60 protein-coding genes (2 of these 60 cut by a window edge) are annotated in these 56042 nt (G+C 65.5%); 30 read left to right on the forward strand and 30 right to left on the reverse strand.

Features of this window, described 5'->3' with window-relative positions:
• The 13 genes in view from C6A82_RS18620 to C6A82_RS18680 are tightly spaced (at most 35 nt apart) and all read right to left on the reverse strand, a layout consistent with a single transcriptional unit that may run on beyond the window.
• A protein-coding gene (locus C6A82_RS18620) for a cytochrome P450 (protein ID WP_105344616.1) crosses the window boundary here: on the reverse strand, positions 1-683 show its 5' portion. The gene continues 559 nt to the left of window position 1, outside the view; only the first 683 of its 1242 coding nucleotides appear in the window; the start codon lies at positions 681-683; its stop codon lies beyond the left edge, outside the window.
• 35 nt (positions 684-718) lie between these two features.
• The gene (locus C6A82_RS18625) at positions 719-913 is read right to left on the reverse strand and encodes a ferredoxin (protein WP_105344618.1); all 195 of its coding nucleotides are present in this window, start codon (positions 911-913) and stop codon (positions 719-721) included.
• Position 914: 1 nt separating this feature from the next.
• Positions 915-1595 carry a TetR family transcriptional regulator gene (locus C6A82_RS18630; RefSeq protein ID WP_105344620.1) on the reverse strand — a complete coding sequence of 227 codons (681 nt, stop codon included), beginning with the start codon at positions 1593-1595 and terminating at the stop codon, positions 915-917.
• 25 nt (positions 1596-1620) lie between these two features.
• On the reverse strand, positions 1621-2460 hold the full coding sequence (locus C6A82_RS18635; protein WP_105344622.1) for an SDR family NAD(P)-dependent oxidoreductase: 840 nt from the start codon (positions 2458-2460) through the stop codon (positions 1621-1623).
• Positions 2461-3312 (reverse strand): alpha/beta fold hydrolase, encoded by an 852-nt coding sequence (locus tag C6A82_RS18640; RefSeq protein ID WP_105344624.1) that lies wholly within the window; start codon positions 3310-3312, stop codon positions 2461-2463. It abuts the gene before it with no gap.
• Complete coding sequence (locus tag C6A82_RS18645) at positions 3297-3887, reverse strand: NADPH-dependent FMN reductase (RefSeq protein WP_105344626.1); 591 nt, start codon at positions 3885-3887, stop codon at positions 3297-3299. Before C6A82_RS18645 ends, C6A82_RS18640 begins: the two co-directional genes overlap by 16 nt.
• Before the next feature lie 9 nt (positions 3888-3896).
• Positions 3897-4886, reverse strand: coding sequence for a cyclase family protein (locus C6A82_RS18650; protein WP_105344627.1), 990 nt, complete (start codon positions 4884-4886; stop codon positions 3897-3899).
• On the reverse strand, positions 4870-5715 hold the full coding sequence (locus C6A82_RS18655) for a coniferyl-alcohol dehydrogenase (protein WP_105344629.1): 846 nt from the start codon (positions 5713-5715) through the stop codon (positions 4870-4872). Before C6A82_RS18655 ends, C6A82_RS18650 begins: the two co-directional genes overlap by 17 nt.
• Positions 5716-5718: 3 nt before the next feature.
• The gene (locus C6A82_RS18660) at positions 5719-7050 is read right to left on the reverse strand and encodes an LLM class flavin-dependent oxidoreductase (protein ID WP_105344631.1); all 1332 of its coding nucleotides are present in this window, start codon (positions 7048-7050) and stop codon (positions 5719-5721) included.
• A complete protein-coding gene (locus tag C6A82_RS18665; RefSeq protein ID WP_105344633.1) occupies positions 7047-8810 on the reverse strand; it encodes an FAD-binding protein in 1764 nt (587 codons plus the stop codon). The genes C6A82_RS18660 and C6A82_RS18665 overlap by 4 nt, the downstream gene beginning before the upstream one ends.
• A complete protein-coding gene (locus C6A82_RS18670) occupies positions 8807-9727 on the reverse strand; it encodes a 3-carboxyethylcatechol 2,3-dioxygenase (RefSeq protein ID WP_233216903.1) in 921 nt (306 codons plus the stop codon). The genes C6A82_RS18665 and C6A82_RS18670 overlap by 4 nt, the downstream gene beginning before the upstream one ends.
• Positions 9675-11375 carry a bifunctional 3-(3-hydroxy-phenyl)propionate/3-hydroxycinnamic acid hydroxylase gene (locus tag C6A82_RS18675; protein WP_311101412.1) on the reverse strand — a complete coding sequence of 567 codons (1701 nt, stop codon included), beginning with the start codon at positions 11373-11375 and terminating at the stop codon, positions 9675-9677. Before C6A82_RS18675 ends, C6A82_RS18670 begins: the two co-directional genes overlap by 53 nt.
• Before the next feature lie 2 nt (positions 11376-11377).
• Positions 11378-12241, reverse strand: a complete 864-nt coding sequence (locus C6A82_RS18680; RefSeq protein ID WP_105349201.1) for an alpha/beta fold hydrolase — start codon at positions 12239-12241, stop codon at positions 11378-11380.
• A 128-nt stretch (positions 12242-12369) separates the two neighbouring features.
• On the opposite strand from C6A82_RS18680, the gene C6A82_RS18685 reads away from it, so the two are divergent.
• Both C6A82_RS18685 and C6A82_RS18690 read left to right on the forward strand, forming a co-directional pair.
• Complete coding sequence (locus tag C6A82_RS18685; RefSeq protein ID WP_105349200.1) at positions 12370-13083, forward strand: IclR family transcriptional regulator; 714 nt, start codon at positions 12370-12372, stop codon at positions 13081-13083.
• Positions 13084-13112: 29 nt separating this feature from the next.
• On the forward strand, positions 13113-14726 hold the full coding sequence (locus C6A82_RS18690) for an FAD-dependent oxidoreductase (protein ID WP_105349199.1): 1614 nt from the start codon (positions 13113-13115) through the stop codon (positions 14724-14726).
• Here the strand turns inward: C6A82_RS18690 and C6A82_RS18695 are convergent.
• From C6A82_RS18695 to C6A82_RS18705, 3 genes are read right to left on the reverse strand one after another with little or no spacing between them, the layout of a single operon-like run.
• Positions 14723-15949, reverse strand: coding sequence for a cytochrome P450 (locus tag C6A82_RS18695; protein ID WP_105349198.1), 1227 nt, complete (start codon positions 15947-15949; stop codon positions 14723-14725). The genes C6A82_RS18690 and C6A82_RS18695 overlap by 4 nt on opposite strands.
• 37 nt (positions 15950-15986) lie before the next feature.
• The gene (gene meaB, locus C6A82_RS18700) at positions 15987-16862 is read right to left on the reverse strand and encodes a methylmalonyl Co-A mutase-associated GTPase MeaB (RefSeq protein ID WP_105349197.1); all 876 of its coding nucleotides are present in this window, start codon (positions 16860-16862) and stop codon (positions 15987-15989) included.
• A 14-nt stretch (positions 16863-16876) separates the two neighbouring features.
• Positions 16877-18031: a thiolase family protein gene (locus tag C6A82_RS18705; RefSeq protein ID WP_105349196.1), complete on the reverse strand. Its 1155-nt coding sequence runs from the start codon at positions 18029-18031 to the stop codon at positions 16877-16879.
• 78 nt (positions 18032-18109) lie between these two features.
• Here C6A82_RS18705 and C6A82_RS18710 point away from each other — a divergent pair, with 78 nt between their 5' ends.
• The 4 genes from C6A82_RS18710 to C6A82_RS18725 all read left to right on the forward strand — a co-directional run bounded on the left by C6A82_RS18710 (position 18110) and on the right by C6A82_RS18725 (position 20844).
• Positions 18110-18874, forward strand: coding sequence for an SDR family NAD(P)-dependent oxidoreductase (locus C6A82_RS18710; RefSeq protein ID WP_105349195.1), 765 nt, complete (start codon positions 18110-18112; stop codon positions 18872-18874).
• On the forward strand, positions 18871-19611 hold the full coding sequence (locus C6A82_RS18715) for an SDR family NAD(P)-dependent oxidoreductase (RefSeq protein ID WP_105349194.1): 741 nt from the start codon (positions 18871-18873) through the stop codon (positions 19609-19611). Before C6A82_RS18710 ends, C6A82_RS18715 begins: the two co-directional genes overlap by 4 nt.
• Positions 19612-19687: 76 nt before the next feature.
• The gene (locus C6A82_RS18720; RefSeq protein ID WP_233217181.1) at positions 19688-20173 is read left to right on the forward strand and encodes a VOC family protein; all 486 of its coding nucleotides are present in this window, start codon (positions 19688-19690) and stop codon (positions 20171-20173) included.
• Positions 20174-20259: 86 nt separating this feature from the next.
• Complete coding sequence (locus tag C6A82_RS18725; RefSeq protein ID WP_142406062.1) at positions 20260-20844, forward strand: hypothetical protein; 585 nt, start codon at positions 20260-20262, stop codon at positions 20842-20844.
• Positions 20845-20851: 7 nt separating this feature from the next.
• On the opposite strand, the gene C6A82_RS18730 is transcribed toward C6A82_RS18725, so the two are convergent.
• The 4 genes from C6A82_RS18730 to C6A82_RS18745 are packed head-to-tail and all read right to left on the reverse strand — an operon-like array spanning position 20852 to position 24888.
• A complete protein-coding gene (locus C6A82_RS18730; RefSeq protein ID WP_105349191.1) occupies positions 20852-21619 on the reverse strand; it encodes an enoyl-CoA hydratase/isomerase family protein in 768 nt (255 codons plus the stop codon).
• Positions 21620-22708, reverse strand: a complete 1089-nt coding sequence (locus C6A82_RS18735; protein WP_105349190.1) for an acyl-CoA dehydrogenase family protein — start codon at positions 22706-22708, stop codon at positions 21620-21622. It abuts the gene before it with no gap.
• Positions 22695-23507 carry an acyl-CoA dehydrogenase family protein gene (locus C6A82_RS18740; RefSeq protein ID WP_105349189.1) on the reverse strand — a complete coding sequence of 271 codons (813 nt, stop codon included), beginning with the start codon at positions 23505-23507 and terminating at the stop codon, positions 22695-22697. Before C6A82_RS18740 ends, C6A82_RS18735 begins: the two co-directional genes overlap by 14 nt.
• Positions 23485-24888, reverse strand: a complete 1404-nt coding sequence (locus C6A82_RS18745) for a class I adenylate-forming enzyme family protein (RefSeq protein ID WP_105349188.1) — start codon at positions 24886-24888, stop codon at positions 23485-23487. Before C6A82_RS18745 ends, C6A82_RS18740 begins: the two co-directional genes overlap by 23 nt.
• 93 nt (positions 24889-24981) lie before the next feature.
• Here C6A82_RS18745 and C6A82_RS18750 point away from each other — a divergent pair, with 93 nt between their 5' ends.
• Entirely contained in the window at positions 24982-25281 is a 300-nt protein-coding gene (locus C6A82_RS18750; protein ID WP_105349187.1) for a 2Fe-2S iron-sulfur cluster-binding protein, read from the forward strand.
• A gap of 1 nt (position 25282) precedes the next feature.
• Here C6A82_RS18750 and C6A82_RS18755 read toward each other — a convergent pair whose 3' ends face one another.
• The 4 genes from C6A82_RS18755 to C6A82_RS18770 all read right to left on the reverse strand — a co-directional run bounded on the left by C6A82_RS18755 (position 25283) and on the right by C6A82_RS18770 (position 29440).
• The gene (locus C6A82_RS18755; protein ID WP_105349186.1) at positions 25283-26338 is read right to left on the reverse strand and encodes a CaiB/BaiF CoA-transferase family protein; all 1056 of its coding nucleotides are present in this window, start codon (positions 26336-26338) and stop codon (positions 25283-25285) included.
• A gap of 39 nt (positions 26339-26377) precedes the next feature.
• Positions 26378-27334: an LLM class F420-dependent oxidoreductase gene (locus C6A82_RS18760; protein WP_105349185.1), complete on the reverse strand. Its 957-nt coding sequence runs from the start codon at positions 27332-27334 to the stop codon at positions 26378-26380.
• Between the two features lie 124 nt (positions 27335-27458).
• A complete protein-coding gene (locus tag C6A82_RS18765) occupies positions 27459-27863 on the reverse strand; it encodes a cobalamin B12-binding domain-containing protein (RefSeq protein WP_105349184.1) in 405 nt (134 codons plus the stop codon).
• Positions 27863-29440, reverse strand: a complete 1578-nt coding sequence (locus tag C6A82_RS18770) for a methylmalonyl-CoA mutase family protein (protein WP_105349183.1) — start codon at positions 29438-29440, stop codon at positions 27863-27865. The genes C6A82_RS18765 and C6A82_RS18770 overlap by 1 nt, the downstream gene beginning before the upstream one ends.
• A 186-nt stretch (positions 29441-29626) precedes the next feature.
• Between C6A82_RS18770 and C6A82_RS18775 the strand changes: the two genes are divergently transcribed.
• From C6A82_RS18775 to C6A82_RS18800, 6 genes are read left to right on the forward strand one after another with little or no spacing between them, the layout of a single operon-like run.
• Positions 29627-30466, forward strand: a complete 840-nt coding sequence (locus tag C6A82_RS18775; RefSeq protein WP_105349182.1) for an NAD(P)-dependent oxidoreductase — start codon at positions 29627-29629, stop codon at positions 30464-30466.
• The gene (locus tag C6A82_RS18780) at positions 30463-31962 is read left to right on the forward strand and encodes a class I adenylate-forming enzyme family protein (RefSeq protein WP_105349181.1); all 1500 of its coding nucleotides are present in this window, start codon (positions 30463-30465) and stop codon (positions 31960-31962) included. The genes C6A82_RS18775 and C6A82_RS18780 overlap by 4 nt, the downstream gene beginning before the upstream one ends.
• Positions 31959-32261, forward strand: coding sequence for a hypothetical protein (locus C6A82_RS18785; protein WP_105349180.1), 303 nt, complete (start codon positions 31959-31961; stop codon positions 32259-32261). Before C6A82_RS18780 ends, C6A82_RS18785 begins: the two co-directional genes overlap by 4 nt.
• 4 nt (positions 32262-32265) lie before the next feature.
• Positions 32266-33579 carry an MFS transporter gene (locus C6A82_RS18790; RefSeq protein WP_105349179.1) on the forward strand — a complete coding sequence of 438 codons (1314 nt, stop codon included), beginning with the start codon at positions 32266-32268 and terminating at the stop codon, positions 33577-33579.
• 26 nt (positions 33580-33605) lie between these two features.
• Positions 33606-34430: a putative hydro-lyase gene (locus C6A82_RS18795; protein ID WP_105349178.1), complete on the forward strand. Its 825-nt coding sequence runs from the start codon at positions 33606-33608 to the stop codon at positions 34428-34430.
• Positions 34427-35746, forward strand: coding sequence for an MFS transporter (locus C6A82_RS18800; RefSeq protein WP_105349177.1), 1320 nt, complete (start codon positions 34427-34429; stop codon positions 35744-35746). Before C6A82_RS18795 ends, C6A82_RS18800 begins: the two co-directional genes overlap by 4 nt.
• Here the strand turns inward: C6A82_RS18800 and C6A82_RS18805 are convergent.
• On the reverse strand, positions 35743-36819 hold the full coding sequence (locus C6A82_RS18805; RefSeq protein ID WP_105349207.1) for a dihydrodipicolinate reductase: 1077 nt from the start codon (positions 36817-36819) through the stop codon (positions 35743-35745). The genes C6A82_RS18800 and C6A82_RS18805 overlap by 4 nt on opposite strands.
• A gap of 106 nt (positions 36820-36925) precedes the next feature.
• On the opposite strand from C6A82_RS18805, the gene C6A82_RS18810 reads away from it, so the two are divergent.
• The 16 genes from C6A82_RS18810 (at position 36926) to C6A82_RS18885 (ending at position 50495) form a co-directional block, all read left to right on the forward strand.
• A complete protein-coding gene (locus C6A82_RS18810) occupies positions 36926-37525 on the forward strand; it encodes a TetR/AcrR family transcriptional regulator (protein WP_105349176.1) in 600 nt (199 codons plus the stop codon).
• Between the two features lie 40 nt (positions 37526-37565).
• The gene (locus C6A82_RS18815) at positions 37566-38300 is read left to right on the forward strand and encodes a hypothetical protein (RefSeq protein WP_396836319.1); all 735 of its coding nucleotides are present in this window, start codon (positions 37566-37568) and stop codon (positions 38298-38300) included.
• Positions 38301-38357: 57 nt separating this feature from the next.
• Positions 38358-38960, forward strand: a complete 603-nt coding sequence (locus C6A82_RS18820; protein ID WP_105349175.1) for a TetR/AcrR family transcriptional regulator — start codon at positions 38358-38360, stop codon at positions 38958-38960.
• 164 nt (positions 38961-39124) lie between these two features.
• Complete coding sequence (locus tag C6A82_RS18825; RefSeq protein ID WP_105349174.1) at positions 39125-40657, forward strand: nitric oxide reductase activation protein NorD; 1533 nt, start codon at positions 39125-39127, stop codon at positions 40655-40657.
• 61 nt (positions 40658-40718) lie between these two features.
• The gene (locus C6A82_RS18830) at positions 40719-41519 is read left to right on the forward strand and encodes a CbbQ/NirQ/NorQ/GpvN family protein (RefSeq protein ID WP_105349205.1); all 801 of its coding nucleotides are present in this window, start codon (positions 40719-40721) and stop codon (positions 41517-41519) included.
• Between the two features lie 17 nt (positions 41520-41536).
• Positions 41537-41665, forward strand: a complete 129-nt coding sequence (locus C6A82_RS18835; RefSeq protein WP_255419282.1) for a hypothetical protein — start codon at positions 41537-41539, stop codon at positions 41663-41665.
• Between the two features lie 2 nt (positions 41666-41667).
• Positions 41668-42357, forward strand: a complete 690-nt coding sequence (locus C6A82_RS18840) for a hypothetical protein (protein WP_105349173.1) — start codon at positions 41668-41670, stop codon at positions 42355-42357.
• A gap of 21 nt (positions 42358-42378) precedes the next feature.
• A complete protein-coding gene (locus C6A82_RS18845; RefSeq protein ID WP_105349171.1) occupies positions 42379-42819 on the forward strand; it encodes a hypothetical protein in 441 nt (146 codons plus the stop codon).
• Complete coding sequence (locus tag C6A82_RS18850; RefSeq protein ID WP_105349170.1) at positions 42816-44036, forward strand: cytochrome P450; 1221 nt, start codon at positions 42816-42818, stop codon at positions 44034-44036. The genes C6A82_RS18845 and C6A82_RS18850 overlap by 4 nt, the downstream gene beginning before the upstream one ends.
• Complete coding sequence (locus C6A82_RS18855) at positions 44033-45082, forward strand: dihydrodipicolinate reductase (RefSeq protein WP_105349169.1); 1050 nt, start codon at positions 44033-44035, stop codon at positions 45080-45082. The genes C6A82_RS18850 and C6A82_RS18855 overlap by 4 nt, the downstream gene beginning before the upstream one ends.
• Positions 45079-45507, forward strand: coding sequence for a hypothetical protein (locus C6A82_RS18860; protein WP_105349167.1), 429 nt, complete (start codon positions 45079-45081; stop codon positions 45505-45507). The genes C6A82_RS18855 and C6A82_RS18860 overlap by 4 nt, the downstream gene beginning before the upstream one ends.
• 4 nt (positions 45508-45511) lie before the next feature.
• The gene (locus C6A82_RS18865) at positions 45512-46699 is read left to right on the forward strand and encodes a cytochrome P450 (RefSeq protein WP_105349166.1); all 1188 of its coding nucleotides are present in this window, start codon (positions 45512-45514) and stop codon (positions 46697-46699) included.
• Entirely contained in the window at positions 46696-47922 is a 1227-nt protein-coding gene (locus C6A82_RS18870; RefSeq protein ID WP_105349204.1) for a cytochrome P450, read from the forward strand. The genes C6A82_RS18865 and C6A82_RS18870 overlap by 4 nt, the downstream gene beginning before the upstream one ends.
• Positions 47922-48482 (forward strand): emopamil-binding family protein, encoded by a 561-nt coding sequence (locus C6A82_RS18875; RefSeq protein ID WP_105349164.1) that lies wholly within the window; start codon positions 47922-47924, stop codon positions 48480-48482. Before C6A82_RS18870 ends, C6A82_RS18875 begins: the two co-directional genes overlap by 1 nt.
• A 1-nt stretch (position 48483) precedes the next feature.
• On the forward strand, positions 48484-49305 hold the full coding sequence (locus C6A82_RS18880; RefSeq protein WP_105349163.1) for an SDR family oxidoreductase: 822 nt from the start codon (positions 48484-48486) through the stop codon (positions 49303-49305).
• A 44-nt stretch (positions 49306-49349) separates the two neighbouring features.
• Positions 49350-50495 carry an aromatic ring-hydroxylating dioxygenase subunit alpha gene (locus tag C6A82_RS18885; RefSeq protein WP_105349161.1) on the forward strand — a complete coding sequence of 382 codons (1146 nt, stop codon included), beginning with the start codon at positions 49350-49352 and terminating at the stop codon, positions 50493-50495.
• Here the strand turns inward: C6A82_RS18885 and C6A82_RS18890 are convergent.
• Positions 50476-51681, reverse strand: coding sequence for a lipocalin-like domain-containing protein (locus C6A82_RS18890; RefSeq protein WP_105349159.1), 1206 nt, complete (start codon positions 51679-51681; stop codon positions 50476-50478). The genes C6A82_RS18885 and C6A82_RS18890 overlap by 20 nt on opposite strands.
• A 93-nt stretch (positions 51682-51774) precedes the next feature.
• Between C6A82_RS18890 and C6A82_RS18895 the strand changes: the two genes are divergently transcribed.
• Positions 51775-53220, forward strand: a complete 1446-nt coding sequence (locus C6A82_RS18895; protein WP_199193971.1) for an aldehyde dehydrogenase — start codon at positions 51775-51777, stop codon at positions 53218-53220.
• Here the strand turns inward: C6A82_RS18895 and C6A82_RS18900 are convergent.
• The 4 genes from C6A82_RS18900 to C6A82_RS18915 all read right to left on the reverse strand — a co-directional run.
• Entirely contained in the window at positions 53217-53660 is a 444-nt protein-coding gene (locus tag C6A82_RS18900) for a MaoC/PaaZ C-terminal domain-containing protein (RefSeq protein WP_105349203.1), read from the reverse strand. The two genes, C6A82_RS18895 and C6A82_RS18900, sit on opposite strands and share 4 nt — an antisense overlap.
• Positions 53657-54130: a MaoC family dehydratase N-terminal domain-containing protein gene (locus C6A82_RS18905; RefSeq protein ID WP_105349202.1), complete on the reverse strand. Its 474-nt coding sequence runs from the start codon at positions 54128-54130 to the stop codon at positions 53657-53659. The genes C6A82_RS18900 and C6A82_RS18905 overlap by 4 nt, the downstream gene beginning before the upstream one ends.
• Positions 54131-54202: 72 nt before the next feature.
• A complete protein-coding gene (locus C6A82_RS18910; protein ID WP_105349156.1) occupies positions 54203-54616 on the reverse strand; it encodes a nuclear transport factor 2 family protein in 414 nt (137 codons plus the stop codon).
• 18 nt (positions 54617-54634) lie between these two features.
• On the reverse strand, positions 54635-56042 hold the 3' portion of the coding sequence (locus tag C6A82_RS18915; protein ID WP_396836824.1) for an AMP-binding protein. 200 nt of this gene lie beyond the right edge of the window; the window shows 1408 of its 1608 coding nt (coding positions 201-1608); the start codon falls outside the window, past its right edge; it ends in the stop codon at positions 54635-54637.

Consider the following 56042-nt stretch of genomic DNA (forward strand, 5'->3'; position numbering starts at 1 on the left):
CGCTCGGCCAGATCGGACACCGCGTCTTCGGACGGGTTGGCCTGCTTCTCCTCGACGAGATTGACCAGGTACTGGTGCAGGCTCATCGCGCCCTTCTGCATGGCGTCCGCGGCCGCGTAGCGGGCCAGCCCGGCATTGGCATGCTCCTGGAAGAACTCGTGGTCTTCGTAGGGCACACCGAGCATGTCGCTGATCACCCGGGTCGGCACCGGCAGCGCCAGCTTGGCGACCATGTCGGCGGGCTGCGGTCCGGCCAGAACGGCGTCGATGCACTCGTCGGTGACGTCCTGGATCACGGGACGGAGGCCTTCGACCCGCTTGAAGGTGAACGGCTTGGACAGCATCCGGCGGAACCGGGTGTGCTCCTCGGCGTCGGAGGTGAACACCGACCGCGGCCGCTTGTTCACCGTCGAGAGCATGTGTTCGTTCCAGTGCGGGAAACCCTCGCGCCGGTCATCGACGCTGACGCGCGGATCCGCGAACAACTCTCGCGCGACCGCGTGGCCGGTGATCAGCCATGGCGTGCCGCCGTTCCAGATGCGCACGCGCGACAGCGGTTTCGTCTCGTTCATCTCGAGCATCTGCGCAGGCGGCGCAAACGGGCACCGCGCGTCGCGCTCCATCGGATAGGAGGGGATGTCGGCGGTCACGCCGGATGCATTCGCGGTCAGTGTTTCAGACATAAGCCTTATTCATTTCGCTCCTCGCGTGCGCGGGTTCATTCCTCGATGTCGATGGCCAGGGCCGGACAGGCCGCGGCGGCGTTGCGGACGTTGGCTGCTTGTTCGGAAGAGGGACGCTCAGTGAGCAGGAACACGACGCCGTCGTCGTCGCGTTGGTCGAAGACCTCGGTGGCGTTGAGCACGCACTGACCCGATGACACGCACTTGTCCTGATCGACGACGACTTTCATGTCACGGATGCTCCGTGACGGGCGCGTGCCACAGCCCGACGATCGCGTCGATCAGACCGGATGCGACCGCCGCCCAGCTTGTCCTTGGCACCCCGTCACCCTCGGCGAAGGCTCGTTCGAAGTCGGCGCAGGTGTGCATCATCAGGTTGCGCACCATGATGTTGCGCTCGGTCACAACGGCCATCGGGAGGTCGGGCAGACAACGCGTGAGGCCGTCGACGACCCGGACCACCGACGGCGATGCCAGCGCGTCGCGAACCACGATCTTCTGGTACTCGGGATCGGCCAGCGCCTGCGCGGCGAACCGCGCGTACCACGTCGGATTGCCGAGCTGCGCCAGATGCTCGGTCAGCGAGCACACCAGGCAGGTGATCCAGTCCCGCAGTTCGGCGGACTGTCCGATGTCGGCCACCATCCGTTCCTGCAGCCGCTCGATGGAGGACCGGTGCTTCTGTTCGATCGCGCGCACGAGGTCGGTCTTGGTGCCGAAGTGATAGCCGACAGCAGCGTTGTTCCCCTGTCCCGCCGCCTCGCTGACCTGGCGATTCGACACCGCGAAGACGCCATGCTCCGCGTACAGCCGCTCGGCCGCCTTCAGGATCGCCTCTTGTGTGTTGCTCGCCCGGTCGGCGCGCACCGCTCGTGCAGTGGTCACGGTCACAGTCAACCCGTCGAGCCGCATTAAGTCAAGCGACTGATTTAAACTGTCATCGTTTTGGCTTGCGGACGTCGTCCGTTTTTGCTCCTCGCGTGCGCATCACCTTGCCCGCCACCGTGCCTCCGTCGACCGGCAACACGGTCCCCGTCACGTACCGGGACCGGTCCGTCGCGAAGTACAGCGCGGCCTCGGCGACGTCGTCGGTCGTGCCTTCACGTTTCAGCGGGCGGTCGTTTCGCATGGTCTCGCGAATCTTCGCCTCGAACTCCTCGAGCTTCTCCAAATCCTCCCCCGACGCGGCCTTCCGCACGATCGCCGTGCGAATGTTGCCGGGCGCGATGGCATTGACGCGAATCTCGTAATGGGCCAACTCGATCGCGGCGGACTTGGTGAACTGGATGACGGCGGCCTTCGACGCCCGGTACGTCAGCACGCCGCCGCCGGCCAGGATGCCGCCGATCGAGGTGATGTTGATGATCGATCCGCCGGTGCCTGCTTCCCGCATCTGCCGCGCGGCGTCGCGGGTGCCCGCCATCACTCCGCGCAGATTGACGGCCATCACCTTCTCGAAATCGGCGAAGTCATCGTCGAAGATGCTGCGATGCATCGTGCTTGACACTCCGGCGTTGTTGACCATGACGTGCAACCCGCCGAATCGCTCGACCGCCGTCGACACCAACCCGCTCACCTGATCCAGTTGCGACACGTCGGCCTCGACGAACAGCGCGTTGCCCCCGAGGTCCCCGGCAAGCGCCGTCCCCGCGTCGCCGTCGACGTCGGCGATGAGCACCTTCGCGCCCTCGGCGGCGAACCGTCGACTCATCCCCTCGCCCAGTCCAGCCGCGCCGCCGGTGACGATGGCGACCTTGCCCTCGAGTTCGTTGCTCACCTAGCTCGCCGTCCTCTCTCGGCTCACATCGCCGAGGAAATCCAACAGCAGCTCGTTCACCGCGTCGGGCTGTTCGATCTGCGGGCAGTGACCGGCCCGCTCGACGACCGCGGAGCGGCCGTTGGGAATCTGCGCCGCGATCTCGGCCGCCCAACCCGCGGGCAGCAGCTTGTCGGCCGCGCCCTCGACCACCAGTGTCGGCACCGCGATGCGTTCGTATGCTCGCTTACTCGACGGCAACGGCGGCGGCTCAAGCCCCGGTCGCCGGAACCTGGCTGCTGCCAGCGCCTCCCACGCGCCGGGGGCGATGCTGGACTCGTAGCGCCGCTGCACATACGCCTCGTTGTGCGGGTACGCCGAGTCGGCGAACAGCGCCTCGACGATGCGCCGCATACCAGGCAGCGTGGCGTCGTAGTCGTAAAGCGCCGCCGAATGTTCGTTGCGCTGGATCTCACCGCCGCCACAGATCATCGTCAGGCTGCGGGCGGACAGCAGCGGTGACTCCGACGTGGCATCGACGAACAGGTTGACCGCACCCATCGAGTTCCCGACGAAGTGCGCGCCCTCGACACCCACCGTGTCGCAGAAACGCGCGATGTGCCGGATCCGCATGCCGCGGCCGTCGTTGAAGTCGATGACCTTCGCGGACCGGCCGAAGCCGAGCATGTCGAGCGCGAACACGCGGTAGTGCGCGGCCAGCGTGGCCACGTTGTGCTCCCAGCCGAGGTCCGCGCTGATGCCGAACTCGCCGCCGTGCAGCAAGACGACCGGATCACCCTGCCCCGCTTCGAGATAGCCGGTCGTCAGGCCATCGACGAGAACCGTCTTGCGCGTCGTCACGCCGTTTCCCATGCGGCGCGCGCATGCGCGAGCACCTGGGTCGCCAGCATGTCCAGCTGACCCTGGACGGCCTCGTCGACCAATTCGCCAGACTCGTCCCAGATCTTGTCCGCGGAGTTGATTGCCACGCCGAGCGGTGTCGGCCAGGCCCGCAGCGCGTGTCCGATCGACCGTAGCTGCCCCAGGGTGCCGACCGCGGCCTGCCAGCCGTAGGCACAGCTGATGCATCCCCACGGAGTGTTGTCGAGGTAGACCCGTGGGTCCTCGCGCAGATCCTCGATGTAGTCGAGTGCGTTCTTCACCAGGCCCGAGATCGCGCCGTGGTAGCCCGGCGATCCGACGACGACGGCGTCGGCATCACGCAGTGCGCTGACCAACTCGAGCGCCCTCGGGGTTCGCTTCAACTCGTGCGGTGCGTACATCGGCAGGTCGAGCTCGGGGCCGCTGAAGAACCGGGTACGGCCGCCCTGTCGTTCGACGGAGGCCAGGCAGTAGCGCAGAGCCCGTTCGGTCGAGGAGTTGGCCCGCAGCGTGCCGCCGAGGCCGACGACGAGCGGTGCGCCGCCGGTTGTCGTAGTTGTCGTCATCGTCGTTGCCTACTTGATCGCAATGGGATTCACCGGTGACCCGACCGCGCCGGTCACCCGGAGCGGCGGCGCGATGAGTTGGAATTCGTACACTCCGTCGGCCGCGCAATCGGCGGCCAGCGCGTTGAGGTCCCAGTACTCGCCGAGCATCAACCCCATGTCGCGCAGGCACAGCATGTGCATGGGTAAGAACACGCCGTCGACGCCCGGCACCGGGTTTTCCACCATCAGGTTGTCGGCGGCCACGGCCGCCACCTCGTGGTCATGAAACCACGACGCGCACGTCCAATCCAGCCCCGCGCCGGGTTCGCCGCCATTACCGGTCTGCAGAAACCGTGCCCACCAACCCGTTCGGACCAGGACGATGTCGCCGCTTTCCACTGTGACGCCCTGGGTTCGCGCAGCCTCGTCGAGTTCGGCGGGCATGATCGGCTCGCCGAGTTCACAGAACGTCTCGACGCCGCGCAGACGAACGATGTCGAGCAGCACGCCGCGGGAGGTGATGCCCTTGCCGTCCACCTTGTCGATACCGCAGTGGTAGGCGCCAAGGCTGGTCACCGAGTTCGCCGGAAAGCCGTTGTACAGCTTGTCCTCGTAGTAGACGTGCGACAGGGCGTCCCACTGGGTGGCCGCTTGCAGCGGCATGATGATGACATCGTCGTTGAAGCGCATCGGACCGTTGGTCCAGTACTCGCTGAGTTGAGTCGCCCCCGGGTTCTTCAGCCAGGACGGACCGTACTCGGCGAGAGTGCTCGCGTCGCCGCCATCGATGGTCATCACGTGTAACGGGTTCTGCCGAAAGTGAAAGGCGCCCTGCGGACCCGACGAGCCGAAGTCGACACCGAGCGGAAAAACCTTGCCACGCTTGACGAGGTTCGCGGCTTGCTGGACCTTCTCGTCGGTGATGAGATTCAGCGTGCCGAGTTCATCGGCGTCTCCCCACCTCCCCCAGTTCCGGACGTCGTCGGCAACGCGCCGAAAATCATCCCAGTCGGCCATGGTCCGCCCGCTTCCTCTCGTCAGAGATATCGCCGAACAGCCGCTCGGCGACCGAACCGCCGTCGACCCAGATCACCTGGCCGGTGATGTAACGGGCCGCCGCGCTGTTAAGAAACACCAGTACGTTCGCCTGCTCGTCGGAATCCGCGGCGCGGCCCAGCGGCGTGGTGAACGAGTCGAGGAACTCCTGCCCGTACGCGCTCCGCAGCTGATCGAGAATCGGAGTGTCGGTAACTCCCGGCGCAGTGCAGTTGATCCGGATTCCCTTGGCTCCCAAAGCAGTGACATTGGCCATCCCGTAAAGAATGAGGGCCTCCTTGGCCAGCCGGTAGCCGCCGCCGTCGGCGACGGGCTGCGGATTGCGCTCACACCATGCGATTCCCTCCGCCATCGTCGCGGTGTCCAACAGCCCTACAGTCACAGCGGCGTTCTCCAGGTAGGCCGAAGCTGCGAGCGAGGACACGCTGGCGATCGCCGACCCCGCAGGCATCAACGGCATCAGCGACTCGGTGAAATGGCGTGTCCCGAGGAAGTTGATCATCACCACGCGCATTGGATCACCGATGCCAGACGAGACGCCTGCGACGTTGAACAGCGCATCGACTCGCCCGCCGATGACTGCGACGGCCTGGTCGATCGAGGCCTCATCGGAGAGGTCGATCTCGTGGAACTCCCCGAGCTGTAACGCTGGGCGCCGCTGGTCGAGGCCGACGACCTCGGCGCCGAGTTCGGTGAGCTGCCGGGCGACATGCTCACCGATGCCCGACGCGCAGCCGGTGACGACGACACGCCTGCCGTCGTAGCGCCAGAGGTCGTCGATCCGTCCCATGCCTTATCTCTTGTCAGCTGTCGGATTCCTGCTGTCCCAACCCTGCCCCGACTTCAGCTTCGCCGCAGCCGCTTCGATACCCGCGTTCATCTCCTCCATCGCCAGGGACACCTCGTTGGCGGTGTAGTTCTCGCGGCCGGTCGGCAGCCCGCCGAACGAGTAGGTCTCGTCGAACGTCGGCGCGTTCGACGCGGGCCTGCGGGCCTCGGCCTTCTCCAGGATCGGCTCCATCCGCTTGGCCTTCTCGGCGGCCGACTTCTCGTGCCGCTCGATGAACTCGGGGAGCACCGCCGATCCCATCAGCTCGATGGACTCCATCGTCTCCTCGTGCCGGCGCGGGGTCAGTAGCAGAATCAGTTCGTCGACGCCGCTCTCCTCGTAGCCGCGCAGGAACTCACGCACGGTCGCCGGGCTGCCGATCGGGCCGCGGTCGGGGCCGTAGACGATGCTCGGATCCTTCTCGATCTCCTCGAGGTGGCGCTTCCACACTCCGGTGCGGCCGGGCGTGTGCATGCCGGTCATGTAGTAGTGCATGATGCCGAACGCGAAGAACCCGCCGCCCTTGCCGAGGCGTTCGATCGCCTGCTCGTCGGTGGGCGCCACCATCATCGACAGGTCGCCGCCGATCGCGAGGATGTTGGGGTTCATCTGCGGTGTGATGGGCGCGGCCGTCTCCTCGAACTCCTTGTAGTAGCCGTTCACCCGCTCGGTGAGCGGCCCAGGTCCGGTGTAAGCGAAACTCAATGCGCCAAGGCCCTTCTGCGCGGCCATGGACACCGACGCCGGCCTCGTGCAGGCGACCCACACCGGCGGGTGTGGCTTCTGCAGCGGCTTGGGCACCACGTTGCGCGGCGGCATCTCGATGTGCTCACCCTTGAAGCCGGTGAACGGTTCTTCGATCATGCAGCGGATCGAGACCTCGAGCGCTTCCTCCCACATCTTGCGCTTGTCGGCGGGATCGATGCCGAACCCGCCGAGCTCGCCGACCGACGACGACTCGCCGGTGCCGAACTCGACGCGGCCGTTGGAGACGAGGTCGAGCGTTGACACCCGCTCGGCGACACGGGCCGGATGGTTCACCTGCGGTGGCAGGTGCATGATCCCGAATCCGAGCCGAATGTCTTTGGTGCGTTGGCTCGCCGCGGACAGGAAGATCTCCGGCGCGGTGGAGTGGCAGTACTCCTCGAGAAAGTGGTGCTCGGTCAGCCACACCGTGGAGAACCCGGCCTTGTCGGCGGCCTCCACCTCGTCGAGGCCGTCCTGGAAGAGCTTGTGTTCGTCATCGTCACTCCACGGCCGCGGGAGTGGGAATTCGTAAAACAGCGAGATCTTCATCTGGTTACCTTTCGGTGCGAATCGAGTGTCGAATCGGATTTACTGCCACCGGGTTCCGGCAGCTGGTCTTCGATGTGCTTGGCGGCGACGTAGCCGAAGGTCATGGCCGGGCCGATGGTCGCGCCCGCGCCGGCGTAGCTGCGGCCCATGACCGCCGACGAGGTGTTGCCCACGGCATAGAGCCCTTTCACCGCGGTGTCATCACTGCGCAGAACGCGGGCGAACTCGTCGGTGCGCAGTCCGCCCGAGGTGCCGAGGTCGCCGAGAATGATCTGAAATGCGAGGTACGGCGGCTTGCCGAGCGGACGCAGGTTGGGGTTCGGCAATGTGGGGTCGCCGTAGTAGTTGTCATACTTCGAGTCGCCCCGATTGAAGTCGTCGTCATGGCCCTTGCGTGCCAACTCGTTGAAGCGGTCGGCGGTCTGGCGAAGCTGCGCCTGCGGCACCCCTATCTCGGCGGCGAGCTGCTCGAAGCTGTTCGCCTGCTTGACGATGCCCGACTCGAGCCACGCCTTGGGCACCTTCCAGCCGGTCGGCACGGGCGCGAACGGCACCTTGGGTATCGGCAGGTGCCCCCCTACCACGTACCGGTGAAACGACCGGATATCGGTGATCAGCCAGCACGGAATGTGTGCGACACCGGTGTTCTGTCCGTCGATCATCGCGTGCGCGAAGTCCATGTAGGGCGCCGCTTCGTTGATGAAGCGCTTGCCTTCGCCGTTGACCACAAACTGCGAAGGCATCATCCGCTCGTTGAGCATGAACTGCAGACGGCCGTCGGGCCAGCACATGGCGGGAAACCACCACGCCTCGTCGAGCAGGTCGGTGGAACCGCCGACCTTCTCCCCCGCACGGATGCCGTCGCCCATCGATGCCGGATTGCCGAAGCTCCAATCTTTCTCGAGCACCGGCAGATGTTGTCTGCGCCATTCCATGTCGTGGTCGAAACCACCCGCGGCGAGGATGACGCCGCTGCGCGCACCGATGCGGTGCTGCCGTCCGTCGCGCTCCACCACCGCGCCGACCACCGCGCCGTCGACGTCGGTGATCAACTCCGTCATCGGCGAGTTGAGCCACAGCGGGACGTCGTGCTCCTTCATCGCCAATCGCATGCGGGCGGCCAGCGACTGCCCGATGGCAGCCATCCGGTCCCCGAAGACGCGCGCCCGGAACATCCGCCAGATCAGCTTGAGCAGCACCGCCTTGCCGCGCCAGTTCTGCCGCACCTGGTAGAACAGCCGAAGATCCTTGGGCGCGAACCAGATTCCTTTCGGAGCCAATGCGAGCGGCTGTAGTAGATTCTGCTCTTCGTCGCCGAGCTTGCGCAGGTCGATGGCCGGCACGTTGATGGTGCTGCCCAGTTCCGAGCCGCCGGGCAGCTCGGGATAGTAGTCGGCGTAGCCGGGCTTCCAGACGAACTCGAACCACCGGCTACGGGCCTCGAGGAACTCCATCATCTCCGGTGCGGAGTCCACGTACTGACGCAACCGGGCGTCGTTGACGAGGCCGTCGGTAATCGTCTTCAGATACTGGAAAACGCCTTCGGGATCGGGAGCGTAGCCCGCTTTGCGCTGCGACGGCGCGCCCGGCACCCAGATGCCGCCGCCCGACAGCGCGGTGGAGCCGCCGAAGTGCGCGGACTTCTCGACGACCAGGGCATCGAGTCCGGCCGCATCGGCGGTGAGCGCGGCGGTCATGCCGCCGCCTCCGGAACCGATGACGAGGACGTCGACTTCGGTGTCGAATTCGTCTGTGGTCATGACGCAGGCACCGCCGTCCTGACGGCGAATCCCGCGATCAGCTCCGGAGCCGCCCGGTAGAAGCGGTTCTCGGTGACGTACGCGCCCTGTGCGGCGAGCGCCGCGAACGCCGCGACCCAGGTCCGGACCTCGTGGGCGGAGTTGCCCGCCTCGTGCGCCATCCACGACGTCGACCACCCGTCGACGTCGGACAGATGGCCGCTGTCGACGATTTCCAGGAAGCGGTGGTCCCACTCCGGGTTCAGCGGCGCCAGCGCGCTCTTCCCGTGCGCAAATGTGTTCGCCGCCTCGATCACCGCGGACTGACGCGCTTGGCGCTGCTCCGCTGACATCGGCTCACCGAGCACGATGCGGCCGTGAGCGGCGGGCGGTGCCGTCGCAAGTGTCGGCACGGGCGGGTCGTGCGACAGTCCACCGGAACCGATGACGAGCACCCGCTTGTCCAGCGAGGCGAGATAGCTTCCGACCGCGCCACCCAGTGCCCGCGAACGTCTAAGGGGGCCAAGCGGTGTGGCGACGGAGTTGATGAAGATGGGGATGACGGGTTTGGCGGCCGCGTCGCCGAACAGTGTCTGCAGCGGCTGCACTGTTCCGTGGTCGACATCCATGCTGGCCGAGATCGCGACGTCGACATCGGCGGCGAGCACCGCTTCCGCCAGGTCTGTGGCGATGTCCTCGGGAACGTCGAGTGGGCCCTCCTGGGTTCCGTAGTCACCGACACCGGTGGCCTTCGTGCTGATGCAGAACGGCGGCATCATCCGGTAGAAGACGCCGTTGTAGTGATCCGGCGAGAAGATGACGACGAGCTCTGGGTCGAAGGCACGGACGAATTCCCGCGCGTCGGCGAGCGCGCCGTTGACGGCGTCAAGAAGATCCCGCGACGGTCCCGGAAGATTCAGAAGCGGGCTGTGGGACATACAGCACAGGCTCAGTGACATCAGTACCTCCTCCCTCGGTCAGATGGAGCGCCTTGAAAAGCGACGCGCTCATTTCGGGAGCGCGCTGCGCGATGCACGCACCGGCGATGCAGCGGTCGGGGCGCAGGAACAGCACCGAATCGGTATTCGCGTCGAACCACGCCTTGAGCGCGCCGGTGCGGTCGCCGACGATGACGACGTCGGGGTCGTCGTGTCCGGGCCACCGCAGCTGTGTCATGGGCCGGGCCGCAACGAATGTGGCGCCCAGCGCCTTCCATCGATCGAACGTGTCGTCGCCCAGCAGTGCGCGCGGATTGTTGCTCCAGCACAGCACGGCGAACCCGGTGCCGAGCACATCGTCGAGCAGAGCGTTGCACTGTTCGCGGGTGTCGACACGGGGCTGGATGAACAGGGTGCCCGTCGGCGAGTTCTCCGCGCGGGGCTCGCAGTGGTAGACCGCGCCCTGCTCGTACCGCGGCATCGGCTTGAACCGCATCTCGAGCACGTACCGCTTGAGTGTGGGCACCAGCGACGCGCCGTGAATCAGCTTGTCCCGCAGCGTGGCAACGCGCCGGTTCGTGGGCGAGATGACACGGCCAACCAACGTGGACAGGTCGATCATCGCCCTGGCGTGCTTGCGCCGTTCGACGTCGTAGCTGTCCAGCAGCGCGTCCTCGGCCTGCCCGTTGATCACCGCAGCCAGCTTCCAGCCGAGGTTGGCGGCGTCGCGGATGCCGCTGTTGTAGCCCTGGCCCTGCCATACCGGCATCAGATGCGCCGCGTCGCCCGCGATCATCAAGCGGCCCTTCCGGAACGCGCCCGCGATTCGCGAGTGGTGGGTGTAGACGCGGTGGCGGATGATGTCTACCCGCTCGGGATCGGGGACCATCTGCTCGAGCATGCGCCTGACGAACGCGGGGCTGTCGGCTTCCTCGTCGGACTCGTCGCCGTGGATCATGAACTCGAACCGGCGAATTCCGTGGGCGATCGATATCGACACATACGGCCGCACCGGATCGGCGCCGACTTCGCTGTTCGGATGCCCCAGCGGGTCGTTTGCACAGTCGACGACCAGCCAGCGCGTCGACGAGGTGGTGCCGTCGAAAGACACCCCCATCAGCCGCCGGGTCGCGCTTCTGCCGCCGTCGCAACCGACGACGTAACGAGCCGACACGGGTGCGTGGCCGCCGGCGAACTCGACGGTGACACCGTCGGCCGCCTCCGTGCAGTTCTCCATCCGGTGGTCCCACCGCACCTCGACGTTGTCGAACCGGTCGAGTCCGGCAAGCAGTTCAGCATCGACCATCGGTTGCACGAAACCGTTGCGCTTGGGCCATCCGAAGCGCGCATCGGGCGGCGCCATCTCGGCGAGCAGTTTGCGCTTCGAGTCGAAGAATCGAAGGATCTGGTTGGGGACCGTGTGCGGAAGAACCTGTTCCACCAGCCCGATCGACTGGAAGGTGCGCAGCGCCTCGTCGTCGAGTCCGACGCCGCGCGGGTAGTCGATGAGGCTGTCGCGCTCGTCGACGACCAGTGTGCGAACACCCTGCAACCCAAGGATGTTGGCCAGGGTGAGACCGACGGGGCCGCCCCCGACGATAACGACGTCGGGGCTCGCCCCGGTGACGATGTCGAACGTCTCGGCCATGGTCAGCGCCCCAGCAGGAAGTCCACGTGAAGCCGGTTGAATGTCTTGGGATCCTCGTACTGCGGCCAGTGACCGCAGCCGGGCATGACCTCGAACCGGGCGCCGGGGATCATCGAGGCGATCCGCCTGCCCTCGGTGACGTCAGCCGTCGGGTCATCGCTCGTCCAGACGACCAGCGTCGGAGCGCTGATCGCGCCATAGTCGTTGGGGCCGAGCAGATTACGGGCCCGGATCTCCGGATCCTGCAGCGCCATGATGTCACGCATCGCGTCGACGAAGCCGGGCTGACGGTAGATCCGCTGCCTGCTGGCGACGATGTCGTCGTAATCCTTGGTCTTGTCGGCCATCAGCCACTTGATCCTGGCCTGCACCGTCTCCCAGCTCGGCGCCTCGACCGCGGCCATCGACAGCGTGATGATCCGTTTCATCACCTCGGGGTCGGCCTGCGAACCCCCCGCGGTGTTGAGCACCAGCCGGTCGATCCGGTCGGGATGGTCGATGGCGGCGCGCGATGCCACCCATCCGCCGAGCGACTCCCCGCTCAGATGCACCCGCTCGGCGCCGATGGCGTCGAAGACCGCCAGCAGGTGTGACACGTAGTGGACGACCTCGAGCGGATGACCGGGTTTGTCGGTGTAGCCGTGCCCGAGCATGTCGATCGACCAGGTGGAGAAGTGCTCGGCGTGCGCCTCGAGGTTGCGCACATAGGCCTCGGCGTGACCGCCGGAACCGTGTAGGAGCACCAATGCGGGCTTGGCCGTATCGCCTGCGTGCAGATATCGGGTGCGCACTCCGCCTGCATCGAGGTAGCCCTGCGAGAACGCGATGCCCTGGAGATCGCTCCAGACGCTTTCGTGCTCAGACACCCCGCCACTCCTCTTGCCGGCGAGAACCGAATTCTCGCAATTTGTAAGCACTCTGCTCATTTATCGCACATACACGTGCACTATAGTCAGAGCATCACTCTCGGAATTCCGTCTGTCAAGGAGGGGCGATGCCGAAGGCCAGCAATGAAGGCGCCGTCGGTGCCGGAACCAACAACGCACCCGGTTCGCAGACCCTGGCCCGCGGTCTCGCCGCCTTGCAGTTGGTCGCCGCCGCTCCGAACGGCTTGACCGCCCAGCAGGTGGCCGACGACATCGGGGTGCACAGGACGATCGCCTATCGGCTACTCACCACGCTGGCGCAATACCGATTCGTGGCCAAAGGTGAAGACGGCCGATACCGGTCGGCGTCGGCGCTCGCGGTGCTCGGGGCGTCCTTCGACAACAACGTCCGGCAGTTGAGCTTGCCCACCCTGCGCACGCTGGCCGACGAGCTCGGCACCACGGTCTCGCTGCTCATCGCGGAAGGCGACCAGCAGGTCGCCATCGCGGTGATCGTGCCGACGAACGTTTTCTACCAACTGTCGTTTCACGAGGGCAGCCGCCATCCCCTCGAGCGAGGGGCGGCGGGCATTGCCCTGCTGGCCAGCATGCCGCCACGGCCGGGCGAGCGCGATCTCGTGCCGCAGACCCGCAAGCAGGGTTGGGTCATCACCCACGGCGAGGTCGAGCCGAACACCTTCGGTCTCGCCGTACCCGTCAAGCGCAGCCCGCCGTCTCCGCCGACGTGCATAAACCTCATTTCGCATCGCGAGGACGTGGTGATGGGTGGCCGAGACTCGGTAATCAAGGCGGCAGGAGAGTTATCCGCGATCCTCAACTGAGGGTCCGTCAGCCGAAAGGATGTGCACCGGTGACTGGTTGGGACAACGAAGTCGACGTCGTCGTGCTGGGCAGTGGTGGCGCAGGCCTGACAGCCGCCCTGACCGCCGCGGCCAACGGCGCATCGGTGGCGGTGTACGAGAAAGCCGCGACAGTGGGCGGGACCACCGCGGTGTCCGGCGGCATCGTCTGGATACCCGCGCATCGCCGGTCGCCCGACGGCGAACTGACCGAAGCCGACGCACTGCAGTACCTGGAGGCGCAGTCGCTGGGTGTGATGGACCGCGAACTCGTCGAGACGTTCGTGCACACCGGTCCGGAGATGCTCGACTTCGTCGAACAACACAGCGAGCTGCGATTCGAGATCGCCGAGGGTTTCCCGGATTACAAGCCCGAACTGCCCGGCGGACGACCGACGGGCGGCCGCTCCTTGAACGCCAAACCCTTCGACCTGGCCCGCCTCGGCGACTGGAAGGAGAGGATCACGTCTTTTCCCGCCGACTTCAGCAACGTCGGCATCGACGCCGAGACGCGTGCGCGGATCCACGCTGATGTCGACAGCGAAGGGGGTGACTACTGCGTTGCGGGGACCGCACTGATCGCCGGGCTGCTGAAGGGACTCCTCGATCGCGGCGTGACACCGCAGACCGACGCACGGGCGATCGAACTGATCGCGGCTGACGGCGCGATCGCAGGTGTCCGAATTCACCTGAACGGCAACGATGTCCGTGTCAGGGCTCGTGCGGGCGTGGTGCTGGGCACCGGCGGCTTCGAGTGGGATGAGGCGCTGGTCGATGCCTTCCTGCGCGGACCGATGCGGGGCCCGGTGTCGCCACCGAACAACACCGGCGACGGCTTGCGCATGGCCATGGCACACGGCGCCGACCTGGCCAACATGGGTGAGGCGTGGTGGGTGCCGATCATCCAGATCCCCGGCGACACGTTCGAGGGCAAGCCACGCAGCCGCAGCGTGCGGCTCGAGCGGACGCGACCGCGAAGCATCATCGTCAACCGGGCCGGTAAGCGATTCCTCAACGAGGCAGGCGAATACAACTCGATGGCAGGCCCGTTCCACCATCTCGACCCGCGCCACGGCTACCTCAACGACCCCGCGTGGATCGTGTTCGACGACCAGCATCTCAAGCGCTACGGCTTCCTCGGTGTCGAACCCGACGGCCCGGTGCCCGCCTGGTTCTGCCAGTCGAGAGACCTGGCCGAACTGAGCGAGAAGACCGGTATCGACGCCGACGGCCTGGCCCGCACCCTGGACGCGTGGAACGAGAAAGTGGCCAACGAGAGTGACCCCGACTTCGGCCGTGGCTCGAGCGCTTACGACGGGTACTGGGGCGACAATGACGCCGCGACGACCGCGGGTAAGACCCTCGGGCCGATCGACACGGCGCCGTACTATGCGGTTCCGGTCACGGTGGGCGCGATGGGTACAAAGGGCGGACCGCGCACCGACCGCGACGGGCGGGTGCTGCACGTCAGCGGTGAACCGATACCAGGGCTGTACGCAGCAGGGAATGCGATGGCGGGTGCGACGGGTAAGGCCTACGGCGGTGCGGGCGGGACCATCGGACCGGCAATGGTTTTCGGCTACCGCGCCGGGCACGCGGCGGCGACGGGTACGTCGGTCTCCTAGCCCGCCACGCGAACCGGAACGTTGCACCAGCCCAGGACATTCGTCATGTGCACTCGCTTCAGGCCTGATCGGTCGATGTCGTATCGCGGGATCAGATCGAGCAGCGTGTCCAGCGCCATCCGGCCCTCCATCCGGGCGAGTGCGGCGCCCAGGCAGCTGTGGATGCCGTAGCCGAAGTTCAGGTTGTAGCCGACCTTGCGCTCGCGATCGATGTCGAAGCGGTCGGCGTCGGGGAAGAACCGTTCGTCACGGCTGGCCGAGCCGTTGATCAGCAGGACGGGGGCGTCCTTCGGAATCGTCTTGCCGTACATCGTCACATCGCGCGTTGGGGTGCGGATCTGATACTGCGACGGTCCCTCGTACCGCAGTAGCTCCTCGAAGGCCGCCGGGATCTTGCTACGGTCGTCCCGGAGTTTCTGCCACTGGTCGGGGTTGTCGGCGAACACCACGACGGCGTTGCCGACCAATTTCGTCACCGTCTCGGCCCCGGCGCCGCCCAGCATGGTGCAGAAGCCCGTGATCTCGACGTCGTCCAGTCTGCGGGTCTCGCCGTCCTCGGTGACCTCCGCCTCGATGAGCCCGCTGATCATGTCGTCCTGCGGCTTCTTGCGGCGTTCGGCAATGAGCTCGTAGTAATAAGCGGCGGATTTCATCACCGCTTCCATGCTCTCGTCTGACACACCAAGTCCTTCGCGCTCGAGTCCCTTGTCGAGCCAATGCCGCAGTTGCTGCCTGTCGGCGGCCGGCACACCGAGCATCGAGGTGATGACCTCGACCGGGAACAGTGCGGCGAAGTCCTCGACCGCGTCGAACGACGACGGATCGAGCTGGTCCACATAGCGATCGATGGTCTCTCGCACAAGCGATTCCAGCGACGCCACCGCTCGCGGGGTGAAGACGCGGTTCACCAGCTTGCGCATCCGCTCGTGTTCGGGTGGATCCAGACTGATGATGATCTTTCCCATCGCAGCCTCACCCCGCGCGGTGGCCTTGACCATGTCGAGGGTGACGCCCCTGGCCGACGAGAAGGTTTGGTGATCCCTGATCGCCGCGGACACATCGTCGTAGCGTGTCAGCGCCCAGAAATCGTACTTGTCGCTGTAGTACAGCGGTGCCTCGTCGCGCATTCGGCGGTAGGTCTCGAACGGCATGTCGAAGTAGTCGTCGGAGTACGGATCGAAGACGACGGGACCACCCGAAACCACTGGACTTGTCACGCTCACTGCTCAACTCCGTTCCGTTGTCGCACTTTGTACCAGATCACGGCTCCACCGGGATGGCGAACAGCTGCTCAGCCGCGGTGTAAGGATCGGTGCGGCCCTCGGCGACGAGCTCGGCCATCCGATCCAGGTCGGCATGGCTTCGCAGCCGGGTCTGCGCCAATGACAGGATCTGCGCACGGGCGCGGGCCTTGCGGCGCTCCGGGTTGTCGGCACGGGCGTGCGCCTCAATGGCTTCGACCAATTCGGGGATGCCGTCGCTTTGCGCGGCGATGAGTTTGAGGATCGGCGCGTTGGTCTCGGCGCGAAGGTCGCGCACGGTCTGGTCGGCCCCTTCGCGGTCGGCCTTGTTCACCACTACGATGTCGGCGACTTCGAGCAGTCCGGCCTTCGCGGCCTGAACCGCGTCTCCCGCGCCGGGATTGAGGACGACGATGGTCGGGTCGGCGATCGCGGCGATCTCGATCTCCGACTGTCCGACGCCGACCGTCTCCAGCACGATCAGGTCGTAGGCAAGGGCGGCGAGCAGTCGGGTCGCCGCGGGCACGGCGGCAGCGAGCCCGCCGAGGTGACCACGGGTGGCGATCGATCGGATCAGTACGTCGGGATCGTTGATGTGTGCGGCCATCCGGATCCGGTCGCCGAGAAGCGCGCCGCCGCTGTAGGGCGACGAGGGGTCGACCGCAAGAACGGCGACCCGTCTGCCGCGTGCACGGTAGGCGCTGACGAGCGCGGCGACGGAGGTGGACTTCCCCGCCCCTGGCGGCCCCGTCAACCCGATGATCTGCGGGGCGGTCGCCGCTCCAAGCGCTTGGAGGACTTCGTCGCGGCGGGGGCTCTCGACAAGGCTCAACAAGCGACCGGCCGCTCGGGTGGACCCGCCGCGCGCCGCGGTGATGAGCTCGTCGACTGTCATATCGAAATGATGGCCTAGGAAGCCGGTACCTCGATGACGGTCGCCGAACCCATTCCGCCACCCGCACACATGGCGGCCACCCCTATTCCGCCGCCACGCCTTCGCAGTTCGTGCACGAGTGTGACGAGCATGCGGGCGCCGGTGGCAGCCACGGGATGGCCGAGCGAACAACCGCTGCCGCTGACGTTCACGATGGCGGGATCGATGTCGAGAAGCTTGATCGTCGCCACGCACATCGCGGCGAAGGCTTCGTTGATCTCGAAGAGGTCGACATCGGACACCGAGAGACGTGCGCGGGCAAGGGCTTTCGGAATCGCCTCGACCGGCGCAAGGCCCGTCGACGCCGGATCGACACCGACCGACGCCCACGCCTTGACGGTCGCGAGCGCGGGCAGCCCGAGCCGGTCGCTGGCGACCGCCAGTATCGCTGCGCCGTCGTTGGCGCCACAGGCATTGCCCGCGGTGATCGAGAACCCCTCGATCTCGGGGTGCAGCGGCTTCAGGCCCGCAAGCTTCTCGATGCTGCTGTCACGCCGCGGATGCTCGTCGACCTCGAACAGGCCGTGCGGCGTGTCGATCGGCACGATCTCTTCCTTGAAGCGGCCCTCGTCGATGGCCTGGACCGCCTTGCGGTGCGACCCAAGCGCCCACTCGTCCATCTCCTCGCGGGTCACCCCGGCCTTGACCGCGGCATTCCAGCCGACGGTGATCGACATGTCCATGTTCGGCGCATCCGGCCGGTCGGGGTGTGTCGGCGGGAACCACGGCACCGTCTCGCTGTCGTTCTCGCCACCGATCTGACGGCGGGTGAACCGCGGGGAAGTCGACGCCGAGTTCACCCCGCCCGCGAGCACCAACTGATCCATGCCGGCGCGGATGCTCGCCGCGGCGCTCTGCACAGCCGCCTGGCCCGCGGCGCAGTGCCGGTTCAGGGCCAGCCCGGGCACCGACGTCAGGCCGGCGGTCAGTGCGGCGTGACGTGCCACGACGCCGCCGCCGTAGAGGCCCTCACCGAGGATGACGTCATCGATCGTGCCGCCGCCAAGGTCGTTGACGGCGCTTCCCACCACATGGTCGGCGAGCCGATAGGCGTCGGTGTCGCGCAGCGTGCCTTTCATCGCGGTTCCGATCGGCGTACGCAGGGCGGACACGATGACGGCTTCCGGCATGAAGGTGGCTCCGTTTCGATCGGCGTGAGAATGCTATTCTCTCTCTTCGAGAGTGCCAGTTGCAAGAAGGGGAACCATATGCAAATCGCCGGTAGCTCCGCGATTGTGGTGGGCGGTGCGGGCGGCCTCGGTGAGGCGACCGTGCGCAGGCTGCACGGCGCGGGAGCCAAGGTCGTCGTCGCCGACCTCGCCGATGACAAGGGCAAAGCGCTGGAGAGCGAGCTCGGTGTGCGCTACGTGCCCACCGACGCCACCTCCGAGGAATCCGTCAACGCGGCGATCGCTGAGGCGGTGTCGCTGGCCCCGCTGCGGATCTCGGTCGACACCCACGGCGGTCCCGCCGCGGGCGGCAGGCTGATCGGCAAGGACGGCTCCCCGCTTGACCTCGACGGCTTCAAGAAGACGATCGAGTTCTACCTGACCGCGGTGTTCAACGTGATGCGGCTGACGGCCGCGGCGATCGCGAAATCCGAGCCGCTGGAAGAGGGCGGCCGCGGCGCAATCGTCAACACCGCATCGATCGCGGGTTACGAAGGCCAGATCGGCCAGCTCCCCTACTCGGCAGCCAAGGGCGGCGTGCTCGGCATGACACTGGTGGCCGCACGCGACTTGTCGCCGCTGGGCATCCGCGTCAACACCATCGCTCCCGGAACCATCAACACCCCGGCGTACGGCAAGGCCGCCGACCAACTCGAGCAGTACTGGGGACCGCAGGTGCCGTTCCCCAAGCGGATGGGACGCTCGACGGAGTACGCGCAGTTGGCACAGAGCATCATCGAGAACGACTACCTCAACGGCGAGATCATTCGCCTCGACGGGGCGTTGCGCTTCCCGCCGAAGTGACGCTTGCGGGCAAGGTGGCGTTCGTCGCCGGTGCCAGCCGCGGCATCGGCGCGACAATCGCCGCTGCACTCGCCCGCGAGCGCGCGGCGGTCGCGGTCGCCGCACGCTCCGAGGAGACGGGCAAGCTGCCCGGCACCATTCATTCGGTCGCCGAGGCGATTTCGTCCTCGGGCGGCCGCGCGCTCGCGGTGCCGTGCGATGTCACCAAGGAGGAGTCCGTCGAGGCTGCGGTGGCCGCGACCGTGGCGGAGTTCGGCGGCATCGACATTCTGGTCGCCAACGCAGGCGTGCTGTGGCTGGGGCCGATCGAGTCCACACCGCTGCGACGTTGGCAGCTGTGCCTCGACGTCAACCTGACCGGCGTCTTCCTGGTGACCAAGGCTGTCATCCCGCATGTGCGCGCACGAGGCGGCGGGTCGTTGATCGCGATCACGACCACCGGCGTGACGATGACCGAGCACGGGTCGAATCCCTACTGGGTGTCGAAGGCGGGCGTCGAGCGGCTGTACGCGGGGTTGGCGGCCGATCTGAAGCCGGACAACATCGCCGTGAACTGCCTGAGCCCGTCGCGGGTGGTGCTGACCGAAGGCTGGCAGGCCAGTGGGGCCGGAATGGAGATACCCGACGAGATGGTCGAGCCGCCAGAGGCGATGGCAACTGCAGCCGTCCTTCTCGCACAACAGGACAGCGGGGGGGTCACGGGCACCGTACAGCGCTCCGAAGCCCTCACCTTCTGACCGCGAGAATGCAGCCAGGGCTGTTGATTCCGCGATTTCACAACCCTCAGTGCTCTCTCGGCGCAGTGTGAGCGGCATGCCGCAGCTCTTGGGAATCTCGCACATCGACCTGACGGTTTCCGACTGCGACCGTTCCGCGGCGTGGTGGCAGGACGTCATGGGTTTCACGCTGGTGAATCGAGTCAGTCGACAAACCTACGAATGCCGCAGCCTGATTCACCCGTCCGGCGTCGCCGTCACCGTCATGACGCACGATGGGACGTCCGAGGGTGGCCCCTTCGATGAACGGCGGGTGGGGCTGGATCACCTGGCATTCCACATCACCGACTCGGACGAACTACGCCATTGGGTGACACACCTGGACGAGCTGGGCGTACATCATTCCGGGATCATCGACACCGGCTACGGACCAACTATCGTGTTCCGCGACCCGGACAACATCCAGCTCGAATGCTATGTCCACCCGAATCCGGTCGATATGACGTTGACCGACGCCGATTCTCCAGAGGCGCACCAATTGCTGCGCGGCGCAACCCAGCCTGCGGTCGCTGAAGTGCAGTAGTCCATTACTGAAGCCGCCCGCCCGACCGGCCGCGAGCATCGGTGACGTGAGCGGTCTCGCTCGCCTACTTCGAGAAGGGGTATCTCGTGTTCTCAGAACTATCTGTTCGCAGGGTCGTGGTCGGCTCGGCGCTGGCCGCTGGAGTCGGTGTGGCGGGGATGATCGGAGGGGGCACGGCCGGTGCGGCGCCGGGTATCTCCTACGACGGCGGCCCCGGTGACCCGATCGGATTCGGGGACAACTCGGCCACCGGTGCGCAAGCCAGCGCGTCGGACAACAACAAGGCTCTTGCAATCAGCTTCTTCCGGCCCACGACGGCTACGGCGGACGGCTTCAACAGGTTCGGGAACAAGGTGCTTGCGGTCGACGGCACGGCCGGCTTTCTCACCAACTACGGCAATGAGGCTCCCGACGACCACGACAATAACGTGGTGGCGATCAACGGCACCGCAATGGTGCACGGTGAGTGGACCAACACGCTCGCCGTCGGCAGCAAGATATCCAACAGGTCCACCGGCGAAACCTACCCGGGTGGCGGCCAGCATTTCGTCTACAGTGGCCCGTTGGCTACGTTTCCCATTGTCGTGCCCAACACCGTGGTAGCGGTCTGCGGACAGCGGGTGGCGGGGAGCCAGGACGTCTTCGAGACGTCCGGAAACTGCCTGTCGTAGGCGCCGCCTACTTGTCCTTGGCGATCAGGCCGTCGACGATCTTGTTGAAGTCGGCGGTGCCGAACGACACGTACTCCGCGAGGTTCGCATAGTCGAGCGAGGCCATCACCGCCTGCTCCAACTGGATGTTCATCAGCCGCTTGGTGGCCTCGACCGCCTGCTGCGGCAGCTCGAGTAGTTTCTTCGCGCAGGCGATCGCCTCGGCCACCGGGTCGTCCACGACGTGATTGGCCAGCCCGAGTTCGACCGCGCGCGCAGCCTTGATCCGCACACCCGTCAACGCGAACTCCTTGGCCTGCAGCAGGCTGATCTGCGAGCCCCACACCAGCGGGCCACCATCGGCGGCGACGAGGCCGATCTGCACGTGCGGGTCGGCGAAGTGCGCGGTCTCGGCGATGTAGACGATGTCGGACAACGCCGCCAGGCTGCAGCCAAGTCCGACGGCAGGGCCGTTGACGGCGGCAATCACCGGAATCCGGCAGCGCACCATGCCGATGACGAGGTCGCGGCCGTGCTTGATCGTCTTCTGCCGCAACGCTTCGTCGTTGCGCAGCTCATCGAGGTAATTGAAGTCGCCGCCCGCGGAGAACGCCCGGCCCGCGCCGGTGATGACCGCCGCCCGCGCGCCGACGTCCTCGTTGAGCGCCTCCCAGATCTTGGCCAGGCCGACGTGCAGGTTGTCGTTGACTGCATTCAGCGCGTCGGGCCGGTTCAGCGTGATGATGCGAAGCGCACCCTCGGCCTTGACGTCGATTTCGTCCGGCATTCCATACATCTAGTTCCCCAATCCGAGAATGCGTTGCGCGATGATGTTCTTCTGAATCTGGCTGGTACCGCCCATCACGCTCTGCGCGCGGCTGTACATGTAGGCGCCGAACATCTCTTCGTCCGACGAACCGACCGTCGCAAGGGCGGCGTGCCCGACCGACTGCTCCACCCACGTCATCAGCAGCTTGTCCAGCGATCCCTGCGGGCCGTGCGTCAGTCCGTCGAGTTGTTCCGACAGCCGCCTTCGCACATGCAACCGCAGCATCTCGGTCTGCACCCAGGCCCAGGACAGCTCCTCGGGTGGGGGACCGTCGATGCGGGACGCCAACTGTCGCACCGTTTTTCCGTAACGCGCGGAGAAACCCAGCGTCGACGGCTCGCGCTCGTGGCTGACCACGGTCATCGCCAGCTTCCACCCGCCGCCGGGCTCGCCGATCATGTTCTCGACGGGCACCCGCGCGCCGTCGAACTCGAGCTGGCCGAACTCCTTGGTGACACCGCTGATCATCTTCAGCGGGCGCTGCACGATTCCGGGCTGGTGCATCGACACGATGAACGCCGAGATCCCTTTGTGTTTGGGCACCTCCTTGTCCGTCCGGGCCAACACCAGACACCAGTCGGCCACATCGGAGTAACTGGTCCAGACCTTGTGACCGTTGATGACGTACTCGTCACCGTCGCGCACCGCCGTCGTCGTCAACGACGCCAGGTCCGACCCCGCGCCAGGCTCACTGAAGCCCTGGCACCAGCGCTCGGTTCCCTTGATCATCCCGGGAAGGAAGCGTTGCCGCAGTTCCTCGTTCCCGTGATGGCTGAGCCCGACGACGAGATAACCCAGGCTCGGCCGCGCAGGCGCGCCTGCCTTCGCGATCTCCTCGTCGACGATCACGTCATACACCGGCGGCAGGTCCTGACCGCCGTACTCCTTCGGCCACGAGGTGCCGAAGAAGCCCGCCTCGTACAACGCGACGTGCCATTCACCGGCTTTGGCCCAGTATTCGTCCCCCGACGTGGGGAACTTGCCCTTCTGCTCGGTCAGCCAACCGCGCAACCGTTCGCGGAACGCGGCCTCCTCCTGCGAGTCACGAAAGTCCAATGGTCAACTCCTCCAGCTTCGCAGGCCACGCCTCGGTGGCGCCGAGCACCCGGCGCAGATACACGTGCGCGAGGCACTCCCACGTATTGCCGATACCGCCGTGTACCTGAATGGACGTCTCGCACACCGTCAACGCCGAACGCGCGCAATAGATCTTGGCCACGCGGGCGGCTTCCACCGCCTCGTCGACGGGCAGTTCGTCGACGGCCCACGCCGCATGCCGAAGCACGCTGACGCAGCCCTCGATCAGCGCCGAGCCCTCGGCGAGCAGATGCCGGACCGCCTGATAGGAACCTATCGTAGCGCCGTACTGCTCGCGAACCTTGGCGTACTCGGTTGCCAGGGCATGGGTTCCGCGGGCGGCGCCGACGATGTCAGCCGTCGTCGCGGTGAGGGCGAGTGCGTGCCAACGCCCGGCGTCCTCCTCGGCCGCCTGCCTGAGCTCGGCCGGCGCCTCGGCAACGCCGACAAGGCTTCCCGTCAGATCGACCGACGTGATCCCGGCAGCCGACGACAGCGGTTGTCCGATCCTGTGTGACAGGTCGTCGGCCAGCACCGGACCAAGGAACGGCACGTCCACCAGTCCTCGCGCGAACTCCTCGGCAACGATGGCCACCTCGACTCCAGAGGCGCCGTCGCTGCGCAGAGTGCGAAACCCCGTGCCGTCGACGGCTTTCTCCAGCCGAGCGATGCGGTTGGCGTCATCGAGATCGGCGACCGACGCCGGCCCGAGGTCGGCGGCCACTTCGGCGGCGGCCTCGCGCAGCTGCCGCTGTTCAGCCGTCAGACGGACGTCCATGACGCTCCTTCAGCACTCGGCGCAACACCTTCCCGGAAGGCAGTCGCGGAATCTCGGGCACGAACACCACCCGTTTCAGTTGTTTGTACGACGCCAGCCGGTCGGCCACCAGCGCCATGAGTTCGTCAGCAGTCACCGGACCGCGCGTCGCGACCGCTGCGACGACCGCTTCGCCGTCGGCCACATCGTCGACGCCGAAGACCGCGCAGTCGTCGACCGCCGGATGACCGTGCAACACGGCCTCGATTTCGGCGGGCGCCACCTGGAACCCCCTGACCTTGATCATCTCCCTGGCCCGGTCGGTGATGCGCAGCCAGCCATCGGCGTCCAGAAAGCCGACGTCGCCGGTGCGATACCAGCCGTCGGTAAACGCCTGCGCAGTGGCCTCATCGGGTAGATAACCCGCCATCACCGAATCCGATCGAGCTTGAATCTCACCGACTTCGCCGGTCCCGGCAGGCGTCCCGTCCTCGAGCGACACGATGCGCAGATCGACACCGGGTACCGGGCGTCCCACGGTGTCGAGCTTCGCGCCCTCGAGCGAGTTGCACGTGAGAACTGGCAATTCGCTGGTGCCGTACGCGGTCACCCAGCGCACCCCTGCCCTCGCGGTGACGGCCTCGGCGACGCTCTGCGTGACCGGGGTCGCGCACCACATCACGTAGCGCAGCGACGACAGGTCATAGGAATCGAGCTTCGGATGGGCGGCCAACGCCAGCGCGATCGGGGCTACGGCCATTTCGATGGTGATCCTGTCGGCCTCGATGTGGTGCAGCATCTGATCGATGTCGAAGCGGCGGTGCAGCCGGACCCACGCGCCGGTGTCCAGCGCCATCACGATGTTGAGCAGTCCGAGGATGTGCGACGGCGGCGTGACGATCTGCATGCGGTCCGACGACGTCAGACCCAGTGCGTCGCGCCAATGCTCGACGGCCACTGCGAACGCCGCGTGCGTGTGCCGGACGGCCTTGGGCATCCCAGTCGTACCCGAACTGAACACGAACAGCGCGTCGGAGTCGGCGGAAGGGGGCTCGAACAGCCGCTGTCCCGGGGTGACCGGGTCATCCAACGGCAGCATCGGCATCAAGCCGGCGAGCACCGGATGGTCGCCGACGGCGTGCGACGGCTTGGTCACCGCCAGCGCATGCTGGACCTCGGCCTGCCGCCACGCGGGGCTGAGCAGGACGGCCGCGGCGCCGAGCCGCCAGATGGCGCGCAGCGCTACGACGAACTCCGGCCGGTTAGACGACATCAGCGCCACTCGATCGCCGTGCCGGACGCCTCGATGCTCGAGCGTCGTCGCCATGCCGTTGGCCAGCGCATCGAGCTCGGCCAGCGAGTATTCGCGATCGTCGAAAGCGAGGGCGGCCGGCTGGCTCACGTCAGCTCACCCGCCCTTCGGTACCGTTGCATGAATTCGCGAGAACACCCTATCCTAGAGTGAGAATAGTATTCTCGTAGAAACAGAATCTCAATGGCGCAAGGAGGTCAGATGGCCGTCGAGGGGACCGTGACGATCCTGCTCGACCGACAGAAGGCTTCGGTTGCGCGGGTCGAGGACGAGACCCTGCTGGAGAGCGCGCGGCGGGCCGGCCTTTCGCCGCCGTTCAGTTGCGAGGCGGGCAACTGCGGCACCTGCATGGCCAAGCTGATCGAGGGCAAGGCGACCATGCGCGTCAACGACGCACTGGACGATGACGAGGTGGCCGAGGGGTACATCCTCACCTGTCAGGGCGTGCCGGACACCAAGTCGGTGACCGTCGAATACGAGTGACTCACTGCGGTGTGCTCCTCAGATGGGCATGCTCGTCGAGGCGTGGCGCAGGCCGGTACTCAGGCTCGTAGCCCGAGACCCGTATCGGGCTGCCGACCAGCCGGAACTCGCCCGCCGTCACGATGACCTCAGGCGTCGCCTCGAGTCCGTCGGGGAGGCTGCGCACCGCGGCGGCGGGGATACCGAGCCGACGCAGCCGCGCCTCCCAACCCTTGGCGGTATCGGTGGCCAACGCCTCGGTGACGACGGCGAGCACTTCCTCGCGCTGAGCCGAGCGCTCGGCCATCGTCGGAAACCCGGAGACACCGGCTTCTGTGCAGAACAGGCGCCAGAACGCGTCGTGCGTGATGAACATCGCCAGGTAGCCGTCTGCAGTCGGAAACAATTGCGCCGGCACGTAGTACGAATGCGCGCCGTTGGGGTGCCGCTTCGGCTCGATCCCGTCGTTCAGCCACGCCGACGCCTTGTAGTTGAGCTGTGACATCACCACGTCGCGCAGCGAAACCTCGAGCTGCCCGCCGCGGCCCGAGACGATCTGGGACACCAGCCCGAGCGCCGCGGTCAGGCCGGTGGAGTTGTCGGCAGCCGAATAGCCGGGCAGCGTGGGCGGACCGTCGGGGTCGCCTGTCATCGCAGCCACGCCCGTGCCCGCCTGGATCACGTAGTCGAACGCCGGGTCGTCGCCGCCGTCCATCCCGAAGCCGGTGAGCGCGACGCAGACGATCTTCTCGTTGTACTTCCGCAGTGCTTCATAGGTCAGCCCGAGCCTGCGGATGGCCGACGGCTTCATGTTCACCAGCAGCGCATGGGAATCCGCGACGAGCTCCGCCAGTTGCTTCTGGCCGGCCTCCGACCGCAGATCCACACAGACGCTTTGCTTGTTGCGGTTCAGGCTTGCGAAGTAACTGTCGCTGACCTGACGGGATATCTCGCCGTCGGGCGGCTCGATCTTGATCACCTCGGCGCCGAGGTCGGCGAGCAGCATCGTGGCGTACGGACCGGCGAGCATGACGCCGACCTCGAGTATGCGGATGCCCGCCAGCGGTCCTGCATTCATCGCGCGCTCATCCGTTCGTTCGACTCTTCGCGCAAGCGCTCATCGTAGCGCAGCGGCGAGCTGCGAAATCACCTCGCGTGTTCGGTATTTCGACGCGATGAGCTCGTCGCGGTTGTCGCCGATCGGCAGCAACCGCACCGACAGGTCGGTGACCCCTGCGTCGGCGAACTGCCGGAACCGCGCGAGGATCGCTTCCTCGTCGCCTGCGGCACACAGATCGCCGACATCGCGCGCATCGCCGCGGTCCAGCAGGCGCTGGTAGTTCGGCGACGTCTCCGCTTCGGCAAGAATGCGATTGGCGCGCTCCTTGGCCGCGTCGATCTCCGAACTGGCACACAGACACACCGGGATGCCCGCGACGATGCGGGGCGCAGGCCTGCCCGCGTCGGCGGCGGCCTTGGTGATCTTCGGCGCGATGTGGTCACCGATGGCCTTCTCGTCGGCCATCCACAGCACGGTGCCGTCGGCGCGCTCCCCCGCGATCTGCAGCATCACCGGTCCGAGCGCGGCCACCAGCACCGGCATCGGCGTCTCGACGCCAAGCACCGTCGGGTTGTGGACGGTGAACGAGTCGTTCTCGACGTCCACCGGTCCAGGACCGGCGATGGCCGCGTTGAGCACGTCGAGGTAGTCGCGGGTGTAAGCCGCCGGCTTCTCATACGGGATGCCAAGCATGTCCCGCACAATCCAGTGGTGCGACGGCCCGACGCCGAGCGCCAGCCGCCCCGACGCCATCGCGTGCACCGAAAGTGCCTGGCGGGCAAGGGCTATGGGGTGCTGAGCCTGCAGGGGCACGACCGCAGTACCCAGCTCGATGCGCGACGTGTTGGCGGCCATCAGCGCCACCATGGTCAACGCGTCGAAGTCGTCGGGCACCTGTGGCATCCACGCGGTGTCCAGGCCCGCTTCCTCGGCCCACTGGATGTCGGACACGAGCTTGGTCACCTTGCGCGTCATGTCGCCGCGCTCGGCTCCGATCATCACGCCTAGGCGCATTGGCCGGACCCCTTTCCGTCGACGAGCGCCGAGTGTGCATCCACTGCGAGGAATCGGCCGAGGATTCGCGTTGAGCGCACGCTCGGTGACTGCGGGGCCGCAGGCCTTCGCCTCGTTCGGCGGCTCATACGGACTCCCCGGCCTTCTCCGTCAACGCGCGCACGTCGCGCACGAGCACATCCAGCGGTGTCCCAGTCGGAAAGACCGCGGCCGCACCGGCGGACATCAGCTTCGCCACATCGGCCTCGGGAATGGTTCCGCCGACGACCACGGCGATGTCGCCGGCGTCCGCGGCCCGCAGCGCCTCGACGGTGCGGGTGGTGAGCGCCACGTGCGCACCCGAGAGAATGCTCAAACCGACCAGCGCGACGTCCTCCTGCAGCGCGATCGACACGATGTCCTCGATGCGCTGCCGGATACCGGTGTAGATGACCTCGAAACCCGCATCACGAAGCGTGCGGGCGACGATCTTCGCGCCGCGGTCGTGCCCGTCCAGACCCGGCTTGGCGACAAGAACCCTGGTCGCCACTAGAACACCACCGGCTGCTGGAACTCGCCCCATACCGCTTTCAGCGCGTTCACCATCTCCCCCACCGTGCAGTAGTTGTTGGCGCAGCCGATCAGGTGATGCATCAGGTTGTCGTCGCCTTCGGCGGCACGCGACAGCGCGGCGAGGCTGGCGGCGACGGCGTCGGAATCCCGCTCCTCCTTCACCTTCGACAGCCTCTTGAGTTGGATGTCACGACCCTCGGCGTCGAGTTCGTACATCGACACGTCGGGGGCGGGCGCGTCGGTGACGAACTTGTTCACGCCAACGACGGGCCGGGCACCGGATTCGACTTCGTGATGGATCTTGTATGCCTCGTCGGCGATCAGGCCCTGCAGGTAGCCGTCCTCGATCGCGCGGACCATGCCGCCATGGGTCTCGAGGTCGTGCATGATCTCGATGATCTTGTCTTCGGTCGCATCCGTCAGTGCCTCAACGAAATACGACCCACCGAGCGGGTCGGCGACGGCCGCGACGCCGGTTTCGTACGCCAGGATCTGCTGCGTACGCAACGCCAGCGTCGCGGACTCCTCGGTGGGCAGTGCAAACGGCTCATCCCATGCGGCGGTGAACATCGACTGGACGCCGCCGAGCACCGACGCCATCGCCTCGTAGGCGACGCGCACGATGTTGTTCTGCGCCTGGGGCCCGTACAGCGAGGCGCCGCCCGACACGCAGCCGAACCGGAACATCGACGCCTTCTCGTTGGTGGCGCCGTAGCGCTCGCGCACGATGGTCGCCCACCGCCGCCTGCCTGCCCGGTACTTCGCGATCTCCTCAAAGAAGTCGCCGTGTGTGTAGAAGAAGAAGGAGATCTGCGGTGCGAACTTGTCGATGGTCATCCGGCCGCGCTCGACCACGGTGTCGCAGTAGGTGACGCCGTCGGCGAGCGTGAACGCCATCTCCTGGACGGCGTTCGCGCCTGCGTCGCGGAAGTGCGCACCGGCCACCGATATCGCATTGAATCGCGGTACTTCAGCAGCGCAGAACTCGATGGTGTCGGCGATCAGCCGCAGCGACGGCTCCGGCGGCCAGATCCACGTGCCGCGGGAGGCGTACTCCTTGAGGATGTCGTTCTGGATGGTGCCGGTGAGCTTCTCTCTCGGCACCCCCTTCTTCTCGGCGGCCGCGACGTAGAACGCCAGCAGGATCGCCGCGGTGCCGTTGATCGTGAAGCTGGTGCTGATCTTGTCCAGCGGAATGCCGTCGAAGAGGACCTCGGCGTCGGCGAGTGTGTCGACGGCGACGCCGACGCGGCCGACCTCCTCGCTGACTTCGGGGTCATCGGAGTCGAAGCCGCACTGCGTCGGCAGGTCCAGCGCGACCGACAGGCCCGTGCCGCCTTGGTCGAGCAGATACCGGTAGCGACGGTTGGACTCCTCGGCCGTCCCGAAACCCGAGTACTGGCGGAACGTCCACAGCTTTCCGCGGTAGCCGCTGGCGAAGTTGCCGCGGGTGAAGGGATAGTCCCCCGGCGACGGCGGCTCACCGGCGCGATCGCCCGGCCCGTAGACGGGCTGCAGGGGGATGCCGGAGGGGGTCTGAACGGGCTCGGTCATCAATGGATAACGTACTTGCAAAAAATGAGAATGCCAATACCGCACGCCGGAAATGCGCACGGGAGAGCACGTGCGCAGTGGGGCCGAACCGAGGCGAACACCCGGTACACAGTGATTATGGCACTTGCGTAAAATGAGAACGTCAATACCGATTTGTTAGGGTGAGTCTTCGTCGACAGGAGGCCGATGACTGAGCCGTCCAGCTACTCGTTCACCGATCGCACGCTCGTCATCTCTGGCGCCAGCCGTGGGATCGGGCTGGCGATCGCACTGGGCGCCGCGCGCCGAGGCGCGAACATCGTGCTGCTGGCCAAGACCGCCGAACCGCACCCAAGGCTGCCAGGCACCGTGCACACCGCGGTCGCAGAGATCGAGGCGGCCGGAGGTAAAGGCGTGGCTGTGGTCGGCGACGTGCGCAACGAGGAGGACGTGGCGCGCACCATCGACACCGCGGTCGAGCGTTTCGGTGGCGTCGACATAGCCGTGAACAACGCCAGCGCCATCGCCACCGAGCCGACCGAGAAGCTCCCGGCCAAGAAGTTCGACCTGATGATGCACATCAACGTCAGGGGCACGTTCCTGTTGACGAAGGCGGCACTCCCGCATCTCAGGCAGTCACGTGCCGCCCACGTGCTGACGCTGGCACCGCCGATGAACATGAACCCCCACTGGCTGGGCGCGCACCCGTCCTACACGCTCTCGAAATACGGGATGACCCTGCTCTCGCTCGGCTGGGCCGCCGAATATTCCGACACGGCAATCGGCTTCTCCTGCCTGTGGCCGGAGACCTACATCGCGACCTCGGCGGTGGCCAACCTCGCCGACGGCGACAAGCTGGCCGCCCGCTCGCGCGACCCGCAGATCGTGGGTGACGCCGCGGTCGAGATCTTCTCCAGGCCGCCCGCCGAGGTGAACGGGCAGTGCTACATCGACTCGCAGGTGCTCGCCGAGGCCGGTCGAACAGATCTGTCCCGCTATGGGGGCGGCGACGACCCCATCCTTGATATCTTCGTCGACAAATCATGAGCATCTCTTTGCTGCTCGAGATGGCTTCCTCGAGCGATCCAGACCGGACGGCACTGGTCTCCGGCGACATGCGGTTGACCACCGACGAACTCAGCGCGCTTGCCGACGGCGGCGCCGGGGTCATCGCGTCCTCTGGCGCACAGCACGTCGCCTACGTCGGCACCGGCGGGGCGATGCTGCCGCTGCTGTTGTTCTCCGCAGCCCGGGCCGCAGTCGCCGTCACTCCGCTGAATTACCGCCTCAGCGCCGACGGGTTGCGCGAGCTGATCGACCGGCTGCCCACGCCGCTGGTGGTCGCCGACGCCGAGTACGTCGACGTCGTGGCCGGCGCGGGGAAGCAAGTAATCTCCTCCGAGGAGTTCGTCGCTTCGGCACGCACCGCAGAACCCGCAGCCGAGTTCGCCGATCCCGACAGCGTCGCCGTCGTGCTGTTCACCTCCGGCACGACCTCGCGTCCGAAGGCTGTCGAGCTCACCCACAACAACCTGACCAGCTACATCACCGGCACGGTGGAGTTCGGCGCGGCGGCGCCGGAGGACGCGGCACTGATCTGCGTTCCGCCGTATCACATCGCAGGTGTCAGCGCGGCGCTGTCGAACCTCTACGCGGGCCGAAAGATGGTGTACCTGACAAGCTTCGACGCTCGCGAATGGGTCCGGCTGGTCGCCGAGGAGGGGGTTACGTCGGCGACAGTCGTGCCGACGATGCTCGACCGCATCGTCGCGGTGCTTGAAACGGAGAAGACGCCGCTGCCGACGCTACGGTCGCTGGCCTACGGCGGATCCAAGGTCGCACTTCCGTTGGTGCGCAAGGCGTTGTCGCTGATGCCCGATGTCGGCTTCGTCAACGCCTACGGACTCACCGAGACCAGCTCGACGATCGCGGTGCTCACCCCCGACGACCACCGCACCGCCCTCGGCGCCGCCGACGAGGCGGTCGCGCGTCGGCTCGGTTCGGTCGGGCAACCGGTGCCGACAGTCGAGGTGCAGATCCGCGCCGACGACGGAACCGTTTTGAGCGCAGGGCAACCCGGTGAACTGTTCGTCCGCGGCGAGCAGGTGTCCGGCCGCTACACCGGTATCGGCTCCGTACTCGACGATGACGGCTGGTTCCCCACTAAGGACGTCGCCTATCTCGACGAGGACGGCTACCTCTTCATCGGCGGCCGATCCGACGACACCATCATCCGCGGCGGTGAGAACATCGCACCCGCCGAGATCGAGGATGTGCTCGTCGAACATCCGCACGTGCACGACTGCGCGGTCGTCGGCGCCGACGATGCTCAGTGGGGCCAGATCATCGTGGCCGTCGTCGTGCCCGCATCGGGGGCATCGCCCGATGCCGAGGATCTGCGTGGCTTCGTGCGCGGCCAGCTGCGCGGATCGCGCACCCCGGACAAGGTGGTGTTCCGAGATGAACTGCCCACCAACGCGACCGGCAAGGTGCTGCGCCGCGAACTCGTCAGCGAGCTGAACGCCAGTAAGGAGCCAGCATGATCAAGAACGGCACGCGCCTGCAGAGCCAGGTGTGCGACACCCAGGTCATCGTCGTGCGGTCGGCCGACAGCCTCGACGATCTACGCGCGGGCGGCGCCCCGATGGTGCCGATCGGTGACGACGTCTCCTCCGATCTGACTCTTGACGAAGCGTTGGCGGACGGCAACCTGATGGGCAAGCGCTACGTCGACGACAACGGCGCCGAGGTGCTCGTGACCAAGGCGGGCAAGGGCACCCTTTCGGTGGGATCGACGCCGCTGACCATCAAGGAAGCCAAGCCACTTCCGGCCAGCGACTGAACTGATGTCGGCGCAGGCCGCGACGACCACCCTGGTGTCGCCGCTGCGCGTCGCCGTGGCCAGCTTCATCGGCACCACGGTCGAGTTCTACGACTTTCTCATCTACGGGACGGCCGCTGCTCTCGTCTTCCCAAAGCTGTTCTTCCCCACCGCGTCACCCGCGTCCGGCGTCCTGCTGTCCTTTGCGACATTCGGCGTCGGGTTCTTCGCCCGACCTCTCGGCGGCATCGTATTCGGTCACTTCGGCGACCGGCTGGGGCGAAAACGGATGCTGGTCTATTCACTTGTCGGCATGGGTGTTTCGACCGTGCTGATCGGGCTTCTGCCCACCTATGCCCAGATCGGAATCACCGCGCCGATCCTGTTGACCGCGCTGCGGTTGGTGCAGGGCTTCGCGGTCGGCGGCGAATGGGGCGGCGCGACGTTGATGGCGGTCGAGCACGCATCGACGGAGCGCAGAGGTTTTTACGGAGCGTTCCCGCAGATGGGTGCGCCCGCCGGGACCGCGAGCGCGACACTGGCATTCTTCCTCGCCTCACAGCTGCCCGACGACGCGTTCCTGTCCTGGGGCTGGCGGCTCCCGTTCCTCTTCAGTGCGGTGCTGATCGTCATCGGTCTGGTGATTCGATTGACGCTGTCCGAGAGCCCGGACTTCGCTGAGCTGCGGGATACATCGGGCGTGGCGCGGATGCCCACCGCAGAGGCCTTCCGCAGGCACTGGCGTCAGATCCTGCTTGTCGCCGGAAGTTACCTGTCGCAGGGTGTTTTCGCGTACATATGCGTGGCATATCTTGTCGCTTACGGCACGACGGTCGCCGAGATTGACCGCACCTGGGCCCTGTTCGGTGTCTTCGTCGCCGCCGTGGTGGCAGTGGTGATGTACCCCTTGTTCGGCTCCCTGTCCGACCGAGTGGGCAGAAAGGCGCTTTTCCTGACCGGGGTCGTGCTGATGGCGGCGTCGATCGGCCCGGTATTCTCGATGATCAACACCGGAGAACCTGCGCTGTTTCTCGTCGCGCTGGTGCTGGTGTTCGGGCTTGCGATGGCGCCCGCCGCCGGGGTCACCGGTGCGTTGTTCTCGATGGCCTTCGACGCGGACGTGCGGTACAGCGGCGTTTCGATCGGTTACACGCTGTCGCAGGTCGTCGGTTCGGCTTTCGCCCCGACGATCGCCGCCGCGCTGTACAACGCGACGAAGAGCAGTGACGCGATCGTCGGCTATCTCGTCGCCGTGTCGGTGATCTCGGCGATCTCCGTCTGCCTGATGCCGGGCCCGTGGCGCGGCGGTTCCACCCGAAGCGAGGCCGACGTTACGTAGCCCGCGCAAACGGGAACACCCGCCCAATGGGCGTGGAGACGCCGGCGGTGAAGGGCGCTGCAGCGTCCGGTCTCCATGACGCTCGTGCCCGCATCCGCGCCGGTGAGCACACGGGCCCGACCAGTGGGCTCGCGCCGGGGTTCGCCCAAGCCAACCTGGTGGTTCTGCCCGCGGCGGACGCTCTCGACTTTCTGCGGTTCTGTGTCCGGAACCCGAAACCGTGTCCGGTGCTCGAGGTCACCGACACCGGGTCACCGCATCCCAGCACGCTGTCGCCCGGGTCGGATCTACGCACCGACCTCCCGCGCTACCGCGTGTTCGAGAACGGCTCACTGCTCGACGAACCGACGAACATAACCGAATACTGGCGTGACGATCTGGTGGGCTTCCTGCTCGGCTGCTCCTTCACGTTCGAATGGGCGCTGGCCGCTGCGGGTCTGCCGCTCGCGCATCAGCGCCAGGGCGTCAACGTGCCTATGTACGTCACCGATCGACGCTGCGCGGGCGCTGGGCCGTTCGAGGGCCCACTCGTCGTATCGATGAGACCCTTCACACCGGAGCACATCGCGGGTGCGGTGGAAGTCTCGTCACGATTCCCGGCGATGCACGGCGGTCCGGTGCACATCGGCGATCCCGCTGCCATCGGCGTCGCCGATCTCGACGCGCCCGATTTCGGCGATCCGGTCACTCTCGGGGCCGACGAAGTGCCGGTGTTCTGGGCATGCGGGGTGACGCCCCAGGCCGTCGTCGTCGAAGCCAAACCGTCGCTGGCGATCTTCCATGCCCCCGGACACATGTTCATCACCGACCGACCGCACATCGAATTCGACTCCCAGGAGAAGTCACCATGACCGTGCCCGACGAACAGATCCCACCTCGCCGGTCCACACCGTCGGAGACCCGGAAGGCGGTGCGGGGAGCCGCTATCGGCAACACCGTCGAGTGGTTCGACTTCGCTGTCTACAGCGTGCTCGCCACCTACATCGCCGACAAGTTCTTCCCCTCCGGCGACGACACCGTCGCACTCCTCAACACCTTCGCCATCTTCGCCGCCGCCTTCTTCATGCGACCGCTTGGCGGATTCTTCTTCGGGCCGCTGGCCGACCGAATCGGCAGGCAGCGCGTGCTGGCGATCGTGATCCTGTTGATGTCGTTCTCGACGTTCGCGATCGGCCTCGTGCCAAGCTATGACGCCATCGGCGTCGGCGCACCGCTTCTTCTGCTCCTCCTTCGCTGCCTGCAAGGCTTCTCGGCGGGCGGCGAATACGGCAGCGGCGCATGCTTCCTCGCCGAGTACGCCCCCGACAGGCACCGAGGCTTCGTGGTGTCGTTTCTGGTGTGGTCGGTGGTTCTCGGCTTCCTGCTGGGGTCCATCACCGTCACCGTGCTGGAAGCGCTGCTGTCGGAAGCCGCCATGAACGCCTACGGCTGGCGTATTCCGTTTCTGCTGGCGGGCGTGCTCGGCGCTGTCGGCCTCTATATTCGGTTGCGGCTGCACGACACACCGGAATTCGAGGAACTGCGGGATGCAGGCGAACTGTCGTCGTCACCCCTGAAGGAAGCCCTCACCACGTCGTGGCGACCCATCCTGCAGATCGCAGGACTTGTCATCATCCACAACGTCGGCTTCTACACGGTGTTCACCTTCCTGCCGAGCTATTTCACCAAGACCCTCGAGTTCACCAAGATGGACGCATTCGTTTCGATCACCGTCGCCAGCGTCGTCGCCCTGATCCTCATTCCGCCGCTCGGCGCGCTGTCCGATCGGGTGGGCCGCAAGCGGATGCTCATCGCGGGCGCGGTCGGCTTCATCGTCTTCACCTATCCCCTGTTCCTACTGCTCAACTCCGGGTCGCTGGCCGCAGCGATCGCAGGCCACGCCGGCCTTGCCGCCGTCGAAGCCGTGTTCGCGTCGACCGCACTGGCGGCTGGAGCAGAGTTGTTCGCGACACGCGTCCGGTCGGGCGCATACTCGATCGGCTACAACATCTCGGTCGCGATCTTCGGAGGGACGGCGCCGTACGTGGCGACCTGGCTCACCGACCGAACAGGCAACGAGTTGGCCCCGGCCTACTACGTCGTCATCGCCGCGATCGTTTCGCTCGCAACGGTTCTGACCATGAAGGAGACCGCTGCGCGACCACTGCGGAAGCTCGCTACGGCCTAGCCCCACATCAGACCGCGGATCGTCGCCGAGAGCGGAATATCCTCCACGGAGATGATTCCGGCCGGGGCGTTGCAGATCCAGTCGATCGCGTTCACCACACGGGCAGCGGTGGAGACGCATCCTGCCTCGGTGACGTCAAGACGCGGGTCGGAGACATGCGTGTTGAGTTCGACGCGAGGTTCGCCCTCGACGACGACTCGGTGGACTCCGGGCTTGCCGTCGGGGGGATATTCCCAATCCGGTGCCGTCGCAGCTGTGAGCCGGGTGATGTGTTCCATCGTGATCACCGGCACCCCGTCGCGTACCCCTTCTACCGCGAATCGGACGGCGGCCATCTGGCCGGGTTCGATCGTCGCCATCTTGCATTCGATTCGCGTTTCGGTGTACCAGGGTTCTATGCGCTGACGGAGTTCGTCGAGTTCCACACCGAGTTGATCTGCGAGGTTGCGGACCGGACCGCCCCACATCGCTGTGAGGACGCCCGGCAGGAAGAGCATCGGCGGGTCCGCGTCGGCGGTCATCCCGAAGCCCATCGATACCCCGGTGAATTCGTAGTCGTCGTAGTTGGCGTAGTCGAAGATCTCCTGGACGAGGATTGACGTCGCACGGGTAACCAAGCTCAGCGCACTGTGTACCTCGGTGTCACCGGAGTAGCCGGGATCGATGCCGTTGACGTACAGCGAAGCGTTTCCGGTCTCGCACGCCTGTTCCAGCGGTCCTCGCAGCCAATCGTCGGCCTGGCGGGGCGTCACCAGCCACACCATCGATGTCGCGGCCACGTTGACGCCAGCAGCAAGGAACTTCGACATCTGGTCGAGGGCTTCCATCGGTCGCGTCTCGGCCTGGGCGGTGTAGACGACGCAGTCCGGCTTCAGCGCGATCAACGCGTCGATGTCATCGGTAGCGATGATGCCGGTCGGCTCTTGCAGTCCGCAGAGTTCCGACGCGTCTCGTCCGATCTTGTTCGGGCTTGCCGCGTGTAGGCCGACCAACTCCAGATCCGGCCGCCCGATGATCGCCTTGAGTGAATGTTGGCCGACATTGCCGGTGGAGAATTGAACTACTCGGCGCATCGTCATCCTCCAGTTGCAGATCGTGGCCATCATCTAAACGGATCATGCTGACTGAAGTCAACGCGCCACCCCACGCGCATCGGACGCTTGACGATATTGTGGCCGTATGGCCGTGGTAGACAAGCCCTCAGCGCGTGAAGCGAAGCGTCTACAAACTCGCGAACGACTCATGGGCGCCGCCATCGCCGAGTTCAAGCGGTCCGGTCTCGCGGCGGCTGATGTAGGCGCCATCGTGACGGCCGCCGGCGTCGCGCACGGCACCTTCTTCTTTCATTTCCCCACAAAGGAACACGTCCTGCTGGAATTGGAGAGGCGCGAGGAGGAGCGTATCGCGAAGCAGCTCGATCGCTACGTGGGCTCCAACCCCGACCTCCCCTCGATACTCGAGGAGTCGGTTCGCCTTGTCGTGGGATTGGAGCGCCGGTTGGGTGCCGCATTGTTCAAAGACTTCCTGGCCCTGCACTTCTCACAAACGCGCCCTGCCGACGAAAGCAATGAACACCCCGTCATCGTCACAGTCGCCGAGGAGATTGAACACGCGCAGAAACGTGGCCAGGTGGACGCTGACGTGAACCCGATGAACAGCGCGGTGTTTTTCCTCCTCGGCCTGTACGCGCTGCTCACGACGACACACGACTGGCCGGCACAGGGCGCAATGCTCGACGATTACGTGGCCAGGACGCTGCGGGGGATCGGCGCCACGTAGCCGATTGACCGCTTCGCGTAATTGACTATAGTCAGTCATCGTGAATCTGCCGACGTTGAGACTTGGCCGCGGTGGCCGGGTAGACACGCCGAAGACCGATCTCACCGGCAGCGGCCTCGACGAACACATGGAGGCGTCACGGCGTGCGCAGCGCCAGGCTGACAAGTGGCTCATCTCGGGCAGCCTCCTGATCGGCACCGCGGCGTTGGGCGTCTTCGGCCTTCCGCTTTTCCTCCGCGGTGTATGGCTGCTGCGCAAGGCGCAACGAGAGGGCCTGACGGTCCGGCCCATGTTGGTCACACTGCTCGGCTACCTCGTGATCATCGACGCTGCCATCAACACCGTGGGCTGGGCACTCGACCTTGTCGCCAACCACACCATCCTGGCCCGCATCCTGTTGAACGGCTGGGGCGCGATGTTCGATGCCGGATACTTCTGGCACTACAACGAGTTGTGGTTGGGCGGGGCTGCAGGGCCTGGTGAGAAGGCCATGGAAGTCGGGATGATCCTCACCGTCTTCACGATGCGGATAGCCGCTGCGATCGGTTTCCTGCAGATGAAGCGATGGGGCCACCAATGGATGATCATCACCTGCTGGATGGGTGTGCTCATCTGGTGCCTGTACGTGTTCAACATGACCATGTACGCCGATGTGCGCTTCGCCGGAGTCGTGCTGCCGGTAGTCGGATGGTGGCTGTACGACATCTTCTACATCACCCCGTTCCTTGCGATCCCGTACCTTCACTCGGTCAATCGCGAGATCTTCTCGGACTGATCTTCAATGACTGCACTCATTGACTTTGGTCAGTAACTGGGTTACAAAGAGCGGACCATGACGCCTCAGGTCAAGCAGTCGTCGCGAGACGCGCGCCGGTTGCAGACGCGGGAACGCATACTCGGCGCGGCGATCGCCGAATTCAAGCGCGCGGGCATGTCCGGCGCAGACGTCAATGCGATCGTCGCCGCAGCAGGCGTCGCGCACGGAACCTTCTTCTTTCACTTTCCCAGCAAGGAGCACGTACTGCTGGAACTGGAGACCCGCGAGGAAGCGCGGATGGCTGCCGAATTCGGCCGGTTCCTCGATGAGCGCCACGATTTGGTGACCGCGCTCACCGAAGCCGTGCACCTGGTCGCGGGGCTCGAACGAAGGCTTGGCCCAGTGCTCTTCAAAGAGCTACTTGCGCTGCACTTCTCGCCGACACGGCCCAACGAGGACGAGTGGACCGATCATCCGATCATAGTGCTTCTTGTGCAAGAGATCGAACGGGCGAGAGGCGACGGCGAAGTCCATCCGGAGGTGGACGCGTTCTACAGCGCAGCGTTCTTTCTTCTCGGCATCTACGGCGTGCTGACCACTATGAGCAATTTCGACACCCGAGAAACGATGCTGGCCGAATTGGTGTCCACCGCCGTGCGCGGCTTGGAGTTCCGATGACCGCGTCGTGCATGCGACAACCCAACGGCGAGGAGGCCTGAAGTGGATTGGGTTTGGGAGATTCTGCGCTACGTCGCCGCATGGGGCGGCACAGGTCTGATCATCTGGTTCTGGTACTGGATGTTCTCGAATATCGGCACGTTCTGAAGCGATTCGATAAAGGCATGCCCGAGCTATCCGATGCGCACGCGCGTGCTGTCGAGCGCAGTTGTGCGGTGACGGCGGTCGCGTTGAGCGGACAGCGTCGCCAGGGGGTGCGGCTGGTCAGCGGGGCCAGGCGGGACTTCGGTCTCAGCTCCACACTCGACTTCATCCATGTCCCGTATCCGCCGCCGGTGCGTACCTGGACTCGCCGCACCTTGACATGCGGTGTGGCGCTCCAATGTTCACCGTCGAAGGACCGAATCGTCGGCTACCGATTGAACGAGTTGTCGGCGCGGGAGCTGAGTGCGCTGACACTCGTCGAGGCGAGCGTCGCCCTGGGCTGGGTCGCCGAGCACTGGCCCGGGCTACTGCCTGAGATCCGGCGGCTGCTGCCCGACCTCGACGATGCGGCAGGCGATATAGGCGCCGAAGAAATGCTCGATCGCGCATTCGGAATGGCGCGTTCGTCGCAACAGCTGATCGTCGACCCGCTGCTCGGTACCCTGCCGAAGGCATACACCGACCCGCAGGGGCTCACCGACAAGCTGCGTCGGACCTTCGGCAGAATGCCGTGGACGACCTCGCAGAAGCGACTGCCACGGCCCTACTCTGTTCCCGTCGGCGGCGACGGCGGCGTACGCAACCCCAACCTGCCGCCACCGAGCCGACCGCACGACAACGACTTCGACGTGACGCCGCAACACCGTCCCGGCATCCCGTATCCCGAATGGAATTCGTGGACGAAGAGCTTCATGGCGGACCACGTCTCAGTTCTCGAGCGCCCACATTCGAGCCGCCACCGCCATCCGGTGACGGCCGACGCCGATCTGCGCAAATGGTTCTCCGAGCACACCCATCGCGCCATGAAGAACCGGTTGGAGGACGGCTCCGATCTCGACGTCGAGCAGTACGTCAGCCACTACATCGACCTGACCACCGGTGATGCGCTGGAGCCGCGCATCTTCCGCGATCTGCTGCCCAGCAGCCGCGACGTCACCACGGCGTTGCTGCTCGACGGGAGCTCGTCGCTCGGAGTGCACGGTGGCAGGATCTTCAGGCTCGAGTTGGCCTGTGCCGATGCGCTATCGCAGGCGATGACGCTGGCGCGCGAGCGCCACGGCATCTTCGTTTTCACCGGCAACACGCGCCACCGTGTCGAGGTGACGTGCCTCAAGGAGTTCGAGGATCGCCGGTTCGTGCCCCCGGGCGGCCTCGGCCTTGCCACCGGCGGATACACCAGGCTCGGTGCGCCGCTGCGCCATCTGACGAGCCGACTCCTCGACCAACCGTCGGAGAGGCGCCTACTCATCGTGATCGGTGACGGCCTGATCTCCGACGAGGGCTACGAGGGCCGCTACGCCTGGGCTGATGCGGCGCATGCCGTGGAGGAAGCCAACGACGCGGGCGTGAGCATGTACTACGTCGGCGTCGGACCAACCCGCGTCGACCCTCTCCCCGAAGTGTTCGGACCTCGCCGCTCCCAACGCATCCGGCGTATCGAAGAGCTCCCCCGCGTCTTAGCCCATGTGCATCGAGAGTTGGTGGCCGCGTGAGCGAAGCTTGCGAGCGAATCGATAGATCAGCATGCGGGGGCCGAGCCTGCGAGGTGACCGCATGACCGAAACCTACTACTCCAACGGCAACGAAGTTCAATTGTTCGAGCAGGCCTATCACCGGCACCTGCCGGTGATGCTCACCGGTCCGACCGGCTGCGGCAAGACACGCCTGGTCGAGCACATGGGTCTGCTGCTGCGACGTCCGGTAGTGACCATCAGCTGCCACGACGATTTGACCAGCTCAGATCTCGTCGGGCGATTCATGGTGACCGGTGGTGACGTGGTGTGGACCGACGGACCCCTCACGAGGGCGGTCAAGGCCGGCGCGGTCTGCTACCTGGATGAGGTCGTGGAAGCCCGTCACGACTCGTTGGCCATCCTGCACTCGCTGACCGATCACCGTCGCGCTCTCTACCTGGACCGTGCCGACGAGGTCGTCGCTGCACCGGAGAGCTTCATGCTCGTGTGCAGCTACAACCCGGCCTACCGCAGTTCGTTGAAGGAGCTCAAGCCGTCGTTCCGTCAGCGCTTCGTCACGCTCCCGATGCGTTACCTGCCGTCCGAGCGCGAGGCCGAGGTGGTCGTCGCCGAAACGGGCATCGCATTGCCGTCGGCGACGCGACTCGTTGCTTGCGCCACAGCCATCAGGACGGCCGACGAAGCGTTCCACTTCGAACCCCCGTCTACCCGCGTGCTGGTTAGCGCCGCGCAGTTGATCGCAGCGGGCGCAACCGAATTGGAGGCCGCTGAGGCCTGCATCCTCGCGCCCCTGTCGAGCGACGGTGCGATCTCCGAAGGTTTGCGCGAAGTCGCCGTCGCCAGCCTGGCCGGCGCCGACAGCTCGAGCCCAACACACTAGGAAGGAGCACGGCGAACATGGATCAGAAAGAGAAGAAGCGCAAGCGAGCTCTCATCGTCCTGCAGATTGTGATCTACGGCTACCTACTGACGATGTTCGGAATCCAGCTGTACATGTCCTTCGCCCGCGGGTGGTGGGAGTTGTGAGTATGGATGTGCGGGCGGGCGGCACGGTAAGCCTCGACGAGCACGATGAAGAGTCGCGCCTGGCGCAACGCCGGGCGGACAAGTGGATGATCGTCGGCGCAGGCTTGATGGGCATGTGGGCGCCGGGAATCTTTGGACTGCCCATCTTCCTGCGCGGCGTGTGGCTGCAGCGCCAAGCGGCCCGCGCCGGTCTGTCGATGCGGCCGATGATCGTCACGCTGATCGGATACCTCGTGCTGATCGACGGGATGCTCAACAGCCTCGGCTGGGCACTGGATCTCGTCGCCAACCACACCTTGATCAATCGCGTGCTGATGGTCGGCTGGGGCGCCATGTTCGACGCGGGCTACTTCTGGCACTACAACGAAGCCTGGGTCGGCGGCGCCGCCGGACCCGGCGAGAAGTCGATGGTCTTCGGGATGATCCTGACGGTCTTCGCGATGCGGTGTGCAGCGGCGATCGGCTTCCTGCAGATGAAGCGCTGGGGCCAACAGTGGATGATCATCACCTGCTGGATGGGCGTGCTCATCTGGTGCCTGTACGTGTTCAACATGACCATGTACGCCGACGTACGCTATGCCGGCGTGGTCTTCCCGGTCATCGGCTGGTGGCTGTACGACATCTTCTACATCACGCCGTTCCTCGCGATCCCGTACCTGCACACGGTCAACCGCGAGATCTTCACTGACTGAATTGATTCGAGGAGCACTGCTGTGAGTTCATCTACTTCCACACCTGAGTCCGCCGAGGATCACAAGGCCGAGGACCTCCCTCCTGGGACCACGCCGTACTACGCGAACATGCACAAGTGGATCAAGCGCGCGGTCCTGGTGTGTCTGGTCGCCCTGGTGATCGAAGGTGCCTTCACGCTGCCCTTCATGGCGGTCTACTACGGTTACCCGACCCTGAGCCTGACCGAGATCTGCAGTGAGCTGCTCAAGGTTCGGTATTCCGACGACGCCCTGGAGTGCAAGGTTCCCTATCCACCACTCGGACCGCCCGAGGGGGCCGAGGGCAAGGACACCGCGCAGGACCAATGGGGCATCCAGCCCGTTCCGAGATACAACCGGATCGGATTCCGCGAACTCGTGCGCATCCACAACGAGAGAGAGGCCCGCCAGGCCGCCGAGCAGCAGGGAGCCCCCGCGCCATGATGAAATCTGTCGAGGAACACGCGGCGAATTGGGACCTGCGCCACGAGGACTTCAACGACAACGACTTCCTCTACGACGTCTACTCAGTGATGCGGGACCGAGCCCCGTTCGCCCACACCGACGTTCCGTTCCTGTCCGCCACACCCGGCGGCGCATGGGTGGCAGTGCGATATGAGGACTGTTACAAGATCCTGCAGGACTGGGAGCACTTCTCCAGTAATCCGACGCCGGAAGCGTCCGAACAGCTCGCGGGCGATCTGGTCATCACGCTTGACCCGCCGCGCCAGCAGAAGCTCCGGAAGGTGCTCAACCCGTACTTCTCGCCGGCTCGAATGAAAGCACTGACGCCCCAGATCCGTGACGAGACAGATCGATTGATCGATGCCTTCATCGAGGAGGGAACCGGCGATCTGGCCGAGGTCGCATGGCGGCAGCCGGGCATCGTCTTCTTCAAGTACCTCCTCGGCATGCCGATCGAGGATGTTCCCTTGTGCATCGAGCTGACCGATACGGGACTCAACGGCGATACCGTGGAATCGCGCGCGGCGGCCTGGGGTGGGCTGTATCAGCACATTCACGACGCGGTATCGGCACGAATCGATGCGCCGTCACAGGACGACATGATCGATGTCCTTCTCGCGGCCGAGATCGACGGTGAGAAACTCGCCTTCGCCGACGTCGTGTCCAACGCGATGCTGCTTGTTCAGGCCGGCCTCGAAACAACGGCGAGCGCAATGTCGTTCGCGTTTCACTATCTCGGCACCCATCTCGACGAGCGCGACCGGCTCATTCGCGAGCCCGACATCATGCCGCGCGCCATCGAGGAACTGATCCGCTTCGGCGGGTCCATTCACGGCATCCCGCGAACGGTCGCCAAGGAGGTCGACCTGAACGGCCGCACCTTCTGCCCTGGCGAATCGGTCCTGGTCAACTACGCGTCGGCCAATCGTGACGCCGTCGAATTCGCCGATCCTGATCGCTGCATCCTCGACCGCAAGGCCAACCGGCACCTCGGGTTCGGGGCGGGCGTCCATCGTTGCCTCGGCTCCAATCTGGCACGCCTGGAATTTCGAATCGGTGTCGAACAAGCGTTGGCGCGGATACCCGACTACGCCATGGCACCCGATAGTGACACGGTATTTCACGGAAACTCGGTAACGCGCGGATACCGGGTGCTTCCCGTCGTGTTCAGTCCCGGAAAGCGGTCAACCGTATGAGCTATCGAATCATCCAGTGGATGACGGGCGACGTCGGACAGGTCGGTGTCCGGCACTTCGCCCACTGCCCCGTGTTCGACCTGGCCGGAGTATTGGTGCACAGCAAGGACAAGGTCGGCAAGGATGCGGGCGAGATCGCAGGGATCGCGCCGGTCGGCATCGTCGCGACGGACGACATCGAGGCCGTCATCGCCATGGACGCCGACTGCGTCTTCTACACGCCGATCATCATGGACACCGAAACCGTCTGCCGACTGCTGCGATCAGGAAAGAACGTCGTCACCACGAGCGGATTCTTCTACCCAACAGCGGACTTCGCCTCAGACGGCGCCAAGATACGTGCCGCATGTGAGGCTGGCGGAACCACTTTTCATGCCGGTGGCATCCATCCGGGCTACGCCGGAGACATCCTCCCGCTCACACTCGCCCGAGTGATGAGCAGGATCGACCAGATCCGCGTCCACGAAGTCGTGAACGTCCTCGCAGACGCGCCGACAGACCACATCGATTGGATGGGCTTCGGCAAGGACAAGGACGCATTCGTCTCCGAGCCGACGATTCTGGGTCTCGGGGTGCCGTTCTTCGCGCAGTCGATGTACATGATCGCCGACGGCCTCGGGGTGAGCATCGACGAGGTGACCGCCGCAGACGTCAGGGCAGCTGTGGCCACCGAGGACATCCCGCACGATCTGGGCGCGATACCCCGCGGCACGGTCGCCGCTCAGCACCACGAATGGACGGCATGGGTCGACGGCAGGCCGCTCATCGTCTTCGAGGCGCTGTACACGACTACGAGTACCGACAAGCTGGAGCCGGCATGGGATTTCGGCAAGACGCGCTACCGCATATCGATCGAAGGAGATCCGCCGAGCGAGCTCATCCTCCAGGGCGTCGAGCGACCAGACGGCACCATGGCGCACCCCGGCTACAGCTGGACCGCGATGGGCGCCATCAACGCGATCCCCGACGTGTGCGAGGCCGCACCGGGCTGGCTCACCCACCTTGACCTCGGTCTGGTCCAGCCCCGTGGCGTGGTGCGCACATGACCTCGACGCAATCAGCGACTCCTTCGCTTCACCACGTCGTCTTCGCCATCGCACCCGAACGTCACGATGCGGTGGCGGAGATGTTCACCGGCCTCGGGTTCACCCTTGCCCCAGCTGAACTGACCGAGCTGGGACTACGGATCAACCTGGACTGGGCGCACGGAATCGAACTGATCAGCCCACTCCCCGGAGCGACCAGCGCGGTGGCCGCGTCGGTTGGCGAGTTTCTCGACAGCAAGGGCGACGGCATCTACACCGTCGTGCTCCAGGTCCCCGACGCCTCGGCTGCTGAGGCCGTCACCGAGCGGTACGGGGCCGGCATCCGCTTCCGTCAGAAGCTCGAGGGCAACGGCACGCATCTCGAGGAAATCGACCTGTCGGTGTTCGACCTGCCGCTCACCCTGCTGGACACCAACATCCCCTGATGCCATGACCGATCCGCAGACACTCCCGCAGGTCCTCTACGAAGACCTGCCCATGGCGGCTGACCGCGGGGCGGGCTGGGCCAAGCTGCGAAGCCTCGGGCCGGTGCTGCAGGGCGACGGCTGGTACTACCTCACCAACCGAGAGGATGTGCTTGCCGCGCTGCGTAACCCGGAGGTCTTCTCGTCCACCCGGGCCTTCGATGACATGGTCAGCCAGGTGCCGCTTGTGCCGCTGGCCTTCGATCCACCCGAGCACACCCGATATCGCAGAATCCTGCATCCGTTCTTCAGTCCGCAGGTGCTTGGGACTGTCTTGCCGTCATTGCAGGCCCAGGCTGCGGAGATCATCGCCGAGATCGCAGCGCGTGAGCAGTGCGAGGTGATGGCCGACCTGGCCACGCCGTACCCGTCGCAAGTCTTCCTCACCCTCTTCGGTCTACCGCTCGAGGACCGGGACCGACTGATTGCGTGGAAGGACGCCGTCATCGATCTGAGCCTGGAGCGGGATCCCGACAAGATCGATTTGGTGCCCGCTGCAGAATTGTTCGGGTACCTCACCGATGCCATCGACGCACAACGCCGGCATTCCCGCGACGGGATCCTCTCGCAACTCCTGCACGGCGACGATGCGCTCACCGACGCCGAGGCGCTGGGACTGTCCTTCGTGTTCGTGCTCGCCGGTCTGGACACCGTCACCTCGGCGATCGGAACGACAATGCTCGAATTGGCCCGCCGCCCCGGCCTGTGCGACGACCTTCGCCGGAATCCGGACGCCGTACCGGCATTCGTCGAGGAGATGATCCGGCTGGAGCCGGCAGCACCGGTGGTGGGGCGAGTGACCACTCGTGCGGTGACGGTAGCAGGCGTCACGCTGCCCGAGGGCGCTGAGGTCCGGCTGTGTCTCGGCGCGATCAACCGCGACGGCAGCGATGAGGTGTCCGGCGACGATCTCGTCATGGACGGCAAACTGCACAGACACTGGGGATTCGGCGGCGGGCCGCACCGTTGCCTGGGTTCACACCTGGCGCGGATGGAGTTGACGATCGTGGTCCGCGAATGGCTCAGCCGCATAGGCGACTTCGACCTCGCCCCGGGCTACCAGCCGAAGATCAAGTGGCCCTCGGCCACGTGCACGCTGCCGGAGCTACCGCTGCGGATTCTGCGCCGATCGACCGCAACGGAGGCGTCATGACCGTCAATACCGCCAAGCCCAGCGTCTTCGAGGCCGGACTTCCCACGCTGACTTACGACTTCGCTGACACTCCACAGGACATCTATCCGCAGTTCCGGCGGGCGCAGCAGACCGCACCGATTGCGTTGGGGCCTATCGGACCCGAGGTGCTCTCTTACGAACTCGCGAGGACTGTGCTTCGCGATCCGCGGTTCGTCGTCCCTGCGGGCATTCACCTCTCTGCTCACGGCATCACGTCGGGTCCGTTGTGGGACAGGGTGACCCGCAGCATCCTCAACATGGAGGGTGACGAACACCGTCGGCTGCGGAGCCTGGTCTCGCGCGCGTTCACACCGCGGGCGACCGCGCGAATGCACGAGACCATCCACACAGTCATCAACGAACTCATCGACGGCGTCATCGACTCGGGCCGCTGTGAATTCGTCGCCGACATTGCTCGCCCTTATCCGATACCAGTCATCTGTGCGCTGTTGGGGGCGCCCCGTGAGCACTGGCAGCAGTTTTCGCGATGGGCGGAGGACATCTTCAAGATCGTCAGCTTCGACTGCGATCTCGCCGCGGAAGAACCCGTCGTCCTCGAGGCGTGGGGCCAGTTCGACGACTACATCGACGATATGATCGCCCAGCGTCGGAGCTGCTTGACCGACGATCTGCTCTCCGAACTCATCCGAATCGAAGACGCGGGCGACCGACTCAACGCCGCTGAACTGCGCATGCTGGCCTTCAGCATCCTGGTGGCCGGCACCGACACCACGCGCAGCCAACTGGCGGCGTCCATGCAGGTGTTGTGCGACCACCCGGACCAGTGGGCACTTCTTCGCCAGCAGCCCGAATTGGCGATGCGAGCCGTCGAAGAGACGATGCGGCATTCACCGTCGATGTGCAGCACCGTGCGCAGCGCCGTCGAGGACGTGACGATAGGCGAATACACCTTTCCCGCAGGCGCATACATTCTCGTCAACACCTATGCGGCCAACCGTGACAGCACCATCTATGACGGCCCGGCGCGCTTCGACATCACCCGCGACGATCCGCCACCGATTCTGACATTCGGTGGCGGAGTGCACTACTGCCTCGGCGCCAACCTGGCGAGGCTGGAACTCGCCGAGGCACTGAAGATCCTCTCTCAGCGTTTCCCGAATCCACGTCGCGCGGAGACGATGCCGTGGAAACCACTGCTCGGCCTCAGCGGGCCGACGAGTCTCCCGATGGAGTTCGACTGATGAGTTCTACGTCTGAAGCGCCGCCAGTTGCCGCCGCACGCGAGGTCATCCCGTTCCGGGAGCGCAAGGGCGACATCGTCTTGTGGATCTTCTTTCTGGTCAACGTCATCTTCGTGACGTACCAGGCAGACATCGAGCAGCTCGTCATACGCGACCCGGACAACTTCACCTATCCGATCTGGCCGCCCGCGTACATGATCGACTTCCTGCACTGGTATTTCGCGAACTACGACCCGTTGCTTTACGAAAGGCCCGTCTGGTACACCACCATCGTCATCATCGACCAAGTCGTCTACGGCCCCTTCTACATCGCCGCGCTGTACGCCTTCTGGAAAGGCAAGGAGTGGATCCGCAACTGGTCGATCATCTGGGCGTCCGTAATGCTCGCCACGGTCACCGTCATTCTCGGGGAAGAGATCGCGGGGCCGTTTGCCAGCGACCACCTACCGCTGGTGTTCGCAACCAACGCGAGCTGGTTGATCGTTCCGGTGTGGGTGCTCATCCGGATGTGGCGAGAACATCCGTTCACGCGGCCGGTCACCGTCGAAAGGGAGAAGTGACATGGCGACGTTTGCGGAGCGCTACGGCTCCTGGGCCGTCGTCGCGGGGGCATCCGAGGGTCTTGGCGAGGCACTGGCCCGAGGGTGCGCCGGGCGGGGGCTCAACGTCGTGCTCATCGCACGGCGCATCGAGCTCGCGCAGCAGCTCGCCGACGACATCGCCGCCGCCACCGGCGTGCAGACACGTGCGTTGCGGGCAGACCTCGCCAACCGTGACGACCTCGACCGCATCCTCGCCGAGCTCGTCGACCTCGACGTCGGACTCCTCGTCTACAACGCCGCGTTCTCCGTCGTCGGACCGTTCTGGAACTTCGATATCGACACCCACCTCAAGGAGATCGACGTCAACGTGCGCGGACCTCTTGTGCTCGCGCACGGTTTCGGCGAACGGTTCCGAGCGCGAGGTCGCGGCGGGATCATCCTGCTGTCGTCGATGGGGGCGCTGCAAGGCATGGTGCGGGTGGCGAACTACTCCGCCACCAAGGCGTACAACCTCGTGCTCGCCGAAGGTCTTTGGGCCGAACTCCGCGACGACGGCGTCGACGTCCTCGTCAGCTGCGCGGGCGCGACACGAACGCCCAACTATGTGGCGTCCGAGCCCGACGATGCCAACGTTCCGGTCCAGGAACCCGAGCAGGTCGCCCGCGAGACGCTGGATGCGCTCGGCAAGATGCCGACGCTGTTTCCCGCGCGCGTACTGCGGTTCACCCACTTCGCCTTCCGCCACCTGATGGGACGTCGCACCGCTGTCCGGTTGATGGCCTATGCAAGCAACCGAACCTACAAGGAGCAGGGAAGCTACAGCACCGGCAACCGCAACTGACCCGCGCCTTGTCTCCATCTTTATAAAGATAGTAAAATAGCGCCATGGATCGCGATCAGCTCGTCGACCTGACCCGTCGCGCGCTCAAACTGGCGCGCGACAAGACAACCGACATGGCGCCCGCCGAATACCGTGTGCGTGCCGACACCTACACCTCGCCCGACCGGCACGCGCGCGACATCGAGATGGTCCTCGCCAGCCCACAACTGGTCGGCTATGTCTCGGAGCTGCCGAAACCCGGTTCCTACTGCACCAAGACCGTGATGGGTCGGTCGATCCTGCTCACCCGCACAACGGACGGCACGGTGAAGGCGTTCGAGAACGTCTGCCTGCACCGGCAGTCACAGATCACCGAGGGCTGCGGGTCCGCGCGCAGGCTCGTCTGTCCGTACCACGCTTGGAACTACGATCTCGACGGCAACCTGGTCGGGGTTCCAGGCAAGGAGGGCTTCCCCGAAAGCTCAACGGGCAGCGCCAAATTGACCGAACTGCCTGCAACCGAATGCGCAGGCTTTCTCTGGATCGCGCTCGCCCCTGACGTCACGCTCGACATTCCCACGTTCCTCGGGCCGCTGGCCGACGAACTAGACTCCTGGGGCATTGGCCGCTGGGCACCCCTCGGCGAGAAGGTGCTCGACTGTGCCATCAACTGGAAGCTTGCGATCGACACCTTCGCGGAGAACTACCACTTCGCGACCGTGCACAAGACCACGTTCGCGACCATCGCGCGCAGCAACTGCACGCTGTTCGACTCGTTCGGCCCGCACCACCGACTTGTGTTCCCACTCAACGGCATCCTCGACCTCGACGACGTCGACGAAGAGCAGTGGGAACCCCTCCAGGCCATGGTTGTCATCTACGCGTTGTTCCCCAACATCGTGCTTTCGGCGACGATCGCCAACGGTGAACTGTTCCGCGTCTATCCGAGTGAGGTGCCTGGCCGGTCGATCACCGTGCACCAGAACTCCACTCCGCTCGACCTCTCGCAGGAATCAGTCGCCGCAGGCGCGCAGGCGGTCTTTGAGTACGCGCACGGCACCGTCCGCGACGAGGATTACGCGCTCGTCGCGAAGCTGCAGGCGAATCTCGCCTCAGGCGTCAGGGAGCATCTGGTCTTCGGCCGCAACGAACCAGGGTTGCAGCATCGGCACGAGAACTGGACGAACGCGGTCAGCGCTGCTCGTCGATGAGGCCCGCCACCTCGTCGCGCTCCCCCGGTTCGGCGGCCGCCAGCACGTCAGCCAGTTCCCAGTCCCGGTAGAGGGCCATCGACCGCTCATAGAACGCGAACCCGCTGACCGGCTCGCCGCGATACGTTCCCTGATACCGGAACGGACCCGCCATGTACTCCAGCGGAAGCAGATGCGCGGGGGCGGCAACCAACGGCTCTGCCGTCAAATCCAAGTCGAGCTTGCGTGACGTCAAGCGATGACGGTCGGAAAGGTAACGAGCCTTCGAGGGCGGCGGGACAAGCGTGCGGATCTCTTCGGGCCACCGCACGTAGCTGGTGATGTCGACCTCGATGTCATCGGTGTGTTCGGGAAGGGCGTCGGGCGAGCTCACGGTGGCACCGGTGAACGGCTGCGGCGCATTGCGATTCGTGCGGTCGAACTGCCGCCAGATGCTGATGTCCACGCCGCTGTCGAGGTTGATCGTGCGCCACTCGTGCCCACGTGACCGGATGTCGCCCGTCCCTCCGCCGTCATTGGCGACCAGTGGAAACCACTGCCGGTCCACATGGCCCGCGGTCCCGGTGACCTTTTCTCGCACCGAACCCCACGACAGCGTTCCGGTCATGCTCATGCGCGTTTGGAAATACGAGTACGTGGTGGCCTGCCCAAAGCACTCGATGACCCCGTTGTAGGCCGCGGCGCCAAGCGGCACGGGTGCCCGCGACGGTGTCACGTCCAAATCCAGTTGCATTGCGTAACCGTGATGATCGGTGCCGAAGAGGCTGAAGTCATAGGTATAGGGCAGCAATTCGCCCTTGTGGTCACGAGACGTCTGCCAGATCGAAGTTCCGGCGCTGCCGTCATAGGACAGGTTCAGATGGTCATCGGCCATCGCCAGTTTCGGGCCCGCCGCCGCGTCCTTGTTCGTGCCTGGCATGTCGTAGTCCGTATAAGTGCCATACGTGCCGTTGTCGAGGTCGAACAGCGCGAGTGTGTAGAAGTCCGCGACGATCGCCTGGCCGGGCCGGTTCTTGTTGTAGATCGTGAAGAAGGCGAACCGACGCCCCGATTCCGCTACGAGTTCGCCCGCGAGGTACCACGTATCCGACTCGCATGACGGGTGGTTGGCTTCGGCGGCCGGAAAGACGAATTGCGGGTCGCCCGCCACCAGCTCGAACGGGTACCGACGCCAGTCCTCGCCCACGGGCACTCCAGTCTCCCTTTTTTGCTATGTTAACAGTAATAGCAACTTTAGCGCGGGCACGCAGTTCCATGAGGAGGCCGACGCGTGAGGTCGATGTCCTATGACAAGCTCTTCATCGGCGGCCGCTGGCAGGCGCCAGCCAGTGACCGACGGATCTCCGTGGTATCGCCCCACACCGAAGAGCCGATAGGCGAAACGCCGGAGGCCACCGCGCAGGATGTCGACCGCGCGGTGCTCGCCGCCCGCAAGGCATTCGACGAGGGGCCGTGGCCACGTTTGCCCGTCACCGAGCGGATGGCGAAGATCGAGAAGCTCGCCTCGGCCTACACCGCACACGCGGAAGAGATGGCCGACCTCATCACCGCGGAGATGGGTTCTCCCCGCACGTTCAGCAGGCTCGGGCAGGCGAACGGGGCGCTGTCTCAGATGTATCTGACTCTCGCCACCGCCAAGGAGTTCGGCTGGGTCGAGCGCAGACAGGGACTCTTCGGCCAAGTTCAGGTCCGACGGGCACCGGTCGGCGTCGTCGGCGCCATCGTGCCGTGGAACGTACCCCAGGTGCTGATCATGCCGAAGATGATTCCCGCGCTGATCGCCGGTTGCACCGTGGTCGTCAAGCCGGCGCCGGAGACTCCCCTTGACGCGATGTGGCTGGCAGAGATGATCGATGACCTCGACCTGCCGGAAGGCGTGGTGTCGATCGTGCCCGGTGGCCGGGAGACCGGCGAAAGCCTTGTCCGCCATCGGAATGTCGACAAGATCGCGTTCACCGGTTCCTCGGCTACCGGCAGGCACATCGCCGCGGTGTGCGGTGAACAGCTCAAGCGGGTCAGCCTGGAACTCGGCGGCAAGTCGGCGGCGATCATCCTCGACGATGCGGACGTCAACCACACGGTCAAGCACCTCAAGATGGCCGGCCTCATGAACAACGGCCAAGCGTGTGTTGCGCAGACCCGCATCCTGGTCAGTGAACGTAAACACGACGAGGTCGTCGAATCCTTGGCGGATATGGTGTCCAGCCTCATCATCGGCGATCCTGCCGATGAGTCGACCGACATCGGACCTCTTGTCGCGCAGCGTCAGCAGCAGCGCGTGCAGGGCTACATCCGGTCCGGTATCGACGAAGGCGCCAAAGTCGTTGTGGGCGGGCCCGACAAGCCGTACGACCGCGGCTGGTATGTGCAGCCGACGCTGTTCACCGGCGCGACCAACGACATGAAGATCGCCCGCGAGGAGATCTTCGGCCCGGTTCTCACGGTGCTGACCTATACCGACGAGGCCGACGCGATCCGCATCGCCAACGACAGCGACTATGGCCTTGCCGGTTCGGTGTGGACCGCCGATGTCGCGCACGGTCTGCGAATGGCCGCCGAGATCCGCACCGGCACTTACGGGATCAACATGTACCAGCTCGACACCAGCGCGCCGTTCGGTGGTTTCAAGCAGTCCGGTATCGGCCGCGAGTTCGGTCCCGAGGGCCTCGCTCAGTACACCGAGGTGCAGTCGACGGTGACGGCGGGCGAGCTTCCGCCGAGCTAGTCGGCCAGTTCCAGCGTCAGCTGCGCCGGACAGCAGAGTTCGTCGCGCTGATTGAAGATAGCGATCTCGAGGTCGACCAGATGACGCACGGTGTCACCGGCCTTCTCCCGCCGCTTGTCGACGACCCGGCCCCGGCCGACCATGGAGTCGCCCGCGTACACGGAACCGACCATCGACACCTTGCGCCGCACCACCCGGCTGTACGGTCCCGCCCAGTCGGTCGCTATCCGGTCGATGAAGCCGGCGAGATGCATGGTGTTCACGAAAATTGAAGGATGTCCGTGCTCTTGGGCGTAGACGGGGTCATAGTGGCCGGGAAAGTAGTCCCAGGTCGCGCCGGGGTTCATCACCACGCGTTGATAGCTGATCTCGTCGACGACCTCTGCGAGGTCGCTCGGCACGGCGACGTCGTCCCACAGCAACCTGCGGTATGCGCTCATGGCCACTCCGCGGGCGTGAAGCGGAACAACGTGTTTTGATTGGTCGCCACAAGGGTTCCGTCGGCCCGGTGGTAGCTGTCGCACGTCTCGACGAAATGTCCGATGCCGACCTTCGTGCGCTTCTCCGGGGACACCGACACCACTTCCTCGACGACCTTGAGTCGGTCACCCTCGAGGATCGGCGTGACTAGTTCGACGTCGTTGGATGCGTTGATGAAAGTGCTGCCGGGCAGCGGGACGCGTATCGCGATCGACGGAACCGGTTTCTGCTCATCGGGCAGCCAAGGCGGCGGGATGAGCAAGCCCATCAGCATCGCGGGCGGCGCGACGAGCCCGCCCCATACCGCCGAGGCGAACTCGGTGTCCCAGTACGCCGGGTTTCCATCCTGGACCATCGATGCGAAGTGTTGGATGCGTGCCGCGCTCACCGCGGTACCCGCATATCTCGGTTCGCTGCGCACGCCGACCATACGCAGGGCATCCTGGTAGGTGCCGAACGCGAACTCGTAGCGGATGGCTTCACTCACCGTCGGGTCACCGGCTCATAGGGGTAACGCGTCTTTGCTTGGTACCACATCCCATTCGAGCTCGCGCGAGGTGAAATACCATCCGCCGCGCTCGTAGATGAGCTTGTCCCGGTAGACGCCGGTGGCGCGCAGTTCGGCGCCCACGAACAGCAGCGCGACACAGTTCTGGGTGGCATCGACGCCGTCGACGGTGATCTCGTGATCGACGGTCACGAGGCGCTGGCCGTTGCCGCCGTCGAAGGCGTCGCGCAGGTTGGTGAACATCTGCCCGTCGCGGGTGACCGTCGCACCCGCGTGGCGGAACGTCGCGACCCAGCCGCCGAAATCGCCCGTGGAGAACAGCCCGTTCTGTCGGGCGTTCAGGTTCAGGATGGCCGCGCGCCCGGCCACCCCCGCGAGCACGAACTCCTGCTGATAGGTCATCGCCATGTGTCTGCTTCTCCCCTCTTAGCGACTCAGTACGTAGCCGTGATCCTCACGGTCCCATGTGGCTCCGCCGAGACCCCTGTTGCGCAGCAGATCCTTGCGTACCCGTCCAATGACGTTCTTCGGTATCTCGTCGAGTACTTCCAGATATCGCGGGACACAGAAATACGGCATCCGCGCCGAGCAGAAGTCCAACAGTTCGGCATGTTCGAATTTCGCGCCGGGAGCGAGGGTGACGACAACAAGGATGTCGTCCTCACCCAGATCGCTCGGGACGGCCACGGCGGCCGCCTCCACGACAGCGGGATGTCGCATCACCGTCGTCTCAACTTCGACCGACGAAACGTTCTCTCCGCGTCGGCGCAGGCAATCCTTGGCCCGGTCGACGTAGGTGAGGTTGCCGTCGTGGTCGAATGACCCGAGATCACCGGTGCGGAACCACTCCTGGTGCTTCGTGACTTTCAGCTCCGAGTCGACCGCGTCGGCATCGACATAGCCCAGGCTCATCACGTCGGCCGACCTTGGCCTGCACGCGATCTCACCGACGGAGCCCGTGGGTGACGACTGTCCGTCATCGCCGACGATCCGCACGTCGAATGCCGGGTTCACCCGCCCCGACGTGCCGGGTACGCCGGGCTCGGACACGCGCTTGTAGGCGATCGGAAACGCCTCGGTCATGCCGTACATCGTCACGATCTTCGCGTCGTAGCGCTTCTCGATGCCGCGGTACATATCCGCCGCGACAGGAGCCGCCGAGATGAACCTCAGCGGCAGCCGCGAATCGCGCGCGTCGGGCGGTTGATTCCACAACATCGACACCATCGCGCCCGCACCGGCGAAACCCGCCGCGCCGCAGGCGCGTATGTCATCCCAAACCTCGGTCGGCCGGAACGCCGCCGACAACACTATCGTCGAGCCGAGCAGCATCGGCACCAACACCGAGGGCGCGGCGCTCAGATGGAACAACGGCATGGCGCTCCACACGACCTCGCCTGCGGCGAGCTCCCAGGCGGCCGCGACTCCGGCCGCCGCAGAGAACAGATAGTGCCAGGTGGTGGCAACGGCCTTTGAGGGTCCGGTCGTACCGGACGTGAAGAAGAGGGCAGCAAGTTCCTGCGGGCCCGTCGGGTCGACGTCGGGCGGGGTACTCGGTGCGCGTGCCAACGCGTCGGTCAACGACTCACCGACAACCAGAGTCGTTTTCAGAGTCGCGACCCCGTCTGCAGTCTCGCTGAGGCGGACATGGCGCTCAGGGTCGGTGATGACGACCTTGGCGCGGGCCAGCCGCAGCGCGTGGGCGAGAAACTCGTCCTTGTTGGCGACGTTGACCGCTGCCGTCACCGCTCCGATGCGCGCGGCGCCGAGCCAGAAGTACACCCACTCGGGGCATGTCGCTGTGAACAGTGCGACGGTGTCACCCCTCGCGACA

This window comes from Mycobacterium sp. ITM-2016-00318, assembly GCF_002968285.2.
GTDB lineage: Bacteria > Actinomycetota > Actinomycetes > Mycobacteriales > Mycobacteriaceae > Mycobacterium.

Bases quoted from the DNA above. Each gene is read 5' to 3' on its own strand.
- C6A82_RS18625 (WP_105344618.1), bottom strand. From the start codon at position 913: ATGAAAGTCGTCGTCGATCAGGACAAGTGCGTGTCATCGGGTCAGTGC.
- C6A82_RS18630 (WP_105344620.1), bottom strand. From the start codon at position 1,595: ATGCGGCTCGACGGGTTGACTGTGACCGTGACCACTGCACGAGCGGTG.
- C6A82_RS18640 (WP_105344624.1), bottom strand. From the start codon at position 3,312: ATGGGAAACGGCGTGACGACGCGCAAGACGGTTCTCGTCGATGGCCTG.
- C6A82_RS18645 (WP_105344626.1), bottom strand. From the start codon at position 3,887: ATGACGACAACTACGACAACCGGCGGCGCACCGCTCGTCGTCGGCCTC.
- C6A82_RS18650 (WP_105344627.1), bottom strand. From the start codon at position 4,886: ATGGCCGACTGGGATGATTTTCGGCGCGTTGCCGACGACGTCCGGAAC.
- C6A82_RS18655 (WP_105344629.1), bottom strand. From the start codon at position 5,715: ATGGGACGGATCGACGACCTCTGGCGCTACGACGGCAGGCGTGTCGTC.
- C6A82_RS18660 (WP_105344631.1), bottom strand. From the start codon at position 7,050: ATGAAGATCTCGCTGTTTTACGAATTCCCACTCCCGCGGCCGTGGAGT.
- C6A82_RS18665 (WP_105344633.1), bottom strand. From the start codon at position 8,810: ATGACCACAGACGAATTCGACACCGAAGTCGACGTCCTCGTCATCGGT.
- C6A82_RS18670 (WP_233216903.1), bottom strand. From the start codon at position 9,727: ATGTCCCACAGCCCGCTTCTGAATCTTCCGGGACCGTCGCGGGATCTT.
- C6A82_RS18675 (WP_311101412.1), bottom strand. From the start codon at position 11,375: ATGGCCGAGACGTTCGACATCGTCACCGGGGCGAGCCCCGACGTCGTT.
- C6A82_RS18685 (WP_105349200.1), top strand. From the start codon at position 12,370: ATGCCGAAGGCCAGCAATGAAGGCGCCGTCGGTGCCGGAACCAACAAC.
- meaB (WP_105349197.1), bottom strand. From the start codon at position 16,862: ATGACAGTCGACGAGCTCATCACCGCGGCGCGCGGCGGGTCCACCCGA.
- C6A82_RS18705 (WP_105349196.1), bottom strand. From the start codon at position 18,031: ATGCCGGAAGCCGTCATCGTGTCCGCCCTGCGTACGCCGATCGGAACC.
- C6A82_RS18710 (WP_105349195.1), top strand. From the start codon at position 18,110: ATGCAAATCGCCGGTAGCTCCGCGATTGTGGTGGGCGGTGCGGGCGGC.
- C6A82_RS18720 (WP_233217181.1), top strand. From the start codon at position 19,688: ATGCCGCAGCTCTTGGGAATCTCGCACATCGACCTGACGGTTTCCGAC.
- C6A82_RS18730 (WP_105349191.1), bottom strand. From the start codon at position 21,619: ATGTATGGAATGCCGGACGAAATCGACGTCAAGGCCGAGGGTGCGCTT.
- C6A82_RS18740 (WP_105349189.1), bottom strand. From the start codon at position 23,507: ATGGACGTCCGTCTGACGGCTGAACAGCGGCAGCTGCGCGAGGCCGCC.
- C6A82_RS18750 (WP_105349187.1), top strand. From the start codon at position 24,982: ATGGCGCAAGGAGGTCAGATGGCCGTCGAGGGGACCGTGACGATCCTG.
- C6A82_RS18755 (WP_105349186.1), bottom strand. From the start codon at position 26,338: ATGAATGCAGGACCGCTGGCGGGCATCCGCATACTCGAGGTCGGCGTC.
- C6A82_RS18760 (WP_105349185.1), bottom strand. From the start codon at position 27,334: ATGCGCCTAGGCGTGATGATCGGAGCCGAGCGCGGCGACATGACGCGC.
- C6A82_RS18770 (WP_105349183.1), bottom strand. From the start codon at position 29,440: ATGACCGAGCCCGTTCAGACCCCCTCCGGCATCCCCCTGCAGCCCGTC.
- C6A82_RS18775 (WP_105349182.1), top strand. From the start codon at position 29,627: ATGACTGAGCCGTCCAGCTACTCGTTCACCGATCGCACGCTCGTCATC.
- C6A82_RS18780 (WP_105349181.1), top strand. From the start codon at position 30,463: ATGAGCATCTCTTTGCTGCTCGAGATGGCTTCCTCGAGCGATCCAGAC.
- C6A82_RS18785 (WP_105349180.1), top strand. From the start codon at position 31,959: ATGATCAAGAACGGCACGCGCCTGCAGAGCCAGGTGTGCGACACCCAG.
- C6A82_RS18790 (WP_105349179.1), top strand. From the start codon at position 32,266: ATGTCGGCGCAGGCCGCGACGACCACCCTGGTGTCGCCGCTGCGCGTC.
- C6A82_RS18795 (WP_105349178.1), top strand. From the start codon at position 33,606: ATGGGCGTGGAGACGCCGGCGGTGAAGGGCGCTGCAGCGTCCGGTCTC.
- C6A82_RS18800 (WP_105349177.1), top strand. From the start codon at position 34,427: ATGACCGTGCCCGACGAACAGATCCCACCTCGCCGGTCCACACCGTCG.
- C6A82_RS18805 (WP_105349207.1), bottom strand. From the start codon at position 36,819: ATGCGCCGAGTAGTTCAATTCTCCACCGGCAATGTCGGCCAACATTCA.
- C6A82_RS18810 (WP_105349176.1), top strand. From the start codon at position 36,926: ATGGCCGTGGTAGACAAGCCCTCAGCGCGTGAAGCGAAGCGTCTACAA.
- C6A82_RS18820 (WP_105349175.1), top strand. From the start codon at position 38,358: ATGACGCCTCAGGTCAAGCAGTCGTCGCGAGACGCGCGCCGGTTGCAG.
- C6A82_RS18825 (WP_105349174.1), top strand. From the start codon at position 39,125: ATGCCCGAGCTATCCGATGCGCACGCGCGTGCTGTCGAGCGCAGTTGT.
- C6A82_RS18830 (WP_105349205.1), top strand. From the start codon at position 40,719: ATGACCGAAACCTACTACTCCAACGGCAACGAAGTTCAATTGTTCGAG.
- C6A82_RS18835 (WP_255419282.1), top strand. From the start codon at position 41,537: ATGGATCAGAAAGAGAAGAAGCGCAAGCGAGCTCTCATCGTCCTGCAG.
- C6A82_RS18840 (WP_105349173.1), top strand. From the start codon at position 41,668: ATGGATGTGCGGGCGGGCGGCACGGTAAGCCTCGACGAGCACGATGAA.
- C6A82_RS18850 (WP_105349170.1), top strand. From the start codon at position 42,816: ATGATGAAATCTGTCGAGGAACACGCGGCGAATTGGGACCTGCGCCAC.
- C6A82_RS18855 (WP_105349169.1), top strand. From the start codon at position 44,033: ATGAGCTATCGAATCATCCAGTGGATGACGGGCGACGTCGGACAGGTC.
- C6A82_RS18860 (WP_105349167.1), top strand. From the start codon at position 45,079: ATGACCTCGACGCAATCAGCGACTCCTTCGCTTCACCACGTCGTCTTC.
- C6A82_RS18865 (WP_105349166.1), top strand. From the start codon at position 45,512: ATGACCGATCCGCAGACACTCCCGCAGGTCCTCTACGAAGACCTGCCC.
- C6A82_RS18870 (WP_105349204.1), top strand. From the start codon at position 46,696: ATGACCGTCAATACCGCCAAGCCCAGCGTCTTCGAGGCCGGACTTCCC.
- C6A82_RS18875 (WP_105349164.1), top strand. From the start codon at position 47,922: ATGAGTTCTACGTCTGAAGCGCCGCCAGTTGCCGCCGCACGCGAGGTC.
- C6A82_RS18880 (WP_105349163.1), top strand. From the start codon at position 48,484: ATGGCGACGTTTGCGGAGCGCTACGGCTCCTGGGCCGTCGTCGCGGGG.
- C6A82_RS18885 (WP_105349161.1), top strand. From the start codon at position 49,350: ATGGATCGCGATCAGCTCGTCGACCTGACCCGTCGCGCGCTCAAACTG.
- C6A82_RS18895 (WP_199193971.1), top strand. From the start codon at position 51,775: ATGTCCTATGACAAGCTCTTCATCGGCGGCCGCTGGCAGGCGCCAGCC.
- C6A82_RS18900 (WP_105349203.1), bottom strand. From the start codon at position 53,660: ATGAGCGCATACCGCAGGTTGCTGTGGGACGACGTCGCCGTGCCGAGC.
- C6A82_RS18905 (WP_105349202.1), bottom strand. From the start codon at position 54,130: ATGGTCGGCGTGCGCAGCGAACCGAGATATGCGGGTACCGCGGTGAGC.
- C6A82_RS18910 (WP_105349156.1), bottom strand. From the start codon at position 54,616: ATGGCGATGACCTATCAGCAGGAGTTCGTGCTCGCGGGGGTGGCCGGG.